35 protein-coding genes, 1 other RNA gene and 8 pseudogenes are annotated in these 44,651 nt (G+C 61.9%); 32 read left to right on the plus strand and 12 right to left on the minus strand.

Features of this window, described 5'->3' with window-relative positions; translation table 11 throughout:
* Positions 1-98 precede the first annotated feature (98 nt).
* A complete protein-coding gene (locus J8I34_RS28025) occupies positions 99-2,312 on the minus strand; it encodes an amylo-alpha-1,6-glucosidase (protein WP_209807536.1) in 2,214 nt (737 codons plus the stop codon).
* 17 nt (positions 2,313-2,329) lie between these two features.
* Positions 2,330-3,412, minus strand: a complete 1,083-nt coding sequence (locus J8I34_RS28030) for a glycosyltransferase family 4 protein (protein ID WP_209776678.1) — start codon at positions 3,410-3,412, stop codon at positions 2,330-2,332.
* Positions 3,413-4,336: 924 nt separating this feature from the next.
* Between J8I34_RS28030 and J8I34_RS28035 the strand changes: the two genes are divergently transcribed.
* Complete coding sequence (locus tag J8I34_RS28035; RefSeq protein ID WP_209807537.1) at positions 4,337-4,831, plus strand: glycine zipper domain-containing protein; 495 nt, start codon at positions 4,337-4,339, stop codon at positions 4,829-4,831.
* Between the two features lie 584 nt (positions 4,832-5,415).
* Entirely contained in the window at positions 5,416-5,826 is a 411-nt protein-coding gene (locus J8I34_RS28040; protein ID WP_209807538.1) for a zinc-finger-containing protein, read from the plus strand.
* Here J8I34_RS28040 and J8I34_RS28045 read toward each other — a convergent pair.
* A pseudogene (locus tag J8I34_RS28045) lies at positions 5,771-5,995 on the minus strand (thymidine phosphorylase); the annotation flags it as partial. The gene J8I34_RS28040 and the pseudogene J8I34_RS28045 sit on opposite strands and share 56 nt — an antisense overlap.
* 43 nt (positions 5,996-6,038) lie before the next feature.
* Positions 6,039-6,671 (minus strand): helix-turn-helix domain-containing protein, encoded by a 633-nt coding sequence (locus J8I34_RS28050; RefSeq protein WP_371748153.1) that lies wholly within the window; start codon positions 6,669-6,671, stop codon positions 6,039-6,041.
* A gap of 218 nt (positions 6,672-6,889) precedes the next feature.
* Between J8I34_RS28050 and J8I34_RS28055 the strand changes: the two genes are divergently transcribed.
* The 5 genes from J8I34_RS28055 to J8I34_RS28075 all read left to right on the plus strand — a co-directional run bounded on the left by J8I34_RS28055 (position 6,890) and on the right by J8I34_RS28075 (position 9,513).
* Positions 6,890-7,312: an Hsp20/alpha crystallin family protein gene (locus tag J8I34_RS28055; protein WP_209807539.1), complete on the plus strand. Its 423-nt coding sequence runs from the start codon at positions 6,890-6,892 to the stop codon at positions 7,310-7,312.
* A gap of 26 nt (positions 7,313-7,338) precedes the next feature.
* Positions 7,339-7,803 (plus strand): CBS domain-containing protein, encoded by a 465-nt coding sequence (locus J8I34_RS28060; RefSeq protein ID WP_029050261.1) that lies wholly within the window; start codon positions 7,339-7,341, stop codon positions 7,801-7,803.
* Between the two features lie 79 nt (positions 7,804-7,882).
* On the plus strand, positions 7,883-8,527 hold the full coding sequence (locus J8I34_RS28065; RefSeq protein ID WP_209776926.1) for a BON domain-containing protein: 645 nt from the start codon (positions 7,883-7,885) through the stop codon (positions 8,525-8,527).
* Between the two features lie 86 nt (positions 8,528-8,613).
* The gene (locus J8I34_RS28070; protein ID WP_371748154.1) at positions 8,614-8,916 is read left to right on the plus strand and encodes a BCAM0308 family protein; all 303 of its coding nucleotides are present in this window, start codon (positions 8,614-8,616) and stop codon (positions 8,914-8,916) included.
* A gap of 186 nt (positions 8,917-9,102) precedes the next feature.
* Positions 9,103-9,513 carry a dienelactone hydrolase family protein gene (locus J8I34_RS28075; protein WP_245176183.1) on the plus strand — a complete coding sequence of 137 codons (411 nt, stop codon included), beginning with the start codon at positions 9,103-9,105 and terminating at the stop codon, positions 9,511-9,513.
* Positions 9,514-9,591: 78 nt separating this feature from the next.
* On the opposite strand, the pseudogene J8I34_RS28080 reads toward J8I34_RS28075, so the two are convergent.
* Both J8I34_RS28080 and J8I34_RS28085 read right to left on the minus strand, forming a co-directional pair.
* Positions 9,592-9,912: pseudogene (locus J8I34_RS28080) on the minus strand (hypothetical protein); the annotation flags it as partial.
* A gap of 468 nt (positions 9,913-10,380) precedes the next feature.
* Positions 10,381-10,560, minus strand: coding sequence for a hypothetical protein (locus tag J8I34_RS28085; RefSeq protein ID WP_209807540.1), 180 nt, complete (start codon positions 10,558-10,560; stop codon positions 10,381-10,383).
* 261 nt (positions 10,561-10,821) lie between these two features.
* Here J8I34_RS28085 and J8I34_RS28090 point away from each other — a divergent pair, with 261 nt between their 5' ends.
* The 3 genes from J8I34_RS28090 (at position 10,822) to J8I34_RS28100 (ending at position 12,775) form a co-directional block, all read left to right on the plus strand.
* Positions 10,822-11,259 carry an Hsp20/alpha crystallin family protein gene (locus tag J8I34_RS28090; RefSeq protein WP_245176184.1) on the plus strand — a complete coding sequence of 146 codons (438 nt, stop codon included), beginning with the start codon at positions 10,822-10,824 and terminating at the stop codon, positions 11,257-11,259.
* A 135-nt stretch (positions 11,260-11,394) separates the two neighbouring features.
* Positions 11,395-11,643 carry a hypothetical protein gene (locus J8I34_RS28095; protein ID WP_209776943.1) on the plus strand — a complete coding sequence of 83 codons (249 nt, stop codon included), beginning with the start codon at positions 11,395-11,397 and terminating at the stop codon, positions 11,641-11,643.
* 88 nt (positions 11,644-11,731) lie between these two features.
* A complete protein-coding gene (locus J8I34_RS28100; protein WP_084402539.1) occupies positions 11,732-12,775 on the plus strand; it encodes a hypothetical protein in 1,044 nt (347 codons plus the stop codon).
* Between the two features lie 13 nt (positions 12,776-12,788).
* Here the strand turns inward: J8I34_RS28100 and J8I34_RS28105 are convergent, their stop codons facing one another.
* Positions 12,789-13,775 carry a ribose-phosphate diphosphokinase gene (locus J8I34_RS28105; protein WP_209807541.1) on the minus strand — a complete coding sequence of 329 codons (987 nt, stop codon included), beginning with the start codon at positions 13,773-13,775 and terminating at the stop codon, positions 12,789-12,791.
* A 39-nt stretch (positions 13,776-13,814) separates the two neighbouring features.
* Here J8I34_RS28105 and J8I34_RS28110 point away from each other — a divergent pair, with 39 nt between their 5' ends.
* Positions 13,815-14,801, plus strand: coding sequence for an acetyltransferase (locus tag J8I34_RS28110; protein ID WP_209807542.1), 987 nt, complete (start codon positions 13,815-13,817; stop codon positions 14,799-14,801).
* A 110-nt stretch (positions 14,802-14,911) separates the two neighbouring features.
* Here the strand turns inward: J8I34_RS28110 and J8I34_RS28115 are convergent.
* Together J8I34_RS28115 and ssrA are read right to left on the minus strand one after the other, a co-directional pair.
* Positions 14,912-15,137, minus strand: a pseudogene (locus J8I34_RS28115) (nicotinate phosphoribosyltransferase); the annotation flags it as partial.
* Positions 15,138-15,252: 115 nt separating this feature from the next.
* Positions 15,253-15,584, minus strand: a transfer-messenger RNA (tmRNA) gene (gene ssrA, locus J8I34_RS28120).
* Between the two features lie 291 nt (positions 15,585-15,875).
* Here ssrA and lon point away from each other — a divergent pair.
* From lon to J8I34_RS28140, 4 genes and pseudogenes are all read left to right on the plus strand, one after another.
* Positions 15,876-17,810: pseudogene (gene lon / locus J8I34_RS28125) on the plus strand (endopeptidase La); the annotation flags it as partial.
* 16 nt (positions 17,811-17,826) lie between these two features.
* The gene (locus J8I34_RS28130) at positions 17,827-18,783 is read left to right on the plus strand and encodes a Lon-like protease helical domain-containing protein (RefSeq protein ID WP_209807543.1); all 957 of its coding nucleotides are present in this window, start codon (positions 17,827-17,829) and stop codon (positions 18,781-18,783) included.
* Between the two features lie 159 nt (positions 18,784-18,942).
* A complete protein-coding gene (gene polX, locus J8I34_RS28135; RefSeq protein WP_371748155.1) occupies positions 18,943-20,790 on the plus strand; it encodes a DNA polymerase/3'-5' exonuclease PolX in 1,848 nt (615 codons plus the stop codon).
* Positions 20,791-21,212: 422 nt separating this feature from the next.
* Positions 21,213-21,335 (plus strand): annotated as a pseudogene (locus tag J8I34_RS28140) (putative glycoside hydrolase); the annotation flags it as partial.
* Between the two features lie 147 nt (positions 21,336-21,482).
* Here J8I34_RS28140 and J8I34_RS28145 read toward each other — a convergent pair.
* Positions 21,483-22,931 carry a sigma-70 family RNA polymerase sigma factor gene (locus J8I34_RS28145; RefSeq protein WP_245176185.1) on the minus strand — a complete coding sequence of 483 codons (1,449 nt, stop codon included), beginning with the start codon at positions 22,929-22,931 and terminating at the stop codon, positions 21,483-21,485.
* Between the two features lie 399 nt (positions 22,932-23,330).
* On the opposite strand from J8I34_RS28145, the gene J8I34_RS28150 reads away from it, so the two are divergent.
* Entirely contained in the window at positions 23,331-23,873 is a 543-nt protein-coding gene (locus J8I34_RS28150) for a hypothetical protein (RefSeq protein WP_245176186.1), read from the plus strand.
* An 857-nt stretch (positions 23,874-24,730) separates the two neighbouring features.
* Positions 24,731-25,078 (plus strand): hypothetical protein, encoded by a 348-nt coding sequence (locus J8I34_RS28155; protein WP_209807545.1) that lies wholly within the window; start codon positions 24,731-24,733, stop codon positions 25,076-25,078.
* Between the two features lie 10 nt (positions 25,079-25,088).
* Here J8I34_RS28155 and J8I34_RS28160 read toward each other — a convergent pair whose 3' ends face one another.
* On the minus strand, positions 25,089-25,607 hold the full coding sequence (locus tag J8I34_RS28160; RefSeq protein WP_348635811.1) for an ABC transporter permease: 519 nt from the start codon (positions 25,605-25,607) through the stop codon (positions 25,089-25,091).
* Between J8I34_RS28160 and J8I34_RS28165 the strand changes: the two genes are divergently transcribed.
* From J8I34_RS28165 to J8I34_RS28235, 15 genes and pseudogenes are all read left to right on the plus strand, one after another.
* Positions 25,524-25,796, plus strand: coding sequence for an ABC transporter permease (locus J8I34_RS28165; RefSeq protein WP_245176187.1), 273 nt, complete (start codon positions 25,524-25,526; stop codon positions 25,794-25,796). The genes J8I34_RS28160 and J8I34_RS28165 overlap by 84 nt on opposite strands.
* Before the next feature lie 594 nt (positions 25,797-26,390).
* Positions 26,391-27,329, plus strand: a complete 939-nt coding sequence (locus J8I34_RS28170) for a 1-phosphofructokinase family hexose kinase (RefSeq protein WP_209807553.1) — start codon at positions 26,391-26,393, stop codon at positions 27,327-27,329.
* Positions 27,330-28,049: 720 nt separating this feature from the next.
* Positions 28,050-30,551, plus strand: a complete 2,502-nt coding sequence (gene glgP, locus J8I34_RS28175; RefSeq protein WP_209807546.1) for an alpha-glucan family phosphorylase — start codon at positions 28,050-28,052, stop codon at positions 30,549-30,551.
* 14 nt (positions 30,552-30,565) lie between these two features.
* A pseudogene (locus tag J8I34_RS28180) lies at positions 30,566-31,031 on the plus strand (universal stress protein); the annotation flags it as partial.
* 278 nt (positions 31,032-31,309) lie between these two features.
* Complete coding sequence (locus tag J8I34_RS28185) at positions 31,310-31,753, plus strand: NUDIX domain-containing protein (protein WP_245176188.1); 444 nt, start codon at positions 31,310-31,312, stop codon at positions 31,751-31,753.
* Positions 31,754-31,863: 110 nt separating this feature from the next.
* Complete coding sequence (locus tag J8I34_RS28190) at positions 31,864-32,877, plus strand: IS110 family RNA-guided transposase (protein ID WP_209776975.1); 1,014 nt, start codon at positions 31,864-31,866, stop codon at positions 32,875-32,877.
* Between the two features lie 703 nt (positions 32,878-33,580).
* Complete coding sequence (locus J8I34_RS28195) at positions 33,581-34,276, plus strand: hypothetical protein (RefSeq protein ID WP_029049007.1); 696 nt, start codon at positions 33,581-33,583, stop codon at positions 34,274-34,276.
* A gap of 14 nt (positions 34,277-34,290) precedes the next feature.
* Positions 34,291-34,902, plus strand: a complete 612-nt coding sequence (locus tag J8I34_RS28200) for a hypothetical protein (protein WP_209807547.1) — start codon at positions 34,291-34,293, stop codon at positions 34,900-34,902.
* Positions 34,903-35,054: 152 nt separating this feature from the next.
* Positions 35,055-35,431: pseudogene (locus tag J8I34_RS28205) on the plus strand (IS110 family transposase); the annotation flags it as partial.
* Positions 35,432-35,982: 551 nt separating this feature from the next.
* Positions 35,983-39,243, plus strand: coding sequence for an AfsR/SARP family transcriptional regulator (locus J8I34_RS28210; RefSeq protein WP_209807548.1), 3,261 nt, complete (start codon positions 35,983-35,985; stop codon positions 39,241-39,243).
* 121 nt (positions 39,244-39,364) lie between these two features.
* Entirely contained in the window at positions 39,365-40,750 is a 1,386-nt protein-coding gene (locus J8I34_RS28215; RefSeq protein ID WP_209807549.1) for an FAD-binding oxidoreductase, read from the plus strand.
* A gap of 59 nt (positions 40,751-40,809) precedes the next feature.
* On the plus strand, positions 40,810-40,977 hold the full coding sequence (locus J8I34_RS28220; protein WP_156914450.1) for a hypothetical protein: 168 nt from the start codon (positions 40,810-40,812) through the stop codon (positions 40,975-40,977).
* 324 nt (positions 40,978-41,301) lie between these two features.
* A complete protein-coding gene (locus tag J8I34_RS28225; RefSeq protein WP_029049001.1) occupies positions 41,302-41,526 on the plus strand; it encodes a hypothetical protein in 225 nt (74 codons plus the stop codon).
* A 272-nt stretch (positions 41,527-41,798) separates the two neighbouring features.
* Positions 41,799-41,951, plus strand: a pseudogene (locus J8I34_RS28230) (DNA-binding protein); the annotation flags it as partial.
* Positions 41,952-41,953: 2 nt separating this feature from the next.
* The gene (locus J8I34_RS28235; RefSeq protein ID WP_209807550.1) at positions 41,954-42,526 is read left to right on the plus strand and encodes a PIN domain-containing protein; all 573 of its coding nucleotides are present in this window, start codon (positions 41,954-41,956) and stop codon (positions 42,524-42,526) included.
* Between the two features lie 1,161 nt (positions 42,527-43,687).
* Here the strand turns inward: J8I34_RS28235 and J8I34_RS28240 are convergent.
* A complete protein-coding gene (locus J8I34_RS28240) occupies positions 43,688-44,368 on the minus strand; it encodes an HpcH/HpaI aldolase family protein (RefSeq protein ID WP_245176189.1) in 681 nt (226 codons plus the stop codon).
* Positions 44,369-44,651 lie beyond the last annotated feature (283 nt).

Below are 44,651 nucleotides of genomic sequence, written 5' to 3' on the forward strand. Positions count from 1 at the left end.
CCTTTGGTCTTCCTCTCATCACCACCTCGCCGTTTGCGTGCCTTCAACGCAGACTACTATGTGGTGTCAATAATGCAGGGAACTTCTGGCGCAGGACACTAGTGGCGGGTCAGCACTCTGACCGGCCCTTGTCGGTCCAGCACATCGACCACGACGCGCTCACCCGAACGGCGCACGGCCACATCGGCGCTGCCGCCGTTCACCGCGAGGTTGCGGAACACTACTTCGTCAAGGAACGCTGGCAGCGAAGGGTTCTCAAAGGTGATGGCGGGCTCGTTAATGTCGAAGTCCAGCCCGAGGCAGGCTTGTAGCATCAGCAACGGTGCCGCCGCCGCCCAGGCCTGCGGCGCGCAGGCCACGGGGTAGAACGTAGGCCCCTGGCTGCGGTGGCGAGGAAATCCGCAGAACAGCTCCGGCAGGCGGCGCAAATCGATATAGCTGGACGCGGCGAACAAGCCTTCGAAAAGGCGGCTGGCTTCGCGGTGGTAGCCGTAGCGCGCCATGCCGGCGGCAATCAGCGCATTGTCGTGTGGCCATACCGAGCCGTTGTGGTAGCTCATGGGGTTGAACCGCGCGGCGTCGGCGGCGACGGTGCGAATGCCCCAGCCGCAGAACGAAGTGCTTTCCATCAGCGTTGCCACCACGGAGGGCGCGCGTTCGGCCAGGGCGATGCCGGTAAGTAGCGCATGGCCGGCATTGGACGAGCGGACGCGGCAGGGGCGCTTGTCGCCGTCCAGCGCCAGTACATAGGTGCCGAGCGCCGCATCATAGAAGCGTCCGTCAAACGCATCGCGCAGCACCTCGGCCTTGCCGGCGTAGATCGCCCCGCCTTCGATGTCGCCCAGGGCCGTGCACAAGGCAGCCGCAGCCTGCCAGGCGCCATAGGTGTAGGCTTGGACCTCGGCCAGGGCGATCGGCCCCGGCGCCAGGCGGCCGTCTTCATGGAACACCGAGTCGCGGCTATCCTTCCATCCCTGGTTAATGAGCCCCTCCGGCGACTGCCGGCCATACTCGACGAAGAGATCGCCATCGCCATCGCCGTACTCGCTGATCCAGCGCAGGGCTGCCGCGATAGACGGCCATAGCGAACGGATGGTGTCGATATCGCCGGTGCGGCGCAGGTACGCGCCAGCCAGCAGCACAAAGAGCGGAGTGGCGTCGACGCTGCCGTAATAGAGCGCGAACGGGACTTCGCCCAGCCGCGCCATTTCACCGTGTCGCATTTCGTGCAGGATCTTTCCCGGCTGCGCATCCGCCTGCGGGTCGGCGGTCTGAGCTTGCAGCGCGGCCAGGTGACGCAGCACGCCGCCGGCGATCTCCGGATCCAGCCACAGTGTCTGCAGCGCGGTGATCAATGCATCTCTGCCAAACACGGTACTAAACCACGGGATGCCGGCATACGGGTAGGGGCCATGCACTGTATTGGTCAGCAGCATGTAGAGATCCGAGACGCTACGCCGGGCCACGTCGTTGAAGAGTTCGTTGGAGGTGAGGATTGACGCGGCGCGATGCGCCGCGTGCCGCAGTTCGCGCCGCGACTCTCGCAGCGCGCCAAAGAATGACTTCGGCGGGGTTGAGCTCACTTGCACTGACGCGCATCGGATCGCCAGGCGCAACGCCTGCGTCGCAAACGGCTCCAGTACCAGCACGAAGCTGGCACCGCTGCCCGTAAGCTGCTCGGGTGCGGGATCGAAACTCAGTTGGGTTTCGCGCCGCGTCTCGTCCAGTCCCGTGTAGCTGAGGGTGACAGCGTCTGTCGTCACCGCCGGCGCATGTGTGGTGCCACGGCGCAGGCGCCGCGTGCCGCGCACCTCGAACAAGTCAGCAAAATCCGCATCGAAGGCGATGTCGATACGCACGCGCCGCGGCACATCGTCAAAGTTGCTCACGGTCAGGCGCTCATAGCAGGCCCCGTCCCAGAGGAAGCGCGTGCGCCGCAGGTGTATCAAGTCATGTTCGAGGCGGAGCAGTCCTTGCTCGTCGAACAGGTCGGGGTTGGTCAGGTCGCAGGTCAGTGCGGCGTTGTCGTCGCGCAGTGTCGACGACAGCAGCATTGGCCGAGCGCCGTCGATGGTCAGGTGCAGGTAGGACAGATGCCGGGTATCGAAGTGGAACAAGCCTTCGGGACTGCCGGGCGCGCCAATGGCGTCGCCGTTGTGATCGAACAGCGCAAAGGTGTCGCCATGCTTGAGCGTGCGCGGGCGGCGCTCCTGCAGCGATGCGGCCGCCGGGATATAGAACTGCGCAACCTGTGCGGCCCCACCGGTCTGCCCCGGCGCGCCGGTGTTTTTGGTAGGCGGGTCGACATGCATGGATGAGGTCCCTCCATTCAGGCAAGCACTTCCAGTTCGTCGGATTGACCCGCCGGCGTGTCAGCTGCGCCTGATTTGTCCAGGCTGCCATAGATTTGCACGTAGTCGCTTGCCATCCGCGCCACGGTAAAGCGCGCTTCGAACGCTGCACGTACACCTGTGCGCGGCAGCGCCGATGCCCGGTGCACCGCCGCTACCGCTTCGTCGATGCCGTGCACGACATAACCGCTGACCCCGGGATCGATTATCTCCGACACCGATCCTGCAGAAAAGGCCACCACCGGCGTGCCACATGCCATGGCCTCGATCATGACCAGCCCGAACGGCTCTGGCCAGTCGACCGGAAACAACAGCGCGCGCGCGTTGCCGAGAAATGCGCTCTTTTCCCGTTCGCCAATCTCTCCGATGTATTCCACGTGCGGATTCGCCGCCACCAGCGGGCCGATGGTGCTCTCCCAATAGCAGCGATCGACCCGGTCGATCTTGGCTGCGATCTTCAACTGCATGCCAGCGCGCCGGGCGATTTCGATCGCCCGGTCGGGGCGCTTTTCCGGCGCGATCCGCCCCAGGAAGGCCAGGTAATCGCCGCGCGGGTTGGCGCAGCACGTCAGCAATTGCGGTGGCAGGCCGTGGTGTACGGTGCCGGCCCAATTTACCGGTGGCATTGGAAGTCGTTGGGCTGCGGAAACAGACACCAGCGCAAAATCCGGAAAGGAAGCATAGAACGGCTGCAGGTCCGGCAGGTCAAGACGGCCGTGCAAAGTGGTCACAGACCGTATCGGCATGCGCCGCAGCAGCGGGTAATGCAGCATGTCGATATGGAAGTGCAGAACATCGAATTCCTCGGCGCGCGTCATCACACGGTTCACCATCATCAAATGATACGGCAGAGGATCGCAGACGCGTGTGTCCAGGCGCAATGCCAAGTTGCAGCACGGCACGAGTTCGGCACGCGTGACCGAGTCGCCGCTCGCAAACAGCGTGACATCGTGGCCTTGCTGCACGAGTTCTTCGGTTAAATAGGAAACGATGCGCTCTGTGCCACCATACGTGCTCGGCGGACAGCGTTCAGCCAACGGGGCAATCTGGGCAATCTTCATTGGCACGTCCGTCACGAAACGCAGCTGCTGCGACGCGTGAGGTCGAAGACTCGGCAGCCATCGCGCTTCCGTTGCAGAAATTTGGTGGGCTGTGGCCACGAAACCAGTCCGACGCCTGCGATGTCATGTTCATCCCGGTTTCAGGTCTGTGTGCCGGTGCACCCGTCTACCCGCCAGTTCGACACGCTACTGTTGAATAGATGACTCCGGTGGCCGTCCGATGTCCAGTTGCCCCGGCTGACGGGGCGGCTTTTCCCGCCCAGATCTATGCATTGGATGGTCCACTTTTGGTGGCAACTGATGTGCTGGACGCACCCGTGGTTTCTCCGACTTATCGTTGTCGCGTCGTAAGGGAGTCTTCATGATGCGTCTCCATAATCATGTTGCTCAACCTATCGAGCCTTACAGCAAGGACCGCGCCAGGGTTCCACCGACGCATTCGGGATCGCGGCACTCCCGCGAACTGGCCGGCTTCATCTCGCGGAACCGGTTATCACCGAACACACAGACCATTTTCGTCCGCTAAGTTTTTCGTTGGCTCCCGTGGTCGGTTGACTTGCGCTGGTCCGACACTCGGCGGTGATCACGACCCGGTTGCCGCATGCTGATCAACAGGTCTCGATTGCGCGCTGCGCTATATCGCCTTTGATGCTGTTTGAACCCGGCTACCAGTGTTGCCTGGGGTCGGCGGCGCTGAGGCCAACTCATCCATTCCGAGCCCGCGATGTGAAAATTACTTGTTCTTCGTGCAACGATGTATTGTGGCCCCCTGGCCCGGGTGACCGCCGTGCCTCCCATGACGCGCGACCGCGATGCGAACCTGCTGTCTGCCAGCCGGCGCATGCCAGGCATAAAAACTGCGCGGGTCGACCTCGGCGCAAAGGATCGGCCTGCGCGCGGTACGTTTCAATCCGGAGAAAGATCATGGAACAAGCAGAGATGAAAGGCACGCAAGCGAGCGGCCCCGTAACCAGCACGCCACATGTGCCTTCGTTCAGTGAGCGCGGAGCCGTTTCCCAGTCGACGTCCGGCTCCACATCCGGGGCCGTTTTCGCCCAGCGTGGGAATGATGCGCATGCTTCCGCCGAAGACAGGGAGTCGCAGGAACTTTCGCGCGAGCTGGACCGGCTGCTGGAGCGCCTTCCTGCCCTGGCCGGCGAAGACCGCGACAAGGCCAAAGCTGATTTTCTAAAGCTCGCTGTAAAATCCGCTGGTACGGCCACGGAGCTGGTAGCCAAGTCGGCTGACGTCGCCAAGCGTGTCACCGGACAAGTCAAGTCCGGCTGGGCAAGCGGGCGAGAGCGCGCGGAATCCTTTGTTCATGCCAATCCGGTGCGCGCGGTTGGCATCGCCTTGGGCATCGGTTTGGTGCTCGGCGCGAGATTATTCGGAGCGTATCGGCGAGGCGACCCTCTGTGAACGTTCACGCGCAACCAGCGTATCCGTCAGCCGGGGTCGGAGGTACCGGCCTCGCTGGCGCAGACGCACGGCTACAGCCCCTCATTCGAGGGTGACCGGAAAGGGCATCAACCGGCTGGCGTTTCGAAATGGGAGGTGAATGTGGAGATGGATAGATATTCATATCCTCAATGATGGATTTAGAAGTGAAGCAAGCACCACCCCTCGATCCGACCTAGTATGAAAGCGGTCCGCTTCCGAAACTGTTGGCTTTGGCGATCTCACTATCGCTTTGCAGGAGACTCGGTATGTTGAGTGATTCCGACTTCCGTGAACGCGTCAGGCGAAACCTCATAGATACCGTCCCCATGGAGGTTCGACGCGCCTGGAGCGAAGCAGAACTTACAACTTGGTGGGCCACGATCTCAGCCCAGGATAGCGACCTGGGGGCTTACCGTCCAAGCGGCGACTCCCCGCCCGTCGAGCGCGTCATAGAAGTGTGCGAGGATTTGTTGGGGCCACATGCGAAGAACACTTAGCGTACAGCAGCAGCGACCCGGTCCGGTGAAATCCTGACTTCTCAACTTGCGCTGCAAAGATCATCAATGCGCGTTGGCCGCCCGATTCCCGCTCCTCCCCAGCCCGTCTGCGACGACTGCGGCGCCAAGGCGAAACTGGCACGCGCCGGCGATGAAACGTATCCCTATCTCGAAGACCACGGGCCTGTATGGATTTGCGCCGCGTGCCAGGCCTGGATCGGCGTGCGGGCACGCAGCAAGCACAACACGCCCCTCGGTCGACTGGCCAACGCGGCGTTGCGCGAGCGCAAAGGCCAGTTGCACGAAGCGCTCGAACCCTTGGTTGAGGCAAAGGTGCGGCGCGACGGTGTCAATGCTTTCGAGGCGCGCGGCAAGGCGATGAAATGGCTCATTGCATCGCTTGGCATGGATGTCGCGACCCCGAGCATTCACGCAATGGGAGCGATGGCGCGCCAACCAGGTTCAGCGTGGCAATGATGCTGGCGTCGCCGATCCGCACCTGAACCCTTGCCCGCGCGGCACACAGGCAGTCCGGGTGGAGGTCGATGACATGCTCCTGCCAGGTGTCGATGCCGAGCGGCTTGAAGGTCACCGGCTCGGATCCCTGGCCTTCCCCGGCGGCAAAATTCAGCTCGTTGGCCAGCATCGCGCTTTCCCCGCCGACCGGCGAGGGCAATGGCATGTACTTATCACAGATCGAGCGCCTCGAGATCGAGGAGTTCGATCTGCTGTACCCTAACCAGTCCTTCCTGCTGGAAGCGGGACAGCGTGCGGCTCGCGGTCTCCAGGGTCATGCCGAGATAGCTGCCGATGTCCTCGCGTGTCATGCGCAACGTGAAGCAAGTCGCCGAATAGCCTCTGTGCTGAAGGCGACGCGAGATGTTGAGCAGGAAGGCAGCCACGCGTTGTTCCGCGGAGAGATTGCCGAGCAGCATCATCTGCCCGGTCTCGCGGACGATTTCCGCGCTCATCATCTTATGGACATGTTGCTGCAGCGATCTGACTTCGCGGCAAAGGGCTTCCAGCAGGTGGAACGGGATCACGCAGACGGCGCTGTCTTCCAGGGCAATGGCGTCGCAGGTGTGAACCTCAGGCGAAATGCCGTCAGGTCCAAGCGTTTCGCCTGGAAGGAACAAGCCGGACACGCATCCGCGGCCGCTCGGGTGAGAGAGCACGGTCTTGATCGAGCCCGACCGCAGCGCGTAGATGCTCTGGAACGGATCTCCCGCGCGGTAGAGCGCTTGCCCTTGCCTGACCATCTTCCAGTTCCTCACCACGCTGTCCAGGCGCACTACGTCCGTCTCGTCGAGGTTGGACGCCATGCAGATGTGCCGGAGCATGCGGGTGGAGCACTGGGCACCCGGCTTCGGTGGTTTACCTGACAGCGTCGCGGCGGATTCCGACTTCGGCAAAGTCGCTCCAGCGCCGCATCGAAGTCGATGCAGCGATCTTGATGCAGAACAAACGCCCGCGGCGCTCAGCTTCCATTCTGGAAGCAGCCGGCCTTTCCGGTTCTGTTCCAGGCGTCAAGGAGATCACCATGACCAACCTCAGGCACTTTGACCCGTTCTCTGTCGAACCCATCAGCGACATGCTGCAGGGCATGCTGCGCTCATTCCGCGGGACTGCGGATAACGGCCTGGCATTCAAGGTCGATGTGTCGGAATCGGACAGCGCCTACACCCTGGCCGCGGAACTGCCTGGTGTGAAGAAGGAGGACATCGACGTATCCGTTGACCGCGGCACGGTGATGATCAGCGCAAAGGTGGAGAAGTCCTCCGAGCAAAAAGAGGGCGAGCGCGTGATCCGGCGCGAGCGCTACAGCGGCTCGATGCAGCCTGCCTTTAAGCTGGACGCCAGCATCGACGAGGGCAAGGTCGATGCCAGCTACGACAACGGTGTGCTGCGCGTGGTCCTGCCCAAGAAGGAATCATCGCCGCAACAGCGGATTACCGTGAAGTGAAACCCTGTCTGCAACGGAGTACGGCAATGAGAATCGACGAGCTTTGTACGCGTAAACCTGTCCATATTCCGCTTTCCTGCACATTGCAGGAAGCCGCAGTGCAAATGCGTGACCAGCATGTGGGCTCATTGATCGTCACGGAAGCAGGGCCGTCAGGCACGCGCGTCGCCGGCGTGCTGACCGATCGCGATATCGTGCTTTGCAGCACGGCGGCCGGGGCAGACCCTTGCACCAGTCAGGTGGGGGACATCATGACGCGCGGCCTGGTTACTGTCGGCCGCCATAACAGTGTCGCCGACGCGATGCAGTTGATGCTCTCTCATGGCGTGCGCCGGCTTGGCGTGCTCGATGGGGAAGTGCTCATCGGAGTGGTTTCGATGGACGACATGGTCGGTGCCATGGCGGCGGAGTGGGGCATGCTCTCCACGATCATTCGCAATGAGCAGGAGCGCGAACGCACCGGCCATACCCAAGCAGTGCTTCATGTCTGAACCTTGCAGGAATGACGGAAGCCGTCGCCGTACGGGCGCGTCGAGTGCCGTTCCGCACACCATGTTGTGAGATTTTGCGATGAAAACTGATCTTCAACTCAAGAAGGAAGTCACGGAAGAGCTGGACTGGGATCCCGCCATCGATGCGGCTGCCATTGGTGTGGAGGTACGCAAGGGCGTAGTAACGCTCAGCGGCCACCTGCCCAGCTATGCCGAGAAGCTTGCCGCCGAGCACGCTGCCGAAAAGGTGTCGGGCGTGCGCGCGGTGGTGGTGAACCTGGATGTCAGGCCTATGGGCGAATTCAGCGATGAGGCGATTGGCTCTGCCGCACGAGGCGCACTGCAATGGCATGTCCACCTGCCTGCCGATGCGGTCAAGCTGCGTGTCGAGAAGGGCCACGTAACGCTGACCGGGGAAGTGGAGTGGGGTTATCAGCGCACCCTTGCCGAGCGTACCGTGTCGCAACTCCGCGGTGTGACGGGTGTGACGAACCAGATCAGGATCCAGGTGCGCCCCGCCCCCGCGAATGTCGTTGAACGAATCGAAGCCGCATTGCGTCGGCATGCCGAGCGTGAAGCGAAGCACATCAGCGTAGCGATGAGAGATGGCACGGTGACGTTGAGCGGTCGCGTGGATTCCCGCGCGGAGCGGCTGGCGGCTGTCGGTGCGGCCTGGTCCGCGCCCGGCGTCGGCGCCGTGGTGGACGATCTGGAGTTGTTCTGATGCGCAATGGGAAGGTGAGGGCGACTTCCCCGTCTCGATGAAGAACCTTCAACCTGCCGTCCGGGCGAAGGCGATCGAGATCGCCAGTGCGTCGCATCGCCGACAACATGCCTGCCGGGCGCGTGGTCCTTGCCGGTGGCTTCGAGGCTGCGCATCGCCAGGAGATCCTGGCTCTCGTCCGCAATCGTGAGGCGGGCTTGCGCGCACAGCATCCGATGGAGCGACTGATGTCGGTCCAGTCGGATGACCAGGGCACCACCATCGCAACCACTGGCGTGCACCTGGCGCGCGATGTCGGCAATGCCATCCATCATGCTTACCGCGGCAAGCTTACGATCGACTACGGCCATGCGGAAACCGAGCTGCACGTGAGCTGGCACAGGGATTGATCGGAGCACCCGAACAGGAAGGGGGCGCGAATGAAATCACTGCGCAACAGGTGGTGATCCTCGCGGATGACCTGGCACTTCCAGGGGAACTGGCTTTGCCTGAGACGCCTCGCGGGATTGTCCTGTTCGCCCACGGGAGCGGGAGCTCGCGCCATAGCCCCCCGCAACCGCCTAGTTGCATCGATATTGCATCGAGCGGACATCGGCACGCTGCTGTTTGATCTGCTGACGCCGGAAGAGGATGTTGGCCTGACGCAGCGCTTCGATATTGCGCTGCTGAGCGACAGGCTCAGCGCTGCGACGGAATCGATCGAACGCCTGGCAGGGCAGCGCGATCTTCGACTTGGTTACTTCGGTGCGAGCACCGGTACCGCCGCGGCCTTGCGTGCCGCCGTCGCAACGCCGGCGCACCGGCGTATCAACGCGGTCGTGTCCCGCGGCGGGCGGGTTGACCTGGCCGGCCACGATGCGCTCTGCCGCCTGGCCTCTGCGCTGCTGATGATCGTCGGGGAAAATGATCCGGTCGTCGTCAGTCTCAATGCGCGCCGCCGCGTGGGTACCATGCGAGAAGCGGCTGGAAGTGGTTCCCGGCGCTAGCCACCTGTTCGAAGAGCGATCGCGCAATACGCGGCAGCGGCCGATTCATGAAGCGAGAATGATGAATGCCCAAGGAACAAAGCGCCGCATCTTGACGGCGTACTCAAGGGGGACGCCCGCGCCTTCCACCTTGAGGGATCCGGCCGTGTCCCCGGCAACGATGGGGGCCACATCGAGATAGAGTCCGGGGGCCACGCGCCGGTTCAGCCGAAGCTCGGTCTGGCAATCATCACTGCGCGCTTGTGCCGTCGAGAAATCCAGGAGATCGAATCGCACCGGCTTTCGGACCTTGTAAGCGAAGTCACCGGCAAGAAACACGCGCGAAATGTGGGTCTCGATGACCCGCACGCCATCGACCGGATGAGGGTAGGCGTCCGGCGTCGCCAATGCCGCCGTCAATGCCGCATCTTTCGGCTCGGATAACGCCGGTGTCGGACGATAGTGACGGCCTGTCTGGGAAATCTGACACCAGTGAAAGAGAAGTACAATTTCGGCGCTCTAGCGACACCGCGGATGGTCACGCTGTTCAATGCGGGACGCGATTGCCTAAAATTGCCAGTCCTTTTCAACTAGCGACGGGTTGAGTGCGCCGCGAACTCCACGTTGCGCCTGCAGATTGGCACATTCTCTGCCGGCACAACTACCACCGACTGCAGTCGTCACTCCCCCAAGGCCCTCATGACGTGAGGAAACTGGTTGGCGTCAGGCCAATGCGAATCAGAGTGCGACACAGACGCGCGGCTTTGTTGACAGGCATCAACCCAGCTCACCCGGCGCGCGCTACCGTTGAACAAACCGTGATCGAACCAAACTCGCCCCTGTATTGGGCTAGGTTTGTCGCGGACAACCGCGATTTCGTTTTTGCGATTAGCCACGGCAAAGATAGCCGGTATCTTTGCCCCCGCGGGCACCGCCAATGCCAAACCTGCATCGCAACACGGTGGCTTCATCCGGTGTCACGGCTGAAAGCATGGTGGCGACCAACTCGCGCATGCCCTTGTCCGCCACCGTCGTGAACGGGTCGGGCGCCGTCTGATCCTCGATCATCTCCGCGAGAGCGGTATCGCCGGATGGTATCGGCGCATCGCCATGCCGTGCCAAAGCCGCCCAATCACTATCGTGTAGCTTTGACAGGAGTCAAATTGCCCAATGAGAGAGCGCCTAGGATGATTTGTACATTGACCCCACAGGCGGATCTTGAAATGGCTGAATCTCAAACTACGGTGCCCGTGAAGAAAAGCGAAGACGCCGCCAGGCACCCCCTGGTCTCCCCAGGCCTGGCACCCCATTGCGCGCCTGCGGCGTGAGATGGAACGCTTGTTTGACGATTTCGATCACGGCACACGCTTCACGCCGGCACGCCTGCCGCGGTTCGGCCTCGAGACATTCTGGCGGCATGACTGGAGCATGCCTTCCGCTCCTTCCGTAGACCTTGCCGAAACGGACAAGACCTACGAGCTGACGGCCGAGTTGCCGGGGATGGACGAGAAGGATATCGAGGTGAAGCTGGCCAACGGCGGCCTGACGATCAAAGGCGAAAAGCGCGAGGAGAAGGAGGAAAAGGAGAAGGACTATTACTTGCGCGAGCGCTGCTTCGGTTCCTTCGAGCGCTGTTTTCAACTGCCCGACGGCGTTGATGCCGACAAGATCGAAGCCAGGTTCAACAAGGGTGTGCTGACGATCACGCTTCCCAAGACGGTTGAGGCGCAAAGTGCGGCAAAGAAGATTCCGGTGAAGGGCGCCTGACGGCAGGCTATGATCGCGGCGAAAGTTCGGCGACGATGGCATCGTCACTCTCGTCGATCCCGTCTTCGCGGACAGGCACGGCATCCACTTCGCCGCCCTCAGTCACGTGGGCGGTCCCTTTTGCGAGGAGTGGCAATGGATACGCACAATGCAGCACCGCAGGCCGCTACCGCCAGCGAGATCCGCGACATAGTCGGGCCCGTGGAGGATCAGGTGGTCGAAATGATTCTCGACGAAGGGCCTACACGTGCAGAAGTCCTGGAAGCCTTCACATGGTTGCGTTCCGACCAGCAGTTACGCCATCGCCCGGGCTTCGAATTGGAGGGAAAGTCCGCACGAATTCTGGAAATTCTGGAAAGCGAAGAGCCGGATTCGGACGCCTGAGGAACCGTGTGCCCCACAACACAGGCCGATCTTGCTATGGGGCCAGGCGCCTTATAAGGGCTCGCGATATGGATGGGAGGTTCCCGCAATGGCATGGAACGGTGCGGCAGTGCCCAATGACTCGATGCCGGTTGCGGCCAAGGTGGCGCTGCTGCGTCAACCCGGAATCTACCCCGATCATCCACGAGATGTGCAAGTGGTGGAGACTCACATGTCCTGGGTCTTCCTCACTCGCGATTATGCGTACAAGCTCAAGAAGCCAGTCCGTTATGACTACCTCGATTTTCGTACGCTTGCGGCAAGGCAGTACTATTGCACGGAAGAAGTGCGCTTGAATCGACGGCTGGCCGGCTCCGTCTATCTTGATGTCGTGCCTGTGGTCTTGGAACCGGGCGGCGCCGCTCGATTAGGCGGCAAGGGCACGGTGGTCGACTGGTTGGTCAAGATGCGCCGGCTGCCGGCCGATCGCATGCTGGACAAGGCACTATCCCAAGGCACCGCGACGCAGGAGGACGCGCGCGCAGTGGCAACCCGCCTGGGCGAGTTCTACATGACGCTGCCACCCGCGCCGGTCACGGTTGATGAATACCGGGGCCGCTTGCGCCGTGACATCGACGAATGCGAGCGCGAACTCAGTAACCCGGCGTTTGCGCAGCCTGTCGCGCTGGTGAGAGAGGTCTGCCTCGCTCAGCGCCGCCTGCTGGCGCAGGACCCGTCGCGCTTCGATCGGCGTGTCAAAGAAGGCCGGATTGTGGAAGCGCATGGCGATTTGCGGCCGGAACATATCTGCCTTGCGCCGCCGCTCGCCATCATCGATTGTCTGGAGTTTTCACGCCAATTCAGGACCCTCGATACGGCCAACGAAATCGGCTTTCTCGCTCTCGAATGCGAGCGGCTGGGCGCTGCCGACTTTGCCCAGGTACTGATTGGTACTTACCGCGACGTTACCGGCGACAGGCCCGATGCCGCGCTGTTGCACTTCTACCAGAGTTGCAGTGCCTGTTTGCGCGCGAAGATTACCGTCTGGCATTTGCGGGAGGCAATATATCGTGATTCGCCAAAGTGGCCCGAGAGAGCAAGATGCTACCTGCGACTGGCCGTGCAGCACATGCAAGCCTTTGCGCAGGCATAATCGCACGAAGGCGTCAACCCGCCAGCAGTTCGCTGATCGACTCGCCGCTGTGGCTGTGCGCGATCGCCTGCGCGAACAGGGCCGCACTGTCCAGGATGATGAGTTTGTCCCTGACCTTGCCTTCGGGGAGGCGGAATGGCGGTACGGTATCCGTGACAACGACCTGTACCAACTCATCATCCGCAAGCACCTGCGCGGCGCTCCCCACGAACAGCCCGTGCGATGCGGCGGCGTAGATCCGGCGGGCGCCGAGACCGCCGCACGCTTTCACGGTACGGGCTATGGTCGTTCCGGTGCCGATCAGGTCGTCGACAATGATGGCGCACTTGCCTTGCACGTCGCCGACTATCAGTTCACCGCTCACGATTCCCTCACTACGGTGCTTTTCGGCAAAAGCGCTGGCTACCGGGCGGGCCAGGGCATGGCTCAAACGCTGCCGGAAATCCTCGGCCCGCTTGATGCCGCCTGCATCCGGAGATACGACAGCGATCTCCTCATCGCGCAGAAGCGACGCGAAGTAGGAAACAAAGAGCTTGTTGGCCCCAAGGTGATCGGTGCGGCAGCGGAATGCATTCTGATAGGCAGCAACATTGTGGACATCCAGCGTGATGACATGATCGGTACCGACCGCCTCAAACAAGCCTGCGACGTAGCGCGTGGTGACCGGGTCGCGGGCCTTCGATTTCTGGTCCTTGCGCGCGTAGCCCAGGTACGGAACGATGGCGGTTACGCAGGCTGCCGAGGCATCCTTAAGCGCGCCAATGAAGAAGAGCAGTCGGCAGAGTTTGTCGTTAACGCTTTGGCGGGCATCGCCGTGCAAGGATTGCACCACGAAGACGTCCCTGCCGCGTACGTTCACCAGCGGGCGGCTTTTGTGCTCGCCGTCCTCGAAAGCCCGCTCCTCATGCGGACATAGCTCGGCCCCCAGGTGGCGGCCAACTTTTTCGCCGAACTCGCGCGTGTCATCGAGTGCGAACAACATCAAGTCAGGATGGATCATGGCTAGCCGGCTCCCCCTTTCTCCGTATGGTGCCCCAGCGTGACACACTTCGACGTCTTCAATGGTGACGCAGACGGTATCTGCGCGCTGCATCAACTACGCTTGGCCAACCCGATTGCATCCTCATTGATCACGGGCGCCAAGCGTGACGTGACGCTGCTCGCGCGCGTTCCCGCCCGCCGAGGCGATGCCGTGACGGTGTTGGACATCTCCCTGGATACGAACCGCGAAGCATTGCTTGAACTCCTCGGGCGCGGCGTCGAGGTGGAGTACTTTGATCATCACTTTTCCGGGGACATTCCGCTGCACCCAAGATTGATGGCCTGCATTGAGACGGCGCCCACTGTGTGCACCAGTCTGCTCGTGAATCGCTATCTCGGGGGCAAGTATCCGCTCTGGGCCATTGTCGGGGCATTTGGGGACCATCTGCCCGATGCCGCGCACAGGCTCGCGCGGTGCCACGCCCTGCGAGCGGAGCAGACGCATCAGTTGCGCGAACTCGGCGAATCCATCAACTACAACGCCTATGGCGATGCCGAAGCGGATCTTCTGATCCCGCCTGCCAGACTCTATGAGAGCTTGCTTCCCTATGCGGATCCGTTCCAGTTTATCCTTGCCGCCCCAATCACGCGGGCGCTGCACGACGGACGGCGGCAGGACATGGAAATGGCCATGCGGCAGCGCGCCAGCATGGTGCTGCCGTGCGGCGCCATATATGTGTTGCCAGACGTGGCCTGGGCGCGGCGTGTACGGGGCGTCTTTTCGAACCATCTGGCAAGTAGCCACCCAGGGCTAGCCCACGCGGTTCTGACGGTGAATGCGCAGGGGGGCTACACGGTGAGCGTGCGCGCGCCGATAGCGTCGCCATTTGGTGCTGACAGGCTGTGCCGGCAGTTTGAGAGTGGCGGGGGGCGCTCAGCTGCGGCAGGCATCAATTGCCTCGCGCGCGATGGCTTGCCGCAGTTCATGCGCGCGTTCGAGGAAGTCTTCAGCGTTGGAGGCGCGGCGCAAAATGCATCTCCCTGATCACGGGGCTGCAGCTGGGGAATCCCGATTCTTCCTTCAAGCCGATCCTGCCGCGGCCCCGGCCGATGCGCCGAGTGCGTCGGCGGTACGGGCCAGTTCGAAGGGAAGGGCTGATAACGTCGCCATGATTGCTTTCTGCCCGGCCAGGTGGCCTTGCCTTCGGAACGTTTGCGTCGCGGCAAGCCCGCGTATTCCGTGAGCTTGTAGGCGCAGTCAACGTACGGTGAATCCGCCGACGTGTTCATTCGTGTGCCTACCCCGAAACCATCGATTGGTGCATCTCCGTACGCGGTATTCATCGAGATTGCCGCTGGCGAAGATGGGGGCTAGTCTGCCTCTGCTACGGTAGGCGCTGCGCCGGTGACAACGTTGATGCAGCGCAAGGCGGTGATTCTCGACTTCCATCGCATTGAGAGGGAAGGAGACGACAGCGGCGAGGAACCGGCTGAAATGACAATGGGGACCGAAGTCCCCATCGGCTGTCTTGGTTTACAAGGCTTCAGCGGCCCCGGCATTGGCCTCAGGCGGCCAGTGCGAAACGCTCATCGTTGGCGTTTATGAGATTTGCTTCATTTACGTCGATCGCCTGACGGGTTGCCTGCGCCCCTTTGTACGTCCTGTCGAAACCGGTACACCCCCACCTCAGCGCGCCGCGTGTCACGGTACGCTGAGGTGGAGGTGAGGGGATTCGAACCCCTGTCCAGAACGCCGCCAGATTGCCGGGATGACAACCATGTCTCCGATATGGAGCGGCAATGGACATTTTCAAGAGCAAGGGCGCCGCCGAGCCCTGCGATGAACCTGGTCACGAGAAAGGACGTTCACGGCGCATTGGAACGTCAGGCGTGGGCCACTACACACCGGGATAGGGCGGTGACGGTCTGGTCCCTGGTCTTGTTCCTTATCAAACTGCGGCGCCAGGACGCCCCTATATTGACCTTGCACGACCGGTACGAAATTGTTGCCGCCTCGCGACGTAGTTTCAGAATAGGGAGTGAACGATGAACGCGATATCCGAGCAGATCTTGCGGTAAACAGGGACCGTTGATTCGCGACATCAATGTATTGCTCACCGATGTACAGGCCTTGCTCAGGGATGTCGCGGACGACGTGCTTCCGAATGTGCCCGCCGAGCTTGTGACCGCCTTGCAGGCGATCGAGTCGCCGGGGTTGCTCGCCGACACAGTGGCAGGCCTGGTCGACATCCCGCTCGAACGCAAGCAGGAAACTCTCGAGACGGTTGATGTCGGCAAGCGGCTGGACAAGGTTCTCGACGCCGTGGCCGGCCGCATCGAAGTGCTGCGCCTGTCGCGCGAGATTGGCGAACAGACCCGCGGCCGCCTCGACCAGCGGCAGCGGGAAATGCTGCTACGCGAGCAGCTCCGGACCATCCGGCACGAACTCGGCGAAGGCGGCGAGAACCAGGAAGACATCCGCAGGCTGGCCGAGGCGATCGACGGTGCCCACATGCCGGCGTACATCGAGACGCAGGCCCGCAAGGAACTGGCGCGCCTGGAGCGGATGCCGGAAGCGTCTTCCGAGTACTCGATGTGCACGAGCTACCTCGAATGGCTGACCGAGCTGCCGTGGGGCCTGCCGCAGGAAAAGTCCGTAGACATGGCAGAGGCGCGCCGCATTCTCGACGACGAGCATTTCGGACTGGAGAAGGTGAAGCGCCGCATCCTCGAATACCTTGCTGTGCGCAAGCTCAATCCGCAAGGGAAGGGACCGATCCTCTGCTTCCTCGGGCCCCCGGGCGTCGGCAAGACTTCCCTGGGCCAGAGCATCGCGCATGCGATGGGGCGGCCCTTCGTGCGCGTAAGCCTTGGCGGTCTGCATGACGAGTCCGAGATTCGCGGCCACCGGCGCACTTATGTCGGTGCCATGCCGGGCAATATCATCCAGGCCATTCGCAAGGCCGGCACCCGTGATTGCGTGATGATGCTGGATGAGCTCGACAAGCTCGGCCGTGGCGTGCACGGCGACCCTGCCGCCGCCATGCTGGAGGTGCTCGATCCGGAGCAGAACGCTACCTTCCGCGACAACTACCTGGGCATGCCGTTCGACCTGTCGGCCGTCGTCTTTATCGGCACAGCCAACCAGGCCTAGAGCATTCCGGGCCCGCTGCGCGACCGCATGGAAGTGCTGGAACTTCCGGGGTATACGGATGCCGAGAAACTGCAGATTGCGACGCGCTTTCTCGTTCCCCGGCAGCTCGCAGCTTGTGGCCTGACGGCCGACCAATGCGAGCTGGACGCTGCGGGACTCTCAGCCATCATCCGCCGGTACACGCGCGAGGCAGGCGTGCGTGGTCTTGAGCGGCAGATCGGCGTCGTGCTTCGGTACGCGGCCATGCGCGTGGCCGAGGATCCCGGCGCGCGGTCTCGGATTGGGCCGGACGACCTGCCGGCTATTCTGGGGCATCACAGGTTCGAGAGCGAGGCGGCGATGCGGGTCAGCCTGCCAGGCGTCGCGACGGGCATGGCATGGACGCCGGCCGGTGGCGACCTGCTGTTTATCGAAGCCAGCATCACGCCCGGCTCCGGCAGGCTGGTCCTGACCGGGCAGCTCGGTGACGTGATGAAGGAAAGTGCGCAGGCCGCACTGACGCTGGTCAAGTCGCGCTGCACGAGCCTGCGCATCGATAGCGCCGCGTTCGACAAGAGCGATGTCCACGTGCACGTGCCCGCCGGTGCGGTACCCAAGGACGGTCCGAGCGCTGGTGTCGCGATGTTCATCGCGATAGCTTCGCTGATGATGGGCCGCCCCGTGCATCGGGATGTGGCCATGACCGGCGAGATCAGCTTGCGCGGCGTGGTATTGCCGGTCGGCGGCATCAAGGAGAAGGTGCTCGCCGCACAGCGCGGCGGAATTGGGACCATCATGTTGCCCGTGCGCAATATGCCCGATATCGAAGACATTCCTGCAGACGCGCGCAGCTTGCTTCGCTTCGTGGCACTGGAAACGGTGGACGATGCGCTGGCGGGAGCCCTGGAAGCGCAGCAGTGACCTGCCGCGCCCGCACATGACGATGATCGCTGAGCTTCCGCCGGAAAGGCTGTACACACCGTGCGGACCGAAAAGCCTTGGGTTCGACACCACCGAATCACTGGTTGATGTCGATCTTGCCCTGATACATCCGCGCGCCGTGGCCGCCATCCAGCTCGGGATCGGCATGCGTGTTCGCGGCTGCAATCTGTTCGTACTGGGCGAGCCGGGAAGCGGGCGCCGTGCACTGGTGCGTCACATCCTGGAAGCGGCGGCGCCCGAAGGGCCGCAGCCGGAGGACTGGTGTTATGTCTGCGACTTCGCGGCATCGGAAGGCGTGAAGCTGCTACGGCTGCCGGGCGGCCGCGGCAGGCAACTCTTTCAGGATATGCAGTGCTTCTCCCGCGAGGTAGGACTCGCTGTGGCAGCGGCGTTCGAGGACGTCCAGTACCAGAATCGTGTCGAATTGCTTGAAGAGGAAGAGAAGGCGCGAGAAGACGCCGCGCTGCAGGCGCTGGGCGAGGACGCGCGCAAACATGGCATCGCCATGTCGCGCGAGCCGGACAGCCTGGCCTTTGCGCCGCTCAAGGACGACGGTGAGAAAACGATCTCCGAGGAGGAATTCGCTGGACTACCGGAGGCGCAACAGCAGAAGCTGAGCCAAAGCGTCAATGCCCACTACGAGCAGCTGCAGCGCCTGATGAGCAAACTTCCCCATTGGCGGCGGAACTTGCAGAAGGCTATCAGAAAGGTCGGCCACCGCGCCCTGCGGCTGGCCGTCGGCCACCTGATTGGGGAGATCAAGCCAGCTTACGCCGATTTGCCGGCTGTGGTCTCATACCTCGACGCGATCCTGCAGGATGCTGTCGAGACGGGCCAAGCCTCGTACGAGGCAAACCGGGGGGCGAAGCGGATACGGCGCCGGATACCGGAATGCTTCGGAAGAAGCGACAACCACGGTGAAACGCGCGAGTGTAGTCCGCGCGGCCCGTGATGTCGAAAGCTGGGCGCCGGCAGTGCGCATTGCCTTCGTGTGACGTCAGCGGATTGCGCCTGGCCAGCCGCTGCGCGCCCATGCACTTTGACATTCCGCAAACCGTTCGGCGACCTGTCGACCAGAATGTTTGGGAATGGATACGCGCGGGAGTTAGCTGTGACGGCCAGAGTACGAGATGCCATTGCCGCGAAGGGGGAAAGCGCGACGTCGCTACGAGCGCCGGCGCCGCTGCAAACGCTGGCAAGGGTTGCGGACGTGGAAAATCGCCTCGGATCACAGCAGGGCTTGCTCAATGAGGATGTCATTGCCATCTTCAATGAAATTGCCGACCTGCTTGATATCTCGGGCGCGAACCCGTTCCGGATTCGTGCGTACCGCAATGCCGCGCGCACCATCAGCGGGATGAGAGAGGACCTGCGGACCTTTCTCACGCGCGGCTGCGATCCCGCCGATCTGCCGGGCATCGGGCGGGATCTGGCCGGCAAGATTCGCGAGATCGCCGATACCGGTACGTGTGCGCTGCTGCGCCAAGTGCGCGACGAGGTGCCCGGACAGGGAGCAGCATTGATGAAATTGCCCGGCCTCGGGCCTCGGCGTGTTCAGGCGTTGCAGCGTGAACTCCATATCGCGTCGGTGGACGATCTGGGGCGCGCGGCGCGCGAGCACCGTGTCCGTTTGCTGAAGGGATTCGGGGCGCGTAGCGAACAGCGCCTGCTCCAGGCTATTCAGGCGCAGATGGATCGCAACCGGCGTTTCAATGTCGATGTCGCCGCGCGTACTGCCGACCCGCTCATGCAGTACCTGCGCGAGAACGCGAAGATAGCGGCCATGACGGTGGCGGGGAGTCTGCGACGGGGCAGGGACACGGTAGGGGACCTCGATATCGTGGCCACGTCCGCCGTGCCCCGCACGGTCATTCTGGCCTTCACCGCCTATCCGATGACGCAGACGGTCTTGTCGGCGGGCGTCACGCGGGCGAGCGTGATGTTATCGAACGGGATGCAGGTGGACCTCAGGGTCGTACCACCGGCGGACTATGGCGCGGCCATGGTTTACCTGACCGGCTCGAAGGCACACAACCTGGCGTTGCGCCAGCTCGCGCAGTCAATGGGGCTGAAGATCAACGAATACGGCGTTTTCCGGGGGCGCAGGAAGATCGCAGGCCGCGATGAAGCATCGGTCTACGCTGCGGTTGGCCTGCCGTGGATCCCGCCCGAACTGCGCGAGGACACCGGGGAAATACAGGCTGCTCGCGATGGCAGGCTGCCCCGGCTCGTTGCGAGGGAGGACATCAAGGGTGACCTGCACATCCACACCCGTGACAGCGACGGACTTGCCAGCCTGGAAGAAATGGTCGAGGCAGCGGGCAGGCTCGGCCTACAATACCTGGCGATCACGGATCATTCGCCGCGCATGGGCATGACCCATGGGTTGGGGGCGCAGCGGTTGGCCGTCCAGGCCGAACGCATCGATGCGCTCAATGGCGTGGGTGGCATGCCATGGATACTGAAGGGCGTGGAAGTCGACATCCTGGAAGATGGCTCGCTGGATCTGCCGAACACGGTGCTGGGCCGGCTCGATCTGGTGGTAGGTGCCATCCACAGCCACTTCGAATTGTCGCCAGCCAAGCAGACAGCACGCATTCTCCGTGCCATCGACCATCCGCATTTCAGCATCCTTGCCCATCCTTCCGGCCGCCTGCTCGGTGAGCGGGACGGCTGCAGATTCGACGTTCCCCGCGTAATGAAGGCGCTGGCCGAGCGCGGCTGCTTTGTCGAAGCCAACAGTCAGCCGAGCCGGCTGGACCTGTGGGACAGCACTTGCCGGATGGCCAGGGAGCATGGCGTACTGGTGAGCATCGCTTCGGATGCACACCGCGTTGCCGACCTGGACAATCTGCCGCTGGGCCTGACCCAAGCCAGAAGGGGCTGGCTGGAGGCCGATGACGTTCTCAATGCCCGGGAGCTTCCGGAGTTGCGCTGCCTGCTCAAGCGAACCATGTAGCAAATGGACAAGACGTTCACGCCCGCATCTCGTGGCCCTCGGTGGGGGATCTTCTGCATTTTCCGAGCCCTGAAGACCGGTCGCATGGAAAAGAGAATGCGCTTTCTCGCATGGCTGGGTTGCTTGTTCCTTGTGCCGACCCTGGCGAACCCTGGGCGCGCACAGCCTGTGGCGCGAGATGTGCCTGTGCTCGTCTACCATCGCTTCGCCGAACGTGCGGTCGACACGATGACGGTCCGCACGGAAACAATTCGTGCACATCTGCGCTTTCCCGAGAACAACGGCCACAGGATCGTGCCACTGGCGGATGTGCTAGCGTGGCGGGCCGGTGATTCCGACAACCTGCCGCCGCGCGCGGTTGTGCTCAGCGTCGATGACGGCCACCGCTCCGTCTACGAGGTGTTGTGGCCAATGCTCGCTACGAGGAAGCAGCACGGATGGGGTTCGACGAGGTGCAGTTCGACTATCTGCGGTTTCCCGATGCGCCAGGAGGGAGATCCTGGAGTGAGCTCCCCGGCTTAGATGGGATAGACGTCGCTGCGATACCCCGTTCACCAGATGGGCGCCCGGGGTAGCGCCTTTTCCAACGCTTGAAGGCGCTGCCCTAGGCTGTGGTTTCTTGATTGCAGCCTCGTCTGAGAGCGTGCGGCCCCGAACGAAGCGTTCGCGCCCTGCACCGCATATCCTGCCAATCAGCTCTCTGTTGCGAGAAACGTCTGTGCCGCCCGTGCCTGCGCTGATGTACGCAGCGCTTCCAGAGCCTTCTGCTCGATGTGGAGCACCCGTTCGCGCGAGAGGCCTGTTTGCCGGGCGATTTCCTCATGGCTGTTTGGAAGAGAGCCGCCGATGCCGAAGCGCCGGCGCAAGACGTCGGCTTCCTTCGGTGTCAATGTCGTCAACAATGAGGAGACGAATTCGCGCAGACGCGTATCGGCCAGCGCTTCGAAGGGATCCGGCGCGCCGTGGTCCTCGATGAGTTCGGCGAGACTCGTCTCGCCGTCCGCGACAGGCGCGTCGAGCGAGCGGGTTGCGGCAGGCAGGGTCAATAATGTTCGTAGCTTGTCTTGACCCAGCCCACATTCGCTTGCCAGTTGCGCATGCGCCGCCTTGCGGCCCGTGCGCTGGCGGATGCGCTCGGCGATGCGGCGAATGCGACCCAATTCGTCCCCGACGTGTACTGGGAGCCGGATCAGGCGCGCGCGGTCGGCCACGGCCCGCATTACGGCCTGGCGGATCCACCATGTGGCATACGTCGAGAACTTGAGATTCTTGCGGTACTCGAATTTTTCGATGCCACGCAGCAGCCCGATGTTGCCCTCCTGAACTAGGTCCGCCAGGTCCAGGCCGCGGTTCTGATACCGCTTTGCAATCGACAGCACGAGTCGCAGGTTGGCCTCGAGCATCTTGCGCGTGGCCCGATGGATGCGTGCTTGTGCTGCCATCACCTCTTTGGCGAGCGCGCCGACCTCGGCGCGCGGATCGACGCGATCGCCGGCGGGTTCGCTCCCCGCGGTGTTCAGACTTCGCATGACCCGCGCCACGCCCTCCACGAGCCGTGCCGGTTGCGCGTTCGCCTCGAGCAACGCGAAGATCGCTTGGCGGGCACGCCGGTAACCGGGCGCGTCGATGCCCCCCCGGCGCAGCGAACGCCACATTGATACTAGAGGTTGGCGAATCTCGCCCAGCGTCTGCGCGTTATCGATGACGCTACGCACCTCGGCTCCGTTAATCCATGCCTCGATCGCGCGCGGACATCCGGCGAACGCCCATAGGGCGTCACGCCGACCGGCTTCGATTTCCTTCGCAAGGGCGACTTCTTCGTCCTTCGTCAGCAGCGCAACGGAGTACATGCGACGGGCATAGACCGCGAGCGTGTCCGTTGACGCGCCTGTCCCCTCGGCGACGTCGTCGAGGAGCTTGCTGGCTTCTTCAATCGCGCCGGGGTCGACACTAGTCCCGGTGGTTTCCTGCAAGCTTCCAGCCAGCGGCCGCTCTTCGAGTACCTCAACGCCCAGCTGCGCGAGCGCGGCGAGCACGGATTCGAGTTCTTCCTGTGACGCGTGTTCGGCCGGCAGTTCGTCGACAACATCCGAGTGGATCAGGTAGCCCCGCTCTGTGGCGAGCGCTAGCAGTCGGGCCATGGCTTGGCTGGGATTGCCCGCGTCTCTTACGCGGTCATGCGTACTCATCGCGTGTGCGGGCTCATCCCGCTATAAAGCATTGGCGGGTTCTGTCCCGCCTGTTCAGGCAGCCTTTCAAATCCGCGAACGCCTGTTCGCTCCGGCCTGCCCCATGGTTGACAATCTGGGGATGAAGCTGAAATTCTCAACCCGGGATTTTGGGCTCAGCGGTGCCGGCCCTGTGTGACGGCGGAGAGACTACGCGGCACGCAGATATCGCCTCGACCGTGCCTTGGCTTTGTTCCGCCTGGCGCTCTATCCTAAAGACCGCTTGGTGCCGTTCGCCTAAGGGCACGTATGGGATATCGGGCAGTGACATGGCGACCGGACAGGCGCGGATCGACTTCAAGGGGAAATACTATGAGCGTGAGCGAGCCTTTCAGTTACCTGGCTTACGAACCCAAGGGGCCCGGCCTGATGTGCGCGGTGATGGTGATCGTGGAAGGCGAGAACGTTTATGGGTGGTATACGGGGCCGGTCCGCGACAAGTTGGTCGCGGCGTTCTTCATGCTCGAGCACTACTACTCGACGCATGAGACTGCCCTCTATCACAGCGTGGATGACGACGTCTATGGCGAGTGGGTACTGACCTATCCGCCGGTGGAAATCGATGCCGGCCGCTACTCGCCCGTGCCGGAGCCGTTGGGCCATGCACTGGAACGTGCACAGGATGCTTTTGCAGCCGATTGGCTCTTCTATTGCGACGATCCTGCCGCCGCAGCCGATGTCGCGTGGTATCGGGAGCACAACCGGCCGCTTAAGCGGGCGGGCATCCGCCACGGGAAGCTGAACAAGTTCGAACAGGGGCAGATCGTCTGGACTTATGCATCGCCAGGCATGGATCTGAACGTCATCGACTTCCTGCGCCTGCGATGGCCTTTGGACTACGCTCTCGCGCCATAGGCGGCTGGCGGCATGACGCGCGTGGAGGTCCGGCACACGGGGAAGACTACTACTACCGAACTGCGCGTGAAGAACGGTGATCGAGCAGCCCTGCGCTCGTGGTTGCCACAAGCCCCGGCGAGACTCTGCGTCGCTAGGTCAATCGCCTGTTCGAAGATTTCGACCGCGATTTCAGCCTCTCATCCATCCAATGCCCGACACCGTTCTAGCGCCGGGACGGTGTAGATGCGTTTCCCAAGCTCACGCACGAGAGCGGGATCGAGAGCTGCACGGCTCAGGAAAGCAGCGCCGATAGCTGGCAAGTCTGCGGCGCCAAACTCGCTGGACTCGACTGCAAAGCGGCCACGACCGGTACAAGTGCCGACAGCGCTCCTTCGCCGGACTTCGTTGCCTGTCGGTTCTGCCCAATCCATTGGTGTAACTGGTTGGCGTTGACTCCAGCCTTGAGTGCCATGCTCGAAACCCCCCGCCCCCGAACTCAGGCACAACTGAACATCGCCGCTTGGCTAGCGGATCGTTCTCCCGCTTGCCATTGGAGCGCACCCGCACCGCCTGAAGCGGTAAGAAATCAATTTGTTCCTCTCCCATGTTTGCGTCCGCAGAAGTCGTTGCGAGCTACCTGAGCTTGCCCAGATCGGGCGTCCGTCATCAAGCGCTTACGGTTGTTCTGAATGAATACTTGATCCAGCCCAAATCCTATGCGCGAAGGCTAACTAATGTAGAAGTGAACGCGTTGCGGTTGAGTGCCGACGCCAAGTTGGCGCCAGCCGGAACAGAGCCGGCTGACAGGCCGCCTGGCTGTGTGCCGACTCCTGCAAGGGCGTTGTACAAGCCTTCACTTACTTGCGAGAATGAATATGTTCAAAAGGATTGCTCCTGCCCTGGCCGCCGCTGCATTGGTTGCCCTTGGCTCACAGATTGCGCACGCGCAAAAGAACTACACGGACGGTGGTGACCTGTACAGCGGTAGCCACACTGACAAGACGACGGATCAGAGCCCGACAAAGTCCGGTAAGTTCGATCCGTATACGGAAGGTCGGAAACAGTCGAACAAGGCACGCCTGCCCGGCAGCGGCAGTACGGCAGAACCCAAAGCCAGCAGCGCCCGGTCTGGCAAATTCGACCCTTACAGGGAAGGTGCGAAGTCGGGCAAATTCGACCCCTATACGGAAGGTGCCACGAAGCCAGGGGAGAAGCCCCAGTGATTGGTGGAAATTATGCGCACCCGTCGTGCACTGGGCGCTTGGGATATGGCAGCCGGTCGTTGCCGACCCTGCGCACCCACCAGGCCGTATAAGTCACGACCTTGAAGTCACCGCAGTCCATCTTCTCGAATGCCTGCATGAGGCCGATATTGCTCTCCTGGACCGCCAACGTTAGTACCATGAGAATGGAGGAGATCGCGTTGACTTCGGGCGTGACCGCAATGCGGATCATTGAGTAGATCTGCAGTGGCAGCGTAGGCTGGCCGGGTCCTGCAGTGAAGAATGTCACCACGAAGTCGTCCATCCATAGTGTGAATGCAAGCAGTGATCCCGCAATGATCCCGGGAAGGATTAACGGCAGCATGACGTACCTGATGGCTTGCCATGGTGAAGCCACGAGGTCGCGCGCCGCGTCGATCAGGCTCTCATCGAGACCGATTCGCGCTTGAATGCCGAGTGGAGCGGATTTACGCTGCGCTGGTATGGCGTCCCTGCCAAGGGTCCCGCCATGCTGAGGGCAGCCCGGAATTCTCTAGTCATCGGCCTGGTTGCCGCCGGGACGTCGAGTGTACATGGCACGCTGGCAGCAGCCGCGCTGCGCCGGTATCGCCCTCCCATGCTGACGACGCTGGTGCTCGCGCGGATCGCCATGCCCGAAGTACTGATGGGGGTATCGCTCCTGCTCTTCTTCGTTTCGATCGCAACAATTGCTGGATAGCCGCGACTGGCCGTTGGGCTCCGCCCTGTCATCGGCACTGGTGGGCAGCGTCCTGGCGTTGGCAGGTCTCGGCTCGCTCGCTGCCCGCGTAGGCCGTGCAGCGCGTCCAGGACTCCTTTCCCCCGCGCAGGCGAAAGCCTCGGCGGATGGCAGCGCGCAACCACCAGGCGAGGGGATAGGCGACGCCGCGCTCGATGCGGCTTGCGACATGCCGCGAACCGTTGAGCGGGGTTCGGGCAGTGCTTCATTCAAGATAGCGGCGGGCCGGTGCCGGCCATTGTTCGGCGTCAGCGTGTGCCGTCAGAACGTGCTGTCGCGGAAGTTGCGCAAAGAGGGAGATCGTGCCTAGGATGAGAAGAGCTCTTGCACGGACGGCCGTAGCGGCACATGGCTGGCGACACTCGCGCATGATCTGGTTTGAGGAGCTCCGGCGCTCTGACATCGGATTGTTTGACGGGGATGATTCCATTTCCGTGACCCCCGCAGCTTCATAGCGGTCAAGCACACAGTTGCTGCCGCTAAAGCGGCGGTGGCGATGGCGCGTTGAACAACAACCCTTCAGCATTACGGCAGGGCCATGCCAATCATTGGATGATGACAGACATTCTGACCATTACACCGAATCCCGCCGTGGATGTGGCAACCTCGATCGACCGAGTGTCAGATACGCGCAAGCTAAGATGCAGCGAGGCGAGGCGGGATCCAGGAGGCGGCGGGATAAATGTGGCACGCGTTATCCAGCGGCTTGGCGGTGATTGCCTCGCCGTCTATCTCGCTGGAGGTGCCACGGGGACGCTATTGCAACATCTGCTCGAAGTAGAGCGAGTGCCAGGTGTGTGCCATGCGATTGCCGGGGAGACACGCGAAAATTTTTCCGTGACTGAATCCTCCACCGGACGCCAATTCCGCTTCGTGCTGCCAGGGCCAAAGGTAACGCAGGACGAATGGGAGCGTTGCATCATTCATCTTGAGACGCTCGCCGAGCCGCCGCGGTATCTGGTGATGAGCGGCAGTCTGCCACCTGGTGTTCCTGTAGATTTCTATGCAAGGCTTGCACGCCTGGCGCGGGCGCGCGGCACGCAGATCGTCGTGGACACTTCGGGTCCCGCGCTCGTTTGCGCATTGAACGAGGGAGTCAGTCTGGTCAAACCGAGTCTGGCCGAACTGCGTGAGTTGACTGGCTTGCCATTGCACGGTGAAGAAGAGTGGCGCAATGCCGCGTTGGAAGTTGTCCGAGAAGGGCGCGCGCAGATGGTGGCACTTACGCTCGGCGAGCAGGGCGCATTGCTGGTTACCGCGGATCAGACCTTGCGAGCGCCAGCCTTGTCTACGCCAGTGTCCAGTTCTATCGGGGCGGGCGACAGCTTCCTTGCTGCAATGGTCTGGGCGTTGAACCGTCACACAAGCAAGAGGGAGGCATTCCACTATGGGCTGGCGGCCGCTTCTGCGACCTTGCTGAGCGCGGGAACAGGGCTTTGTCAGCGCGCAGACGTCGACCGGAAGTACCGGGAAATCTCGGGGGATGAAACCTGAGGCAGGAGAAGGGTTGGAGCACCGCAGCAAACGATGATGCCTGCACCGCTCACTTCGCACCGCCGCTTCAGGTACTGCTTCTCACGATTTAGTCTCGATCAGTTCGTCGCGAATCAGGAATCGGCAGCACAGCTCTGGTGGGCAACGCCCTGGATACTCTGCCCCAGTCCGTGAATGGCAAGTGTGGCCGACTTCACACGCGGCTCATCGGTCTCGGCTGCGTCCCATTCCTAATGCCATACGGCCTTAGTCCTCGGCGGTGACGCGGGCCCGAGCCGAGAGCGCCCTTGATCGAGATCAAATCCTTGCCGGGCACAGCGTCAAGAATTAGACACGCACCCATACGACTGAGGAGCGCGATTGTGGTGGAATTGGCTGATGCTGCAACCCGGCAGGTGCGACACGGCAATGACAATAGTACTTTGCGCCAGTTGTTGGTGGCATCGGAAATTTTCCCTCTGGCCAAAACGGGTGGTCTCGCTGACGGGCTGTATGAAACGCGGCCTAAGCGCTGGTCAGAACTCCGGGAGCTGGCCATGTCGAGCGATTTTGCCTGGGCGCGCTCGGCAGCGTGCTACGCGTGTATCTCCTGATGCCTTTGCACTGACGCAGTAGACTAGTTGTCTGTCGGCATACGCGGAGCGGCCCGACATGCGCAGCCAACCAAAGCAGCGTGGCGCCGGGCAGTTGCAAACCAACCTATTGTGCTGAGGATCCCACGTGTATGCGTTCTTGCCGCGAACCCTGCCGGAGACGTTGTCTGCGTTGACGGAGCTGGCACTCGATTTGCGCTGGACCTGGAGTCACGCGCTGGATGCCTTGTGGCAGACCATCGAGCCAGAGCTCTGGGCGCGCAGCCCCAATCCATGGGTGATCCTGCAAAACATTTCGCAAAAGCGTCTGGATGAACTCGCGGGCGACAGCATCTTTTTGCAGGACCTCAATCGGGCGATTGAGAATCGCCGGTGCTATCTCAGTGAATTAGGTTGGTACGCTAGAAGGCGGGATAGCGACAGCCCCATCAGGGTTGCCTACTTCAGCATGGAGTTTGGCCTGAGCGAAGCGCTCCCCCTGTACGCGGGCGGGCTCGGAGTGCTGGCGGGCGACTATCTCAAGACGGCCAGTGATCTGGATGCGCCAGTGATTGGCATAGGACTGCTCTACCAGGAAGGCTATTTCCGCCAGATCATTGATGCGAATGGAGACCAGCGCGAAGCCTATCCCTACAACGATCCGACGAGCCTGCCGGTCCAGCCGACGATCGGCGCGGATGGCGCCTGGCTGAAAGTTGAACTGAGGCTGCCTGGCCGTATGCTGTTTGTCCGTGTATGGCAGGCGATTATCGGACGCACCCGGTTATACCTGCTCGATAGCAATGATGTGCGCAACGGTGCCGCGGATCGCGGCATCACGGCTAAGCTGTACGGCGGGGGGGCGGAAATGCGACTGCTCCAGGAGGTGGTGCTCGGCATTGGGGGATGGGCCATGCTCGAGGCGCTCGGCATCGAGGTGGAAGTGTGTCACCTCAACGAAGGTCACGCGGCGCTGGTGGTCCTGGAGCGAGCCCGTCGCTTCATGCAGCACACGAATGTTTCGTTCCGGGAGGCCATGTGGGCCACCCGCGCCGGGAACGTGTTCACGACGCACACGCCAGTACCGGCAGGATTCGACGCATTTCCGCCATCATTGGTCTATACGTATGCGCGCGAGTATCTTCGTGAATTTAACCTCTCGGTCGATGATTTTCTTGCGCTGGGCCGGCTTGACCCGACCGACAAAGACGAACCGTTCAATACTGCCTATCTGGCACTGAAAGGGTGCGCGCATGTCAATAGCGTGAGCCGGCTGCATGCCGAGGTCAGTCGCAGGCTTTTCAGCGGCTTCTATCCACGCTGGCCGCTGGATGAGGTGCCTATACGACATGTCACCAATGGCGTGCATATGCCGTCGTGGGATTCGGTTTGGTCGGATCATTTCTGGACCTGCGCCTGTGGGAAAGACCGCTGGCTCGGTACTGTAGAAGGTCTGGCCGAGCCCATGTCCGCGAGTGTTGACGAGTCCCTTTGGACGCTGGCTGCCAAGCAACGACACGATCTGGTGCGCTACGCGCGGGAACGCCTGGCGTGGCAGCTGGGCCAGCGCGGCGCCTCGCCGCAACTGGTTTCGGAAGCTGCGCAGGTACTCGATCCCAATGTCCTGACGCTTGGTCTGGCACGCCGATTCGCTGAATACAAGCGACCGAATTTGCTGCTAAAGGATCCGGCGCGCCTGACACGTCTGCTCACGGACGCACAGCGACCCTTGCAACTGATCATCGCAGGGAAAGCCCATCCGGAGGATGCGCAAGGCAAAGCGCTGATTCGTGAGTGGTTCGAGTTCACACATCGCTCGGAGCTTCGCCGGCACGTGGTGTTCCTGGAAGACTACGACCTGGCGCTCGCACAGCATCTGCTGCAAGGCGTCGATGTGTGGATCAATACGCCGCGAAGGCCGCGGGAGGCCTGTGGCACGAGTGGCATGAAAACGTTGTGCAATGGCGGGCTGAATCTGTCGACGCTGGACGGCTGGTGGGCGGAAGCTTATCGGCCCGAGTACGGCTGGGCAATCGGAAGCGGGGGGGATGGCAGCGACGAGGCTGACGCCGACAGCCTGTACCGCCTGCTCGAGGAAGAAGTTGTGCCTGCATTCTATGCACGCGACGCGCAGGGTATTCCGCGCAGCTGGGTGCAGCGCATGCGGGCCAGCACGTCGCATCTGGCACCGCGTTTCAGTACAAATCGGATGCTTATTGAGTATATGGAGCGCTTCTACCGGCCTGCGGCACGCACCTATCGGCGACGCTGCGAAAGCGGAGCGCGGCTGGCGCGAGCATTGCACGCATGGGACTCCGCGCTTGCCACAGATTGGCACGAGGTACATTTCGGGGCGGTCGAGGCAAGGCGCGAAGCAGACCAATGGCATTTCAGGCTACCCGTGTATCTGGGTGAAATTTCGCCAGATTCAGTCAAGGTGGAACTCTATGCCGCCGCGGATGGCAAGCTTCCCGCCGAAAGTACTCTAATGAGCGCTGAAGGGTCGATAGCGGGTGCGATTTCAGGGTACATCTTCTCAGCGTCTGTGCCGGCGTCCCGTCCGGTAGAACATTACACGGCAAGGGTACGGGCCTGGCATGAAGAAGCGTTCCTGCCCGCGGAGTCTGCATGGATTGCATGGCAGCGCTGAACGGTGCTAGCTTCGTCGCGCATCAGTTTCTGGAATCCTTGATACTTGAAGCCGGCAGGCCGGTGCTCGTGATTCCGTTCGCGGGGGTGTTCCCAACGGTGGGGACGCGGGTCATGCTGGCATGGAATGGCAGCCGGGAAGCGACAAGGGCCCTGCACGACTCCATTCCGCTCATCGCCGGCGCCGAGGTCAGGATCCTGAACGTACAAACCACCTCCAAGGAGATGCGCGCGGACGCAACGCCTTGCAGCCACGCGGCCCGGACGCTGATGCGCTACGGCGTTGCCGTAGAGATCGAGCACGGTACCGGGGGCTCCGATCTAACCATCGGCGAGTTGCTGCTCTCTCGCACGGCAGATTTCAATGCTGACCTGATCGTCATGGGGGCCTACAGCCATGGTCGTGCGTGAGCTCGTGCTCGGCGGTGTGACGCGCACGTTGCTGGCGTCCTTGACGGTTCCCGTGCTGATGTCGCACTGACCTCCGCCTGGACCGCCGGCGTGTAGAGGGTTGCTTCGAGCAGGCCGCAATGGCGATGGCGGGGATATCTTCCGAGCTTCGGCAAATCGAGCGGTGGACCGGCGTGATGGTCGCGTGCATGTTCAAGCAGATAGGCGATCGTATGGGGTGGCAGCGAGTGCGGTGCACGATCTCCAGCAGCGCGCCGGCGTGGGTGGGCCCCTTCCAGGTCGGCCACGGCACGCGAGCGCGGTTCTTCCCCCAGCGGGGAATAGGAATAGGAATAGGGAGAGGCCGGGATGTCGCATCAAATGAAGCGATCGGCGGGCGTGGTTGTGCTGCGGCCGGAGGCGGGCGAATGGCGTTGTCTCATTCTACGTGCCTACCGGAATTGGGATTTCCCCAAGGGGTTGCCTGAACCAGAGGAGACCGAACTGGTGGCGGCATCGCGCGAGACCGACGAGGAAACCGGCCTGACAAGGCTGCAGTTCCGGTGGGGCGAGCAGTACTACGAAACCGAGCCCTACAACCGCGGCAGCAAGGTGGCTCGCTATTATCTGGCGGTTTCGGACCGGGGCGACGTTGTCTTGCCGATTAGCCCGGAACTGGGCCGGCCGGAACACCATGAATTCCGCTGGGTGTCTTTTGCTGAAGCTGAGCAGCACTTGCCGCCGCGTCTGTTGCCCGTACTTGAGTGGGCGCGGAGGATCGTCGAAACGAAAAGTCGCGAGAGACCCTCCTGAAAGGGGTAATCGAATGGAAGGGACTTCCCCGTCCCGAGGTTGCGGCGGAAGCCGCCAGTTGGCACCAAAGTGCCATGATGGCTGCAACACAACCAGCGAAGGGGAAGTCCATGACTATCGTTACCGTTGGAATTGACCTTGCCAAGAACGTGTTTGCCATTCACGGCGTCGACCAAGCCGGCAAGGCAGTGCTGGTCAAGCCGAAGGTCTCACGCGATCAACTGGTGCCACTGATTGCGCAGTTGCCGCCCTGTCTGATCGGTATGGAAGCCTGCTCTGGCGCGCATCATTGGGCGCGGTTGTTTCGCCAGCACGGTCACACGGTCAAGCTGATGTCGCCGAGACTGGTGGCACCTTACCGGATGTCCGGCAAACGCGGCAAAAATGACGCGGCGGACGCGGCGGCCATCTGTGAGGCGGTGACCCGGCCCAGCATGCGCTTTGTGCCGGTCAAGGATGAGCACCAGCAAGCAACCCTCAGTTTGCATCGGACCCGACAGGGATTCGTCGAAGAGCGTACCGCCACTTACAACCGCCTGCGCGGGCTGCTGGCAGAATTCGGCGTGGTATTGCCACAAAAGCCGGAGCGACTGCGCAAGGAGATCGGGGTCCATCTGGAAGCCATACCTGGCTGGGCGAATCGGTGCATCCAGGACCTGCTAAATCATGCCAGCAGGCTGGAGGAGAAGCTGGACGAATATGATCGTGCCATCAGCGAGATTGCGCGTGAAGACGAACGCAGCAAGCGCCTCATGCAGTTGCGTGGAATCGGCCCCACGACCGCCAGTGCCTTGGCTGCCAGTATTGGTGCCGGACATGACTTCAGAAATGGTCGCCAGGTGGCAGCTTGGTTAGGGTTGACACCGGGACAGCACAGCAGCGGAGGTAAGCACCGCCTGGGCAGCATCACCAGAGCCGGAGATGCCTACCTTCGCACGCTTCTGGTTCTGGGGGCTCGCGCGGTGATAGCAAATGTGGGCGACAAGCAGGATCGATACAGTCGCTGGGTTCGAGACCTGATAGAGCGCCGAGGCTACTGGCGCGCGTCGGTCGCCATTGCAGCCAAGAATGCGAGAATGGCTTGGGCGGTGCTGAAATATGGCGACGCCTTCAAACATGCGTAAGCGCAGATAACTTGATCAACCAGCTTTCAATAAGCTACAGCCGAACTCATGAGCAGCTAGGTCACTTTGCACTGCCAGCGTTGATGTGAAGCGGGTTGGACCCGCGCGAGGCATACCTGGGAAAAGTCGGGGGACGCCAAGCCCGATAATCGAACGAGGCCCTCGCGCGCGTCTTACATCAGGGTCCGGGCCTGCGGCCCAACATGACCGTTTGTAGTACTGCAGTCCTCCACCTCCTCACGTAACCGCGGCGGACAGTCGGCTCACAACAAAAGCTCAATTGGCGTCTTGCGCCAACGGGGAAGCCCTTGTAGTACTTTTCGCTTGGCGTCACTCCTTCCTATATATGAACGGTGGAATCCTGCGATTCGAGACCGCCGATAGTGACCTCACTGTGCGCTCGACTACCCGAATCGGCGGCGGGCACCCCTCATCTTTGCGCTCGCAGCGATGGCATGTCCGTGATCTGAGACATAAGCCCGGCTCATATCTACCTTTCATAACGCCGAATTGCACTGCCATGGCCATCGCCTATTATCCGTGAGCGCTTGACACCGTTTCTTCGTTCGAGCGCTTTTTTGTTCCTCCGATTCTGCAATCCACACATCTATAGAAGCGATGGGATAGGCGTATCCCAAGGCAGCCGCATGCCCGCTGCCCTTGTTCCTCTTGTATTGACCGGGAAAATCAGGAGATCACAAAAATGGCTTTTCTTGACACAATTCGGAACGCGCTCAAGCCCGATGACACGAAGGCGCGTGAGCAACTCGACATACTGAAGAAGGCAGCAACCGGTGAACTGGACCGGTATCGCAACGAGCTCGTGCAGAAGATGCGAAACCCAGACGCGTTCCGCGAGGAAATCGTTCCATACAAGATGTTTGAGCACATGGAGCAGTACCGCGTCAGCGTGACCGACAAAGCCGCCGAACAGATTTCCTCCATAGTCGACTCGTTCTTTTCCGGCGGTGAAAAGGACGTCAAGGAAGGCTTCTCCACCCTCATTAAGTTTGCCTTTGATGCAATTCTCGGTAGCCAGTCGGCCGGCGAATCGTCGACGCAGAATTGGTATATCGCCCTCGAGCGCGGCGCCCTTATCCGGGTCGACGTGATGGCCTGGCGCTACAACTTCACTGGCGAAGGCCTGATCACGGATGTGAAGAATGCGTTCTGTTTCACCGCGACGAAGTCGTTCGTCGATACCGCCACACTCAAGGACCAGGAACTCATCTACTTCGTCGCCAAAAGTCTTCACCTTTCGTCGGTGGACGAGATTATCAAGAACAAGGTCCTGGCAGACTATGTCGAATTCCTGCGCAAAGGATTCAGAGCGCAACCTGTCAATGCAGCAATAGCGCACTACGAACGTCTCGCCGGCAAACCCGTTGTCTTGGTGTAAGAGGGGGGCTTGCCATGCCATTCAACGACACACAGATCAACTCCATCATCCGGAAGTACGCCGAGAACCGGGAGGCGCTCGGCCGCTTCCCTCCACCAACCAGAGAGACAATTCAGGTCATCGACGCAGTCATGAATCTCGTGGCCCCGCTCGACTTGATCGACGGCAAGGCGCCGATCGAGGATGAGCTCGGTCATATCGCCATGGCGGTCTTCCACTTGCAAACGCCGAAGATCCAGAATGCTTTCATCGTGGCGTTCTCTGGCGGGGCGGCTTCACGTCCGAACTTCGACCAGATCAAGGCTGTATTGAAGCCGGCGCCTTTGCTTGCCGCTCTGGGTATGGAAGACGCGGAAGACCACGAGGTGGCTTTCCAGTTCGAATACCGCATGGACCCGGAGGTCGCTGTATGGCCTTGCGCCGAACCTAAGGCGCTGGTCGTCGCTGAGAGATTGGACTCGAAGCTCCTTGGGTTTGCCTGCCGGTGGTATGCCGCTTCGCAACTCTCTACGCCGCACAGACTGAACATTTCGTTTGTGGAGACCCGAGAGGCGTTCATGTTGCCTTGCGAGCAATGCCTTGGTTTGTTCGGCAAGGCAGAACGGTGGCCGCACATCCACGTGTGAGTCCGGGCGCAGAGACTCTAGATCTGCCTTGATGACCTCCTTCGGGAGGTCATTTGCTTTTGGACGTCCGCACCGAACTCGGGGTAATCGAATGAAAGGGACTTCCCCGACCCGAGGTTGCGGCGGAAGCCGCCAGTTGGCACCGACGTGCCATGATGGCGTGTCGAGGCTCATCACAACCAGTGTTTGCCATTCATGGCGTCGACGAGGCCGGCAAGGCAGTGCTGGTCAACCCGAAAGTCTCACGCGATCAGTGGGTGCCACTGATTGCGCAGTTGCCGCCTGGCGCGCATTACTGGGCACGGTGTTTCGCCAGCACGGACACACGGTCAAGCTGATGTCGCCGAGACTGGTGGCGCCTTACCGGATATCCGGCAAGGGCGGCAAGAATGACGCAGCCGACGCGGCAGCCATCCGCGAGGCGGCGACCCGACCGAGCATGGGCTTTGTGCCGGTCAAGTACGAGCGCCAGCAAGCGACCCTGAAATTGCCTGGAACCCGACTGGGATTCGTAGAAGAGCGTCCCGCACAACCGCCTGCGCGGATTGCGTCGGCTGCATTCTTAGCGCCGCGAAGTTCAGATTGATGCGCCACAGGAACCGGACCTTGTCATCGTTGCAGAGCATCCTCGCCATTGCGGCAGCCAAGGTCTACTCCCTTCCAGCTGTCCCGTTTTGAAGCCGATATCGGCACCCTCGTGCGCGCCGTGGAAATGAATTTTCCGCCTTTGATGACAGGTTGCCGTGCTAAACGCTTTTGCCATCCCCTTCACCTTGGGTGAAATATGCAGTTTTAGCCACTATACTGGGCAATTTGGACTCTTTTCGTGCGCGGTGGCAGGATGGAGTGCCCAATGCGCATGGGAAGGAGCGTCTTTCTCCCAAGTGCTTGGTTCAAGCGAGTAGCGCGTCACACACAAGCATGCCGGCCTTGACAAGACTACGGCCGCCTGCTTGATCTGAGAGTCAGGTTCCCATGTCGTATCGGATTCGCATTAGCGGATGAAGCTGCATCTACCCTAACTTTATTGTGAATCCAATGTCGCCAGACCCATCGCTTTGTGCTGCATTGCGCTCCAGTATGACTTCCCACGCCCGCTACTCCGTCTGTTTGTTTGGAGAGTTCCAGCTCGACGGCGCTGACGCGCCCCGGTTTAACGCAAACTCGCCCCGCTTGCAGGCACTGCTCGCCTGCCTTGTCCTGCATCGGGACGCACCGCAGACGCGGCAACAGCTTGCTGTCCTGTTCTGGCCTGATTCCTCGCAGGCACAGGCGCGCAATGCCCTGCGTCAACTGCTGTTTCAGCTGCGTAAGGCCTGGCCGGAGGCAGATCAGTTTGTCCATGCCGATGCGCAAACGGTGCGATGGCTGCCCGATGCGGAGCTCGACCTCGATGTCGCTCAATTCCAGTCCGCGCTTGCGGCAGCAGCCAGGGCCTCGAGGCACGGCGACGCAGGCGCTGAAGAAGAGTCGCTGACGCATGCCGCGGATCTCTATCGCGGTGATCTGCTAGCCAACTGCTATGACGAGTGGATCCACGCCGAGCGCGAAAGGTTGCGCGAACAGTGCATCGCCGCGCTTGCGCGCCTCGGTCAACTGAGTGAGGACCGGCGAGACTATGTAAAGGCGCTGAAGTACACACAGCAGTTGCAGCGGCTCGACCCTTGCCGCGAACCCACTTGCATGGCGCTGATGCGCTTGCATGCGCTGAACCATGATCAAGCATCGGCCATACGCGCCTATCAAAACTGTGTGGAAACGCTCGCTCGCGAATTGGGTGTCCTGCCCGGCGAATCCATGCGCGAGGCCTATGCGCGGCTGGCTGCGCAGGCTGCGTCAATGCAGCGCCAACGCCCGCGGGACGCAATGCTGCCAATGATTGGTCGGCATGGCGAATGGCGCCGGCTTATTGAAGTCTGGCAGCGCACCCAGCTGGGCGACAAGCAGTTTGTCCTGATCCTGGGCGAAGCCGGCATCGGCAAATCGCGCCTGGCAGAGGAACTGCTTGTCCATCTGTCCGAGCAAGGCATCACCGTGGCGCATTCGCGCGCCTATGCGGCCGAGGGCCAGCTGGCGTTTGCACCGGTGACCGGCTGGCTTCGCAGCGCTGCTCTGAGTGGTGCGATTGGCAAGCTCGACAAACTGTGGCTGACCGAGGTCACGCGCCTGTTGCCCGAACTCCTCACGCAGCAATCCGGACTGTCGCCGCCGTCGCCTCTTACCGAGTACTGGCAACGCCAGCGGTTCTTCGAGGCGCTTGCGCGAGCGGTGCTTGCACAAGGCGGGCCATTGCTATTGCTGCTCGACGACCTCCAATGGTGCGACGGCGAGACGCTTGAATGGCTGCGCTTCCTGATGCGCTTCGACTTGACGGCAAGGCTTATGGTGGTCGCAACGGCGCGGCCAGAGGAAATCATGCAGCTACAGGCGGCGAACAGGTTGCTGGACGCACTGCGCCGCGACGACCAGTTAATCGAGATCTCATTGGGGACACTCGATGCGGCCGAAACGGCAAAGATAGCGGCCCATATCTTGGACCGGCCGCTGGCCGACACGGAAGCAACCCGGCTGTTTGAAGAGAGCGAGGGTAACCCGCTGTTTGCGGTCGAAATGATGCGGGCCCGCTCCGACACCATTCCGGTCGGGAACGCACAGGGCGGCATGGCGTCGAAGTTGCCGCCCAAGGTTTACACCATTATCTCGAACCGGCTGGCGCAGCTTCCTCCGGGGACCCGCGATATTGTCGGGGTTGCTGCAATCATTGGCCGGGCGTTCACGACCGACATCCTCGCCCAGGCAAGTGATCTCGGCGAGGATGCCCTGGCAGGCGCGCTGGACGAGTTGTGGCATCGGCGCATCGTGCGCCAGACGGACAGTAGTGGCTTGGCGTTTGACTTCAGCCATGACAAGATCCGCGACGTGGCATACGCCGAAGTGAGTCCGCTGCAGCGCCGCCGCATGCATTTGCGCGTGGCGCGAGCGCTCGAGCAGGCGCCAGGCGATGCGCCCGACGCGGCAAGCGCGCAGATCGCCTCGCACTATGAGCAGGCTGGCCTGCCAGCCCCGGCGGCGGCATTCTATCGGAGCGCGGCCGGCGTTGCACAGAATGTGTACGCCTATGACGATGCCATTGCGTTGCTGACGCGCGGGCTGGAACAAGCGGACCGGATTGCCGATCCGCAGGAGCGCGCCCGTCAATCGCTGGCCCTCCAACTCGACCTTGCGCCACCGATTCGCATCGCCCGAGGTTGGGCGGCCCCCGAACTGGAAGCGCCGCTGCGACGCGCGGTGGAACTGAGCCGGCTGGCGGGCGACAGACATCAGCAAGCACGCGCCCAGGTCAGCCTTTCATTTTTCCTTGAGGTCAGGGCGGAGCTTGCACAGGCACGCAGCCTGAGCGAGGAACTGCTTGCGGGTTTGGGCACTTCGGGTTCCGGTACGTACTCAGTGATGGCATGGACCTGCGTCATGGGCAGCCTGGTCCAGCAAGGCGACTGGATGGCCGCCGAGCCGGCGTATCAGCGCGCGCACGCGGCTTATGACCAAACCCAGCACGCCGAGCATGCGTCCCTGATGGGCGGTAACTTCGGCGTGCTGGCTGCCGCGTGGTCGGCGCACGCACTATGGTTCAGGGGGCTTGCCGATCAGGCCCTTCAGCGTGGACACGAAGCGCTGGACATGGCGAACCGGGTAGCGCACCCGTTTTCGCAGGCGCTCGCGCTGTCATATCTCGCCACGCAGCATGCGCTGCGGGGTGAGCACGATCTCACGCTGCACTACGCCCGCCGGGCGCAGGAGATCGCCGAGCAGTACCACGTAGGCTACTACCTCGCCTGGGCAGGCGTGCTGCTCGCCTGGGCGAAAGCAAAACAGTCGCCAGGCGCCGACGCAGTGGCGGCGATGCGGACGGCGATCAAGGGCTTTCACGCGACGGGCGCACGCCTGCGTTTGCCGCTCTACCTCGGCATGCTCGCGGAATGCCTGGGCGATGTGGGAGAGACCGAGGCGGCGTTGGCGGCGTTGGACGAGGCATTCGAATGCGCAGAGCGCACCGGCGAGCACTGGGTGAACGCCGAGCTGTACCGTCTGCGCGGTGAATTGCTGCTTCGCAGCAGCGCCAACCTTGCCGAAGCTGAGTCATCGTTGACCAAGGCGATCGAGATCGCCACAGCCCAACGCGCGCTCCCGCTTGAACTGCGGGCTACCCTGTCATGGACAGCGCTGCGCATCTCGCAGGGCCGCGTCGGTCCGGATGAGGTGATTGGGGCGCCGCTTGCGCGATTCACCGAGGGTTTCGATCAGCCCGACGTCGTCAGGGCGCGGGCCTTACTTGCGCGTTAATCCCGGCCCGACCGCCGCGGGGCCCGTCGGGAGCCGAATCCCCCTTGTAACGGCGCACCTAACGCTTTCGAAACGCCGAGGTTGCTAAAACTCCTGCATACCAGCCGGACAGGAGGCAACCATGGAAGCTTCGTTGAGCGAACCCGTCGCGACGGATCTCAAGGCGCATTTTCGGGGCCAACTGATTCAACCGGGCGATGCGGCTTACGACCAGGCACGTGCCGTGTACAACGGCATGATCGACAAGCATCCTGCGCTCATCGCGCGCTGCGTCGATGTCGCGGATGTCATCGCGGCGGTGAACGCCGCGCGCGACGGCGGGATGCTGCTGGCCGTGCGTGGGGGCGCGCACAATGGCGCCGGGCTCGGCACCTGCGATGGCGGACTGGTGATCGACCTGTCGCCAATGAAGGGGGTGTTTGTCGATGCCGGACGCAAGACGCTGCGGGTTGGCGGTGGCTGCACATGGGGCGACGTGGATCACGCCGCCAGTGCCTACGGGCTGGCGACGCCGAGTGGCTTCATCTCGACAACTGGCGTGGGCGGACTGACGCTCGGCGGCGGCATCGGCTACCTCAGCCGCGCCTACGGCCTGACGATCGACAATCTGCTCGGCGCCGAGGTCGTGCTGGCCGACGGGCGTGTCGTCACCGCAAGTGAAGAGGAAAACGCCGACCTGTTCTGGGCATTGCGCGGCGGCGGTGGCAACTTCGGCGTGGTGACCTCATTCGAGTTCAAGGCTCATCCCCTTGCCACGGTCTATGGTGGCCCCATGCTATGGCCGATGGAGCAGGCACGCGAGCTGATGACATGGTGGCGCGACTTCATCCTGAGCGCGCCGCAGCACATCAATGGCTGGTTCGGTTTCGTCACGGTGCCGCCTGTCCCGCCATTCCCAGAGGAAGTTCACCTGCAAAAAATGTGCGCCGTGGTCTGGTGCTACACCGGGCCGCTCAATCAGGCCGAGACGCATTTCCGCCAGATTCGCCAGGCGGTTCCGCCGGCGGTGGACTTTGCCGGGCCGATCCCCTGGCCAGCCCTGCAGAGCCTGTTCGACGGACTGTATCCGGCGGGCCTGCAGTGGTACTGGAAAGCCGACTTCGTCAGCGACCTGAGCGACAAGGCCATCGATCTGCACATCAAGTACGCGCAGCAATTGCCGTCGATGCACTCGACCATGCATCTGTATCCGATCAATGGCGCAGCGCATCGTCCCGGTTGCGACGACACGGCCTTCAGCTACCGCGATGCCAACTTTGCCAGCGTGATTGTCGGCGTGGATCCCGACCCGGCCAACAACGATCGCATCGTGCAGTGGGCGAAGGACTACTGGCTGGCTCTGCATCCTCACTCTGCTGGCGGCGGCTACATCAACATGATGATGGACGAGGGGAACGACAGCGTGAAGGCGTCCTATCGCGACAATTACGCGCGACTGGCGCAGATCAAGCGCAAATACGATCCGGCCAACCTGTTCCGCGTGAATCAGAACATCTGGCCCGCCTGACGCAACACGATTGCGACGTGGGCGCAGGTACCCCTTGCGTCCCGCGGAAGGAGACTTTCATGAACAGGTTGTTGTGCATGGGATTTGCAGCGTTGATGCTTGCTTGCGCCGGTTGCCGCGACACCGGGGCCACCGCAGATGGCTCCAGCGATAACGCCATGGGTGCTATCGCGAGCACGGGCGAGCGAGCAAATGGAGAGCTGCATTCGCTGTACCTGTTGCGCTAAAGCGCATTCGGACACATAGGGCGCACGCCTGCACAACCAAAGGAGACTGGCCCGCGTGGAAAGGTTGACGGGCCTTCACTGACGTCGCTGGCGCCGCTGTTCGTAATGCTCCGATGGCTACACTGAGGGCGCTCTTTCGCCGCATCCGCACTAACTGATCCAGAGTCCGGCGCGACGTCGCTACCACAAGATGGCAGTCGGCACGCGCCAGGCAACGGCTTGCACGGCAGAGGCGATCCCGTGCGGCCCGTGCCGTTCCGTCTGATCGCCTGCACGAGGAGTGCGGCCGCAGCAGCGCCGCCGACACCCCTGTTGGAGATAGCAATGCGTAAGAATCTTGCCAAGACCCTGCTTGCCACTGTCGCACTCGCCGCCGGCCTCAGTCAGACCGCCCACGCCGGTGCATATGCTGATGCACTGATCGTTGCCGTGTCGGGACACAACGGCCAGCGCGACGCCTTTACCGATGGGGGGCGCATCAGCTCTCGTGATGGCTTCACCGACGGCGCGCGCAGCGGTGCACGCGACAGCGGGGCATGCCTGTCCTGAGCCGGGGCAGGGCAACGGAGCGGCTTCTCGGAGCCGCTCAAGGTTTCGCGAGTTGCCTTAGAGGGTAATTGTCCGAACCGTCGAATTGTAACGATGACGGTCCGGAAAGCTGCACTGGTAAGGCCGATTTCGCATCCATCGAGATTTATGACAAGCCTCTGAATCACAAGGATGCAGGCCAAGACCTGATGCTGGTGCGAGATCCTTTTGCCGCCAAGGCTTAGCCGATGACGCGGCTGCTGTCCGTCATCGACCACAAGCGTCGAGCCTGTGAGAAGGGCGAGATCCCGTTCCGTAAGGTCAACACGCATCGGCGCGTCCGCTATCAGGAGGTTGTCAGCTACAAGCAGCGCATTGATGGCGAGCGACGCAAGGCACTTGATGGACTTGCAGCACAGGCCCAAGAGTTGGACATGGGCTATTGAGCATGACTTCCAACTTCGCTGTAGTCTACGATGCTTGCGTTCTCTATCCTGCTTCGCTGGGCGATCTGCTGATGCGGCTCGCGGTGACGGATCTGTACCGTGCAAAGTGGACGAATCAAATTCATGACGAGTGGATTCGCAACCTCCTCGCGCGGCGGCCGGAGCTTTCCGCGGATCGCCTTGCAGGCACTCGCGAACTGATGAACCGAAGTGTTCGGGATTCGCTAGTTTTCGGCTATGAGCACCTTATTGAATCCATTGAATTGCCTGACCCTGACGATCGACATGTGGTTGCGGCCGCAATTCATAGCGGCTCGGAGAGAATCATCACGTTCAATATGAAGGACTTCCCCGCAAGCCGCGCTCAAGGAGTTCAACGTCGAGGCGATCCACCCGACGATGTCGTCGTGGATCTCTTTGATCTGAATGCAGGGAAAGTCTTGGCGGCAGTGGCGAAACACCGTGCATCTCTGAAGAATCCACCGAAGTCTCCTTCGGAGTATTTGACCACCCTTTCGGCGCAAGGCCTGACGCAAACGGTGTTGATCCTAACGCAGTACAGTCTGGCAATCTAAATCCCCAGCCTCATCTTGGCATTCCGCCGCGACAGAAGATACTGGGCCTCCAGACGGCAGCTGCAGCGAGCTTACGGTTTTCGTCCGTTTGCATAATTTTGTTCCCGCTGGTCGCCCGCCAGTTCGCCGTTTTCGAGGTACCGAGAACAATTTTATGCAAAGAAATTTTGCAGAACATTGTTCTTCCGGCCGACGTTTTGCGTAATTTTGTTCCTTTCCCGGCGGATCGGTCAGTCGGTGCGCAGCCCGCTGCAGCTTGCGAAGCCGAGGACGGCCGCCGTTAGGGGCACCGCGTGCACCGTCGTGCGATCAAGGGCCAATCCGGGGCACGCCGGCGGAGGCTGCAAGGCGGCCGCCGCGCGCCTTCCCGCGGCGCTCCTTGGCCTGGCCCAGGGGGCCAGGAACAAAAATCTGCAAAATCCGGGAACAGTTTTATGCAAACCGACGATAACGGCGCGACGCACAGTCGATTGCCTTGCCTTTTTGACATAACGCCAGATCGGCGTTTTTTTGCTGTGGGCTGGGGTGTTATGTTGATTGAGAGAGCTAGCGGGCTGCGGTCGCAGCTAGGCGCTCAGTCCGCCGCCGGCGCGTGGACGCCTAAAGGCAGGAGCAAAGTCGAAATGGGCCGCGGCATACATGACATTGCACGCACAAACTTCTTTACCGTGCTGATAGAAGACTACCCATTGGTGAGGCCCGTGCGTCAATTCGTAGTAGGTGGCTTGCCGCGCCCACCCGAGCGAACGGTCACTCGGGTAATAATCGCCGCTGCGGCGGCAAGCTCATAGATTGCCGCGCGGAAGCTCGAGACGGCAACAGCGCCTGAATCATCCGCGCATAGCATTCCGACGCAAAGCGACTCCACTGTCTGATGCAGTTGGGCCCCGCATTTGAGGAAGCCTGACAACCTATCTGCGCGGTGTCATTGCAAGGCCATACTGCTGCAGATGCTGCCTCACCTCTGCAGAGCATCGGCAGAGCCAGCGATCGGGGAATTATGAGCGTGCATGGGAAATTGACTATCAGAAGTCGAGATGGCGTAGAAAGAATGCAATGTGGCGAGACAATCAATGGTAAAGGTGAGCAGCAAGTGAACTCGCTCTTGCCAGCACGACAGCGAATGGGCTTCTCCACGAACCGCTCCCCAGCGCTCAAATTTCACCCCCGATAGCCCGCCACCAGCTGCTTCATCGCCCGGAAGGCCGTGGCACGGTCGTCGCCGAGCAGGAAGGCGTGGACACCCTGTTCGCGCCAGTGCTCGTATTGGCCCGCGGCCCGCGGAATGGCACAGAATGGCACGCCGCGTGCCTGGCATGCCTGCGCGATACGGCGGATCGCCGCTTGCACGGAAGGATGCTGCGCGTCAGCGGGCACGCCAAGACTTTGCGACAGATCGATCGCTCCCTCCAGCACCATGTCGATGCCTGGCACGGCAACGATCTCGTCGATCGCATCGACACCCTCCCGATCCTCGATCATGGCGACCACCATCAGCTCGCGGTTGGCCTGCTCGAGGTAGGCCGGCAATGCCAGTGTGCCGAAGCCGGTAGTCCGCCCCCCAGCAATGCCACGCTTGCCGAGCGGGTGGTAGCGCGCGCTGTCGACTGCGAGTTGCGCGACTGCGGGACTGCACACGTGTGGAACCACGATGCCCTGTGCGCCAGCATCCAGCACGCGTAGGACGATGTCCGGCGCGGCCCGTGGCACGCGTACCAGGGCCGTGGCACCGGCACACTCCGCGGCGCGGATCATGTTCTCCAGAGTCTGCGGGTTCACGCCGACGTGCTCGAGATCGAGGATCACGAAGTCAAAGCCGGCGTAGCCGATCATCTCCGTCATCAGCGGCAGGGGCAGCGAGTTGATCAGCCCGAATACATCGCGCCCGGCAGCGAGGGCGGCTTTCAGCCGGTTAGTGTACGCCCGTGAGGGCGTGCTATCTGCGGGGTGTAAGTCCCCGTCGGAGTTGGCCACAGCTCCGTAGCTGAAGGTAACTGCGTCGTCGCGAGGCGGGGTGGGGAGTAACCGGAAGCGAACTGTCGGTCCGTAGGTTAACGAACCTGTTTCGGCGGGGTATGGCGGCGAGCCTGCACTAAAGTGGCGAAGCCTGGAAGCAACACAGCAC

Source organism: Cupriavidus phytohabitans (assembly GCF_017815025.1).
In the GTDB taxonomy this organism is placed as follows: Bacteria; Pseudomonadota; Gammaproteobacteria; order Burkholderiales; family Burkholderiaceae; genus Cupriavidus.

Coding starts and splice junctions, on each gene's coding strand:
- J8I34_RS28210 (WP_209807548.1), top strand. CDS start 35,983: ATGACTTCCCACGCCCGCTACTCCGTCTGTTTGTTTGGAGAGTTCCAG.
- J8I34_RS28195 (WP_029049007.1), top strand. CDS start 33,581: ATGGCTTTTCTTGACACAATTCGGAACGCGCTCAAGCCCGATGACACG.
- J8I34_RS28170 (WP_209807553.1), top strand. CDS start 26,391: ATGACAGACATTCTGACCATTACACCGAATCCCGCCGTGGATGTGGCA.
- J8I34_RS28150 (WP_245176186.1), top strand. CDS start 23,331: ATGAGCGTGAGCGAGCCTTTCAGTTACCTGGCTTACGAACCCAAGGGG.
- J8I34_RS28055 (WP_209807539.1), top strand. CDS start 6,890: ATGACCAACCTCAGGCACTTTGACCCGTTCTCTGTCGAACCCATCAGC.
- J8I34_RS28130 (WP_209807543.1), top strand. CDS start 17,827: ATGACGATGATCGCTGAGCTTCCGCCGGAAAGGCTGTACACACCGTGC.
- J8I34_RS28215 (WP_209807549.1), top strand. CDS start 39,365: ATGGAAGCTTCGTTGAGCGAACCCGTCGCGACGGATCTCAAGGCGCAT.
- J8I34_RS28030 (WP_209776678.1), bottom strand. CDS start 3,412: ATGAAGATTGCCCAGATTGCCCCGTTGGCTGAACGCTGTCCGCCGAGC.
- J8I34_RS28090 (WP_245176184.1), top strand. CDS start 10,822: ATGGAACGCTTGTTTGACGATTTCGATCACGGCACACGCTTCACGCCG.
- J8I34_RS28235 (WP_209807550.1), top strand. CDS start 41,954: ATGACTTCCAACTTCGCTGTAGTCTACGATGCTTGCGTTCTCTATCCT.
- J8I34_RS28225 (WP_029049001.1), top strand. CDS start 41,302: ATGCGTAAGAATCTTGCCAAGACCCTGCTTGCCACTGTCGCACTCGCC.
- J8I34_RS28050 (WP_371748153.1), bottom strand. CDS start 6,671: ATGGCGTCCAACCTCGACGAGACGGACGTAGTGCGCCTGGACAGCGTG.
- J8I34_RS28220 (WP_156914450.1), top strand. CDS start 40,810: ATGAACAGGTTGTTGTGCATGGGATTTGCAGCGTTGATGCTTGCTTGC.
- J8I34_RS28040 (WP_209807538.1), top strand. CDS start 5,416: ATGCGCGTTGGCCGCCCGATTCCCGCTCCTCCCCAGCCCGTCTGCGAC.
- J8I34_RS28065 (WP_209776926.1), top strand. CDS start 7,883: ATGAAAACTGATCTTCAACTCAAGAAGGAAGTCACGGAAGAGCTGGAC.
- J8I34_RS28100 (WP_084402539.1), top strand. CDS start 11,732: ATGGCATGGAACGGTGCGGCAGTGCCCAATGACTCGATGCCGGTTGCG.
- J8I34_RS28155 (WP_209807545.1), top strand. CDS start 24,731: ATGTTCAAAAGGATTGCTCCTGCCCTGGCCGCCGCTGCATTGGTTGCC.
- J8I34_RS28025 (WP_209807536.1), bottom strand. CDS start 2,312: ATGCATGTCGACCCGCCTACCAAAAACACCGGCGCGCCGGGGCAGACC.
- J8I34_RS28185 (WP_245176188.1), top strand. CDS start 31,310: ATGTCGCATCAAATGAAGCGATCGGCGGGCGTGGTTGTGCTGCGGCCG.
- J8I34_RS28085 (WP_209807540.1), bottom strand. CDS start 10,560: ATGATCGAGGATCAGACGGCGCCCGACCCGTTCACGACGGTGGCGGAC.
- J8I34_RS28060 (WP_029050261.1), top strand. CDS start 7,339: ATGAGAATCGACGAGCTTTGTACGCGTAAACCTGTCCATATTCCGCTT.
- J8I34_RS28240 (WP_245176189.1), bottom strand. CDS start 44,368: ATGACGGAGATGATCGGCTACGCCGGCTTTGACTTCGTGATCCTCGAT.
- J8I34_RS28190 (WP_209776975.1), top strand. CDS start 31,864: ATGACTATCGTTACCGTTGGAATTGACCTTGCCAAGAACGTGTTTGCC.
- J8I34_RS28035 (WP_209807537.1), top strand. CDS start 4,337: ATGGAACAAGCAGAGATGAAAGGCACGCAAGCGAGCGGCCCCGTAACC.
- J8I34_RS28105 (WP_209807541.1), bottom strand. CDS start 13,775: ATGATCCATCCTGACTTGATGTTGTTCGCACTCGATGACACGCGCGAG.
- J8I34_RS28095 (WP_209776943.1), top strand. CDS start 11,395: ATGGATACGCACAATGCAGCACCGCAGGCCGCTACCGCCAGCGAGATC.
- J8I34_RS28200 (WP_209807547.1), top strand. CDS start 34,291: ATGCCATTCAACGACACACAGATCAACTCCATCATCCGGAAGTACGCC.
- J8I34_RS28145 (WP_245176185.1), bottom strand. CDS start 22,931: ATGGCCCGACTGCTAGCGCTCGCCACAGAGCGGGGCTACCTGATCCAC.